Source organism: Demequina gelatinilytica (assembly GCF_000971115.1).
GTDB lineage: Bacteria > Actinomycetota > Actinomycetes > Actinomycetales > Demequinaceae > Demequina > Demequina gelatinilytica.
The window spans coordinates 79,592-136,384 of record NZ_BBLV01000009.1; the positions used below are offsets into that span (position 1 = coordinate 79,592).

Below are 56,793 nucleotides of genomic sequence, written 5' to 3' on the forward strand. Positions count from 1 at the left end.
GGGTCGCCACGGTGCTCGCCCCCACGGCCGGCGTGCTCGTCGCCGCCCGCCTGCTCCAGGGGCTCGGCGGTGCGGCAGGCATGGTGATCGGTCGCGCGATCATCTCCGACCTCGCGGTCGGCAAGGCGGCGGCCAGCGCCTTCAGCCTCATGATGATCGTCGGCGGCGTCGCGCCCGTGGTCGCCCCGGTCCTCGGCGGCGTGCTCGTGGATCCCCTCGGCTGGCGCGGGATCCTCGCGATCGTGGTCGCGCTGTCCGTGATCATGGTCGTCGCGATCGTGGCGGTGGTCCGGGAGTCGTACCCCGCGGAGCGGCGCCTCGCCGACCGCGCGGAGCGGCTCGCCTCGGGCTCACCGCTGCGCGCCCTGCGCTCTCGCACCTTCGTGGGCTACACCGCGTCGTTCTCCTTCGCGTTCGCGGTGATGATGGCCTACATCTCGGCGTCGCCCTTCCTCTACCAGGACATGATGGGCCTCGGCGAGGCGACCTACGGCCTCGCGTTCGGCCTCAACGCGCTGGGCCTCATGGTGGTGAGCGGCGTCTCCGCGAGGCTCGCCGCGACGCACGAGGTGCGTCGGCTGCTCACGATCGGCATCGGCACCACGCTCGGCGCCACGCTCGCGCTGGCGCTCATGGTGGCCGTCGGGACCCCCACGGGCTGGCTGGCGCTTCCCCTGTTCGTCGCCGTGTCGAGCCTGGGCCTCGTGTTCGGCAACGCCACCGCCCTCGCGCTCGGCGCGGTGCCTCTCGCTGCCGGCGTGGGATCCGCCGTCATGGGCGCGCTCCAGTTCGGTCTCGCGGCCCTGGTGACGCCGCTGGTGAGCCTCGGCGGCGCCTCGGCGGTGCCGCTGGCGCTGGTCATGCTGACGTGCGCGGCGACCGCCATGCTCGCGCTGGTGCTCGCCGGACGCCGGTCCTCGTCGCCCGCTACCGCCGCACGAGCGGGCTGAGCCCCGCGGACCGCCCCTCGGGGTCGGGCATGCCGCACACCTCGAGCCAGTTGGCGAGCAGCCGGTGCCCGCCCTCCGTCAGGACGGACTCCGGGTGGAACTGGACGCCGTGGAGCGGGAGCTCCTTGTGCTGGAGCCCCATGATGATGCCGTTGGCGGTCGAGGCCGTCACGGCGAGCTCCTCGGGGACCGTCGGGTTCTCGACCGCGAGCGAGTGGTAGCGCGTCGCGGTGAAGGGCGACGGCAGGCCGTCCATGACCGACGCCCCGACATGCGTCACCGAGGACGTCTTGCCGTGCATGAGCTCGGGCGCGTGCGACACCACGCCGCCGTAGACCTCGGCGAGCGCCTGGTGCCCCAGGCAGATGCCCAGCATCGGCGTCCCCGTCTCGGCGCAGGCGCGGATGACGTCCATGGACGCGCCTGCCTCCGCCGGCGTGCCGGGCCCGGGGGAGATGAGCACGCCGTCGTAGGCGGAGATGTCGCCGGCCTCGGCCACCGCATCGTTCCTCACCACCACCGTCTCCGCACCCATCTGGCGCAGGTAGCCGACGATCGTGTAGACGAACGAGTCGTAGTTGTCGACCACAAGGATGCGGGTCATGGCACGGCCTCCACGTTCTGGTCCTGGATGTCGAAGGTCACCGAGAACCACGGATAGACCCACTGGAAGAGCACCACGACGATCGCGGCGATCAGGATGAGCAGGAGCACCACCCGCAGCCACGCGGGGCCGGGAAGGATGCGCCACACGGCAGGGAAGATCATGGCTGCGGGATCTCCTCGAGGATCTCGGGCGGGACGCCGTTGCCGGTAGGGGCCCAGTACTCGAGCTCGCCGTGCACGATGTACCGCTCGGCGGCCGAGAACATCGGGTGGCACGTGGTGAGGGTGATGTAGTGCGAGTCCGGCGCCGCGGCGTCGTCGTACGGGTTGGGCGCGATGACCTCGACCTGGGTCGGCTGGACGATGAGGTCGTCGGTCATGCGGTAGACGTACCAGGCCTCCTCCGTCTGCACCACGAGCGCGTCGCCGTCCTGCAGCTCGGCGATGCGGTTGAAGGGCTTGCCGTACGTGGTCCGGTGCGCGCTGATGGCGAAGTTGCCGAGCGCTCCCGGCATGCCCGTGTCGGGATAGTGGCCGATGCCCAGCACGTCGAGGATCTCGGTACGCGTGACGCCCTCGGAGATGGGCTTGACGTAGTCGGTGCCCCAGCGCGGGACGTAGAAGGTCGCGAACGTCTCCCCGAACGCGGGCTCGTCCATGACCGGCGCCGTGTCGGGGGAGAGGCGGAGTTCGGCGGGGATGACCAGGGGACCGTCGTCCGCACCCTCGCCCGCGGTGATGGGTCCGGTGTAGGCCCAGTCGAGGTTGTCGACCACCTCCGCCTGCTCGCGGTCCGCGACGATGTCCGTGTAGAACAGCTGCCACACCACATACAGGCCGATGACGGCACCCGCGATGATGCACAGCTCGCCTACCAGGGAGATGAGGCGCGTACCCACGCTGGGCCGGCGCGGCGGCTCGGGTGCCGGCGCGCCTGGCTGCGTGGGGACTTCCACCGATGCAGGCATGATCGCCAAGCCTACGGGAGCGCGCATCGTGCGGGAATCCCGTGCTGCGCACCACGCTCGGTACCCTTGTGCCTGAGCACCGCGCGCGTGCGCGGTCACAGCAGAGCGACGGAGTGTGCAGTGGCAAGGTCGAAGAAGCGCGACGAGAACGTCTACAAGGCCCCCCGGAACCTGGGCAAGCCCCAGTCCGACAACCCCAAGTGGCTGCTGCCGACCGCGCTCACGCTGCTGGTGGCGGGCCCCGTGTGGATCGTCGTGTACTACACCGCCAAGGGTCAGTACCCGATCCCCGGCATCGGCGACATGAACCTCATCGTGGGCTTCGTCCTCATGGCGACGGGCATGGGCCTCCTCACCCGCTGGAAGTAGGAATCACACGCCTGTAGTTCTCCCCAGATCCCTCCACAGCGGTGGAGAAAAACACACCGGTGTAGTTATCCCCCGGATGTGGATGGAGATGGGGATAACTACACGGATGTCATTCACATCTGTGGATGAGTGTGGGGAAACCAGGGGTTCGCGCCGTACTTGTCCACAGGTTCGGCCTGTGGATGACCTGGGGACGATGCAGGGCCCGGGCCTGTGGGGAAGCCCCGGAGCGGCGCCCACCCCCGTGCCGAAGTGGTGGCTCATGGTCGGTTGCTGGAGGTCCTCGTCTCGCAGTGGTGCCTGAGAGTCGCCGCCGGCCAGGCGTACCGAAGCGCCCGACCACCAGCGACCACTGCGGCGCGGTGATCTCTCAGGTCCGGCAACCAGCCACCATGTCCGCAGGCCGGGGCGGCGCGCGGGTCGAGCGGACCCGGGCAGCACGAAGGCCCCGCCGCGGATGCGACGGGGCCTCGATGCGGGACGGCTACGCGGGCCTGCGTTCGACCCAGTGGAGCATCGCGAGCATGGTGAGCGCGCCGGCGACCGCACCGCCCAGGTGACCCTGCCACGAGATGTTCGGGATCACGAAGCCGAGCACCAGCCACAGCCCCGCCGTGGTGAGCAGCGAGCGGTAGTCGAGCCTGAGCTTGGAGAGCACCACTCCGTAGGCGGCGATGAGCCCGAAGATCGCTCCCGATGCGCCGCCGTGCAGCGCGACCGATGGCGCGATGAGCGTGGCGACGAGCGAGCCGCCCAGCAACGACGCGAGGTAGAGCGCCGCGAAGCGCATGCGGCCGAGGATGGGCTCGAGCTGCGTCCCGAACTGGAACAGCACGAGCATGTTCATGCCGAGGTGGAGCAGGCCGAAGTGCACGAACCCGGAGGAGACCCAGCGGTACCACTCGTCGCCCACGTTGGAGTACATCGCGAGCTCTTCGGGGCTGAGGCCCGTCCACAGCCCCCAGGCGTCCTGCCACGTGGCGGTGCCCATGACGAACGTGCCGTAGAGGAAGGCCGCGACGTTGAGCGCGATCAGGGTGTACGTGACGTACGGGGTGCCGTGCGCGGTGGTGAAGCCCAGCCGGTTGACGATCGGTCGGCGCTGCGACGCGGCCTCGCGCACGCAGTCGACGCACTGGATGCCGACCGATGCGGGGCGCTGGCACTCCGGGCAGGCGGGACGTCCGCAGCGCTGGCAGCGGACGTAGGAGACCCGGTCCGGGTGACGCGGGCACGTGGGCGCCGCGGCACCCGGATCGGATGTCATCGGGTGTTACTCGGCGATGGAGATGCCGGTGATCATGACGTCCTCGAGGGGACGGTCGCGGCCATCGGTGGGCGTGGTGGCGATCTTGTCGACCACCGCGCGGGACTCGTCGTCCGCGACCTTGCCGAAGATGGTGTGCTTGCCGTTGAGCCAGCTCGGCTTGTCCACGGTGATGAAGAACTGCGAGCCGTTGGTGCCGCCCGGACGCCCGGTGATGGGGTTGAGACGCTGGCCCGCGTTCGCCATGGCGAGCAGGTAGGGCTCGTCGAAGCGGAGCTCGGGGTGGATCTCGTCGTCGAAGTTGTAGCCCGGGCCGCCGGTGCCGGTGCCGAGCGGGCAGCCGCCCTGGATCATGAAGCCGTTGATGACGCGGTGGAACACCAGGCCGTCGTAGAACGGGTCGTTCGACTTCTCACCGGTCGCGGGGTTCTTCCACTCCTTCTCGCCGGTGGCGAGGCCCACGAAGTTCTTGACGGTCACGGGCGCGTGGTCCGGGTACAGCTCGATGCGGATGTCCCCGGCGGTGGTCTGAAGGGTTGCGATCATGCCCGCTATTGTTCCATGCCCCTCGCCTCGATGCGCCTCAAGTGGCACGATGGACGGAACAGCCTTCTGCCTGGGGACGTTCCCCTCGGCACGGGGGCGAAGTCCCCACGGACCAGGAGGAGCGCAGCATGAGCAAGGTGACTTTCCAGGGCTTCGACGCCGACAAGGCGCGCGATCAGGCGGCCGATGCGGCGAAGGCGGCCCAGGAGGCCGCGCGCGAGGCCTCGGTCGCCGCGCGGAAGGCCGCGAAGCGCGCCAAGGAGTGGGCGGGACCGCAGGTCGAGCACGCCAAGGAGTGGGCCGGACCCAAGGTCCAGGAGGCGTACCACTCGGGTGCACGGAAGGCCTCCCCGTACGTGAAGAAGGCGGGCGGCAAGGCGTCGGAGTGGACGGACGTGGCGCATGCCGCGATCGTGGGCGCCGCCATCCCCGCGGTGATCGCTGCGATCGAGGACGCGGCGCGCGAGGAGCCGGAGCCCAAGGCCGGCCGCTCGTGGGGCAAGGTGCTGGTCCCGCTCGCGCTCGCCGCGGCGGCAGGTGCCGCCGTGGTGGTGTGGGCGCGTCGCGACCAGGGCCGCGATGCCTGGGCCGGCGAGGACGAGGAGTGGGAGTTCGCCGCCGAGGGCGACCTCAAGGACCAGGTGCGCCGCAACGTCAACAAGGCTGTGGACGCCGCCGCCGACGCCGCGAAGAAGGCCGCGGACGCCGCGAGCGCCGCCGCCGCTGCCGCCGCCGAGGTCATCACCGAGAAGGCCGGTCCCGCGTTCACGCAGGTCAAGGACACCGCCGTCACGGAGGCCAAGAAGGTCGCCGAGGTCGCGGGTCCCGCGTTCACGCAGGTCAAGGACACCGCCGTCACGGAGGCCAAGAAGGTGAAGGAGGCCGCCGACGAGGCGCGTGCGCGGGCCACCGACGGCGTCGTGTCGACCATCGACGATGCGGGCGACGTCTGGGAGGACGCCGCCGAGGAGCTCGGCGAGCAGATCGACGACCTCAAGGGCGAGTACAAGGCCGACGACAAGTAGTCGCGCAGCACGCAGCGGGGCCCGGCCGTGCGGCCGGGCCCCGCTGTCGTCTCGCGCTCAGGCCCGCGGCGTCGTGACGGTGAGCAGCGCGCTGGCACCACCCACGTCGGCGACGTATGCGTGGTCGACGTCGCTGACCCAGGTGATCAGCTGCCCGGCGGCGGCTCTCTGCGGAGCATCGACGGGCCCCGCTGTGACGGCGCCGCGCAGCACCAGCAGCCGCTCGACCACGCCTGCGCCGTGCGCGCCCGACCGGTGCTCATGCCCGCCCGCGAGCTCGAGCCGGTAGACCTCGACGACCTCGTCCTGCGCCTCGTCGACATCGAGCAGCGAGGCGACGATGCCGTCCGCGGCGACCTCCGCGCCGCGATGCTGGGCCAGCAGCGCCGCGAGCGGCGTGCCCAGCGCGGCGGCCAAGGCGTACAGCGTCGACAGGTTGGGATTGCGCGAGCCGTGCTCGATCTCCGACAGCGAGCCCTTGCCGATCCCGGCGGTGCGAGCGAGCGCCCCGAGGCTCATGCCGCGCTCGATCCGCGCCGCGCGCACCCGCGTGCCGATCACCCGCGCCAGCTCCGCCGCCTCCATGCCTCGAGCATACGGTGCGGCGTTCCATGAACGGAACACGGGTGATAGCGTTCTGTTCATGGAACGCACCTGGGTTCACGCCGCGGCGGTCGGCGTCACGACGGCGCTGGTGGGCTTCACCAGCTCGGTCGCGGTGCTCATCGCGGGCCTCACCGCTGCGGGCGCCGACGCGGACCAGGCGTCGTCCGGGCTGCTGGTGCTGTGCGTGAGCGTCGGGCTGGGCACCATGGTGCTCTCCTGGCGCATGCGGACGCCGATCACGCTCGCGTGGTCGACCCCGGGTGCTGCGCTGCTCGCGACGCAGGCCTCGCTGGGCTGGGCGGCCGCCGTCGGCGCCTTCCTTGTCACGGGCTTCCTGATCGCGGCGATCGGCCTATGGCCGTGGCTCGGCAGGCTCGTCGCCTCGATCCCGGCACCGCTGGCCCAGGCCATGCTTGCCGGCGTGCTGGTCCCGTTGTGCCTGCGTCCCGTCACCGAGCTCGCCGCCGACCCGTGGCCCGTCGCGGTCGTGATCGTGATCTGGTTGGCCCTGCAACGCCTCGCCCTCCGGTGGGCGACGCCCACGGCCTTCGCCGCGGCGCTCGCCGTCATCGCGGTGCAGGCCGGCGCCGGTGCGCGCGGGGCGCTCGTGCCGCCGACCCTCGACCTGACCGCGCCGGAGATCACCGGGGCGGCCGTCGTCGGCATCGCGCTGCCGCTCACGGTGGTCACCATGGCGTCTCAGAACGTGCCCGGCATCGCGGTGCTCGCGAGCGCCGGCTTCCGGGTGCCGTGGAGGGCGACGATGCTGGTCACCGGCGCGGGGACCGCGCTCGGCGCGGCCGGGGGCGGACATGCCGTCAACCTCGCGGCCATCACCGCCGCCCTGCCGGCATCCCCCGACGCCGCCCGCGACCCTGAACGGCGCTGGATCGCCGCCTTCGCCGCCGGCTGCTCCTACCTGGTGCTCGCGGGCGCGGGCGCGACGCTCGTGGCGCTGTCGCACGCGGGCACCACCGACGCCCTCGCCGTCGTGGCCGGGCTCGCGCTGCTGCCGACCCTCGCCTCCTCCCTCGCGGGTGCCTTCGCGGCGGCGGAGGACCGCATCCCCGCCGCCGCGACGTTCATGCTCGCCGCGAGCGGAGCGACGCTCGCGGGCATCGGGTCCGCCTTCTGGGCGCTCGTGGGAGGGCTGGCGATCCGCACGCTGCTGGGCTCACGGACACGGTCCGAGCATGCGGGTCCCGGCGTCGGCGCCGAGCACCCGGACCCGCTCAGCCCGTCGCGGTCATGAGCGCGACCGCGGCCACGCCCGCCGTCGTCCCGCCCGGGCCCGCCTCGAAGCGCACCTCGATGCCGTCGGCCGGCGCCTCGACCTCGTAGAGCGACTCGATCACGTCCCCGTACAGCGGCACGTTGCGCGCCACGGTCGACGCGGGCGCGGCGACCTCGCCGCCCAACCGCACCACCGCATCGTCCCCGCCGGACGGCAGCCCGACCAGGGTCCGGATGCGCACCAGGTGCGGACCCGCGGCCCGCGGCTTGAGGGTGTAGGAGAACCAGTCCTCCGCCATGCGCCAGCTGCGGGCGTTGGTCCATTCGATCCGGGACGCCTGCGACACGTAGCCGTGGTCCATCTCCGACTGCTGCTCGCCGGGGGCGACCACGTCGACCACGTCGGCGTCCTCGAGCTCGTCCGCGTCGAGCTCGCTCAGCATGGTGCGAAGCTCGTCGGCGGAGCCACCCACCGGGAAGTAGACGGTGACGCGCTCGTCGTGGACCTCGTTGTACGGCTCGAGCTCGAGCCTGACCGGCACGGGCGCATCGCCGTCGAGGCGGAAGGCCGTGAGCATCGCCCGCCGGCCGAGCACGCCCGCGTCGAACGCGCCGTCCTCGCCCTCGCCCACCACGGCAGGCGTCTCGATCATGCGGCGACGGGGCCCGAGGGCGATGTGCGGCGCATCCTTGCCCGTCGCGACCATCCCCTCGAGCCCGTCGGCGCCATCGCGGTGCGCGAGCACGAACGGACCGAGCCGGAACGAGGCCCACGGAGAGCCGTCCGGAAGGGGCTCGAGCGCGAGGTGGGGGGACAGCTCGAGGACGATGCGCGTCGTCCCCTCCCACCGCCGGTCGAGAGCGACCTCGCGCGCGTCGGATGCGACCTCGACGAGCTCGCCGTCGACGTTCACCTCCGCGCCGTCGGACCAGTCGGGGATGCGCAGGCGCACGGTGCGCCGGTGGGGCTGGGCCGCGGTCACGTCGATGACGACGCTCCACGACGCCTTGAGATCGGCGCGCACCTCGAGCCGGATGCCGTCCCAGTCGAGCGTCGCGGGCTCGTAGATCTCGACGCGGGGGCTGTCGCCGTCGCGCGAGAACAGGAAGCGGTCGTAGCGGCAGTGGCTCTCGAGCCCGCTGCCCACGCAGCACCACATCGACTCCCCGTGGCTCGAGTACACGCGGTAGTGCGCGGGGCGCAGGGGGGAGAAGTACACGAAGCCGCCGTGGCCGGGGTGCTGCACCGTGAGCGCGTGGTTGTAGATCGCACGCTCGGCGAACTCGACCAGGTCGAGCCGGTCCGAGGCCTGGCGGAACAGGTCCGTGATGGTGAGCATGTTGAACGTGTTGCAGGACTCGGGCCCGAGCGCCTCGAGGATCATCGCGCGGAAGTCCTCCTTGGGGTGGAAGTGCTCGCGCACCCCGTGACCGCCAAGGGAGATGGTGCGCTCGTGGACCACCGCGTCCCAGAAGACGTGCGCGGCGTCGACCAGGTCCGCGTCACCCGAGCGCGCGTAGCCGATCACCTTGGGCACCTGCGTGTTCGCGTGCAGACCCGTCAGCCGGTCCTCGCCCGCGAGCAGCGGGTCGAGCAGGAGGTGGTGCGACCAGCGGCGGCCCTCGGCGGCGAGGTCGTCGCGCCCCGTGAGCGCGGCGAGGCGGAAGAAGGCATCGTTCATGCCGCCGTACTCGGCGGTGAGGATCGACTCGATCTGCGCATCGTCGAGAACCGCGGAGATCCCCATCCACCAGTCGGCCCACGCGACCGCCATCGCGAGCGCGTCCGCCTGCCCGGCGACCTCGTACGCGTCGATGAGCCCGTTGAGGGTCTTGTGGAGGTTGTACAGGGGGACCCAGCGGCCGTTGAGGGCGAAGGGCTCGGCCTCGATGCGACCGGCGCGCAGCTCCTCTCCCAGCTCCACGCCTCTCGGCGCGCCGCCCAGGTAGCCGGTCCCGACCGCCTCCTGGCACTCGCGCCACCCGTCGAGCATCGTGCGCAGGCGCTCGAGGATGTCCTCGCGTCCCGTGGCCGCGTAGAGGTGGGACAGCGCGGAGACGTAATGGCCGCCGATGTGCCCGCCCATCCCGCGCGACTCCCAGTCGCCGTACGGCTCCGCGTGCGCGGGCAGGCCGGCCTCGTGCCGGTAGGGAGCGAGGAGACGATGCGGGTCATGCGTGAGCGCGGTCGCGACGGAGCGGTCGAGCGCGGCGAGCAGCGGACCGCCGGCGAGCGTGATGGAGCCTGCGGGGAAGGACCGCGGAGCGGGGTTATTACAACGTTGGAAATCGCCCATGGTTCGAGGATAGACCGGTGCCGCGACCGGTGGATCCGGGTCGCCTTCGCACGAGGTGTGGCGAATCGCACACTTCCTGGCAAAACCTACATCTTGAGAGGATCGTGAGACTGCCGATAGGACACGCAACTGGACGTGGAGGTACCGATGCCGCAGATCGCCGAGGCCCGGCCATGAGCCCGTGGCCGACCGCGACCCGCGGGCGCACGGCGACTCCCGCCGTCCCCTCCCCGCTCGACGACGACCCTGCACGCCACCGGGCGAGGCTCGACCGGCTGCTCAACGGGCCCCTGATCGATGCGCGGCCCCGCCAGCGGCGGATCCTGTGCGGCGCGGTCGTCCATGTCGACGAGCTCTCCGGCCGCGTCCTGCGCTGCACGCGCGACCACGGCCACGCCGGCACCGATCACGACAACCTGGGCGCCCAGGTGCTCACCGACTGGGCCGAGTCCGGTGGAGCCGAGCTGCTCACCTCGCGCGCGCCCGTGACCCCCACGGGCCAGGCGATCGCCACGATCATGGCCCATATCCGCTCGTACGAGGGCGTGCGCCAATGGCGCCTCGAGCGCGGGCTCGAGGACGATGCGGCCGCGGCCTGGGAGCGCGCCGAGGCGCTGCGGCTGCTGGTGAGGACCCTCGGGCGCTGACCGCTCCTCGCGTCGACCGCCGTCAGGCGCTGCCGGCGACGGCGAGCGTGCCGCCGCACCCCGGGACGGGATGCCACTGCCACCCCGCGCCGAGCCGACGTGCCGGGGTGCCGGGCTCGACCGCGGCATCGGTCGCCGCGATCACGCGCCCGGCGGCCGTCCCGACGACCGCGGGGACCGCGGCCCCGTGGAGCACGCCGTCCGTGAGCCGTTCGAGCCGTGCGACGGACAGGTCCGCGCCGACCACGCCCGCGAGCCTGCCGTCGACCATGACCGGCGCGGTGAGCGTGAGCGTGAGCTCGTCGGTGCAGAGGTAGTCGATGTACGGGCCGGTGAGGTAGGCCCCGCCAGACTCGACCGCGCCACGCCACCACTCGAGACGCGTGTAGTCGTGGAACGACTCGTCGAGCGGGTTGTCGACGGAGTCGAGGCGTCGCAGCGTCCCGGGACGCGCGCCGAGGCCCACGCCGTTCGCCGCGCTCACCCACCACGCGAGGTGCCACGGCGCGTCCTCGAGATAGCCAGGCGCGGCGACGAAGCCGGCACCGATCATGGGTCGCGCATCGTCGAGGGAGGGAGCGACGAGCCACTCGACCGCCTCGTCGACCACGGGACCGGAGGCGGCGCCGGAGGACAGCGCTCCTGCGAGCCGCTCGCGCCAGTCGGCGACCTCGGCGAAGACGGGCCCGAGCGCGGTGCCCAGCACATCCGCGATCTCGAGGATCGCCTCGGCGATCATCGATCCGCCCCCTCGCGGATCGCGAGGAGCCTGTCGACCAGCCAGCCGACCTGCTCGGAGACGACCGCGCGCGCCCCCTCGGGGCTCTCCTCGCCGATCGCGGCGAGCAGCCGGCGATGGCGAGCGGCGTTCCCGGTGACCACGCCGTGCTCCTGCAGCGCGATCCACAGCAGCGGACCGAACTCGGCCTGGAGCCGCACCTGCTCGGACACCAGGCGCGCGGACCGCGACAGCGCCGCCACCTCGATCCGGATGCCGTTCTCGGCGCGACGCGCGGCGACGCCGTTCGCGACGGCTCCGTCCTCGATCAGCGTGGCGAGCATCGCGACCTCGTCGGGGGTCGCGAACAGCGCCGCGCGCTCGGCGGCGGCAGCGGCGATGAGCCCGTAGTGCAGGCCCATGTCGCGCACCTCGACGCGCGACAGCCCGGTGAGGCGCGACGTCAGGGCGGCCCGCGCATCGTCCCCGCTTCCGCACACGAAGCTGCCGCCCGCGCGGCCGCGCCGCGTCTCGATGAGCCCCGCGGAGCGCAACGACTCGAGCGCCTCCCGTGCCGTCACCGTCGCGACGCCGAACTGGCGCCCCAGGTCCTGCTCGGTGGGAAGGCGCTCGCCCTGCTCGAGCAGGCCCAGCTGGATGGCGTCCGCGAGGCGCTGCGCGACGGCCTCGGCACGCCCGACCGGTGCGAGCGGCGCGAAGATCGCGGCATGGGTGGCCGAGCGCGCGGCGTACGCGCCCGTGCCCCAGATCAGTCCCACCGCGCCATTGTGACGCGCCTCCGGCACCCCGGAAAGGTCTGGAACCAGAGATTTAATCAACTCGTTACACGCCGAGTCTTGCAAAAGACATCTGGAACCAGATGAATAAGGGGGCATGGACCCCGCCATCCGCCTCCGCGGCCTGCACAAGCGCTTCGGCGACACCATCGCGGTCGCCGACCTCGACCTCGACATCGCCGAGGGCGAGTTCTTCTCGATGCTCGGCCCCTCGGGCTCGGGCAAGACCACGGTGCTGCGCATCATCGCCGGCTTCGAGCAGCCCACCTCCGGCTCGGTCGCGCTGTTCGGCCGCGACGTCACCGCCCTCGCGCCCTTCGCTCGGCCCGTGAACACGGTCTTCCAGGACTACGCGCTGTTCCCCCACCTCAGCGTCATCGCCAACGTCGAGTACGGCCTGCGGGTCGCCGGCGTCGCGCGCAAGGAGCGCCGCGCCAAGGCGGAGGAGGCGCTCGCCTCGGTCCGGCTCGCGGGCTTCGAGGATCGGCGCCCGCATGAGCTCTCCGGCGGCCAGCGCCAGCGTGTGGCCCTGGCCCGCGCCATCGTGCTGCGACCGCAGGCGCTGCTGCTCGACGAGCCGCTCGGCGCGCTCGACCTCAAGCTGCGCGAGCAGATGCAGGTCGAGCTCAAGGAGCTCCAGCGCTCGCTGGGCATCACGTTCGTGTTCGTCACCCACGATCAGGACGAGGCCCTCACGCTGAGCGACCGCGTGGCCGTCTTCGACGCGGGCCAGGTGGTCCAGCTGGGCACGCCGCGCGAGGTGTACGACCACCCGCGCAACCCGTTCATCGCCTCGTTCGTGGGCTCCTCGACCCTTCTCGAGCCCGACGTCGCCGCACGGTTCGGGCTGCCCGCGGTGGCCACGGCCGTGCGGCCCGAGCGAGTCACGCTCGACGGCGCGGACGGCGGCGTGCCGGGCACCATCGCCGAGGTCATCTACACGGGCCCCGAGCACCGCATCGTGATCGATCTCGACGACGTCGGCGCGCGGATCACCGCGCTCGAGCCCAACATCGGCGCCGGCCGGCGCCGCAGCCGCGGCGACCGCGTGACCGTGAGCATCGACCCCGCCGCCGCCGCGCCCCTCGAGTCGGACGCCTCCGCGGCCTGACCCCACCCAGCCAGCACCACCGAGCAGCATCCAACGAAAGGAAGTAACCGTGTCGAAGTCCCCGTCCCGCACGGCCCTCCGGGCCGGCCTCGCCGCGACCGCGGTCGTGTCCCTCGCCGCGTGCGGCACCTCCAGCTCCGACGGCGGCTCGGAGGCCGCCGCGTCGCTGGGCGCCACCGAAGGCTCCGTCTCGATCCTCGCGTGGCCCGGCTACGTCGAGGACGGCAGCAACGACGCCTCCGTCGACTGGGTGTCCGGCTTCGAGGAGGCGACCGGCTGCATGGTCGACGCCAAGACCTACGGCACCTCCGACGAGGCCTACCAGCTCATGCAGAGCGGCGGCTACGACGTGGTCGCCGCCTCGGGCGACCTCACCCTCCGCCTCATCGCGGCGGACCTGGTCGCGCCCGTCAACACCGACCTGCTCGAGAGCTACGACGGGATCTTCGACTTCCTCAAGGACAAGGAGTGGAACTCCGTCGACGGCGTGTCCTACGGGGTGCCCCACGGCTACGGCGCCAACCTCCTCATGTTCAACACCGACGAGGTGTCCCCGGCCCCCACCAGCTGGGACGTCGTGTTCGACAAGGCCTCGGACTACGCGGGCAAGGTCACGGCGTACGACTCGCCCATCTACATCGCGGACGCCGCCATGTACCTCATGGCGCACAACCCCGACCTGGGCATCGAGAACCCGTACGCGCTCGACGAGGACCAGTTCGCCGCCGCGGTCGACCTGCTCAAGACGCAGAACGCGAGCATCGGCGAGTACTGGTCGGACTACCTCCTGGAGATCCAGGCCTTCGAGTCCGGCGACTCCGTGGTCGGCACCACGTGGCAGGTCATCCAGAACTCGATCTCGAGCGGCAACACCGATGTGGTGCTCCCCGAGGAGGGCGCGACCGGCTGGTCCGACACCTGGATGATCGCATCCGAGTCCGAGGCGCCCAACTGCGCGTACGCGTGGCTCGACTACATCGCGAGCCCCGAGGTCAACGCCCAGGCGACCGCGTACTTCGGCGAGGCGCCGTCCTCCGAGGCCGCATGCGACTTCCGCGACGACTGCGAGGCGTACCACGCGGGCGACGAGGAGTACGCCGCCCAGATCTGGTACTGGACCACCCCGGTGAGCGACTGCGTCGACGGCCGTGAGGACGTCGAGTGCGTCGACTACTCCGAGTGGACCAAGGCCTGGCAGGAGATCAAGGGCTGACGTCCCCGACCGGCGCCGGGCCCCGTCCCCCGCGGGGCCCGGCGCACCCATCCCCCGCATCGTCCCTCGAAGGAACCATGACCTCGCATCGCGTCTCCACCTACCTGGCCCCTCGCCGGCGCCTGCAGCTCGCGAGCCTGCTGACGGCGCCCGTGCTGTGGCTGGGCCTCGTCTACATCGTCGCCCTCGCGGCGCTGCTCGTGACCGCGTTCTGGACGGTCGACGAGCTCACCGGCCAGGTGCAGATCGAGTGGACCACCGAGAACGTCGTCGAGGTGTTCACGGAGGCGCTCTACCGGACCGTCACCCTGCGCACGCTCGGCATCGCGCTGCTGGTCACCCTGATCGACATCGCCGTCGCGGTGCCGGTCGCGTTCTTCATGGCGAAGGTGGCGGGCACGCGCCTGCGCCACCTGCTGGTGATCGCGGTGCTCGCCCCGCTGTGGGCGTCCTACCTGGTCAAGGTCTACGCGTGGCGCGCGCTGCTGTCCTCGGACGGGCTCATCGAGTGGGCGGCCTCGCCGTTCGGGGGATCGACCCCCGGCTACGGGCTCGTGGGCGTGGTGCTGACGCTGTCCTACCTGTGGCTGCCGTACGTCATCATGCCCATCTACGCGGGCTTCGACCGCGTGCCGGACCGCCTGCTCGAGGCATCGGCCGACCTGGGCGCGCAGGGCTGGCGCACGCTCGTCTCGGTGGTGCTGCCGATGATCCGGCCGGCGATCATCGCGGGCTCGATCTTCGCGTTCTCGCTCAGCCTGGGCGACTACATCTCCACCAAGATCGTGGGCGGAGCGACGCAGATGCTGGGGACGCTCGTCTACGACAACGTGGGCGCCGCCAACAACCTCCCGCTCGCCGCAGCGATCTCGTTCATCCCGATCGGGATCATCCTCGTCTACCTCGCCGCGGTCCGCCGGACCGGGGCGCTCAGGAGCCTCTGATGCAGCTCGGACGCGTCGCCCGCATCGTCCTCGGCGCCATCACCCTGGTGGTGCTCGCCCTCATCTACCTGCCGCTCGGGGTGGTGTTCCTCAACTCGATCAGCACCTCGGAGAGCCTGTCCTGGCCGCCGCCGGGCTTCACGCTCGAATGGTGGGGGCGTGCGCTCCACAGCACGGGAGCCCTCGAGGCGCTCGGCACGTCGGTGGTCGTCGGGGCCATCGCGTCCGCCATCGCGCTGGTGCTGGGCACGCTCGCGGCGATGGCCCTGTCGCGCTACCGGTTCTTCGGCAAGGAGACCGTCAACCTGCTCATCGTGCTGCCGATCGCGCTGCCCGGCATCGTCACCGGCATCGCGCTCAACAACGCGTTCCGCACCCTGATGGGCGTCGACCTCGCGATGTGGACCCTGGTGGTCGCGCACGCGACGTTCTGCATCGTCACCGTCTACAACAACGCCTTCGCGCGCCTCAACGCGTCGGGCACCCGCCTCGAGGAGGCGTCGATGGACCTGGGCGCGGGACTCTTCACCACCTTCCGGCTGGTGACCTTCCCGCATCTCAAGTCCGCGCTGATGGCGGGCGGCCTCCTCGCCTTCGCGCTCAGCTTCGACGAGATCATCGTCACCACCTTCACCGCGGGCACCGGCGTCACCACGCTGCCGCTGTGGATCCTGCAGAACATGTTCCGCCCGTCGCAGGCGCCCGTGGTCGCGGTCATCGCGGTGATCCTCGCGGTCGTGTCGGTGATCCCGCTCGCGATCGCGCAGCGCCTCACCGCCAAGGACGCGGAGGCCGTCTCGCGCTGATCCTCGCCGGCCGTCCCGTGCGCGCGGCGCTCTCGACGGGGCGGGCGGCGGATCGCCGGGACCAAGGGTTGACCTTCCAGCCCAGGGGAAGGCCTACGGTCGTGTCATGAACGACACCACGCTTGCCGGCGGGACCGGCACCGTCATCGACCTCGACGTCTCGGGCATGACCTGCGACGGCTGCTCCTCGAGCGTGCACGATGCGCTCGTCGCCCTGCCCGGCGTGCGCTCCGCCTCGGTGGATCACGCGAGCGGCAAGGCCGTGGTCCTGCTCTCGCCCGAGACCTCCGCCGAGGACTTCGCCTTCGAGGCCGACGCCGCGGTGCACGATGCGGGGTACACCCTCGAGTCCGCACGCGAGGTCGAGCTCGCGACCGTGGGCGAGGACGAGGGGATGGCGTCCTGCGGCGGCCATTGCGGCTGCGGGTCCGCGAAGGACGAGACGCCGGTCCAGGCCGCCGATGAGGCCGGCTGCTGCGGCGGGGGAGCGGGCGGCTGCTGCTGAAGGCCCCCGCGCATCGTCTCCACGACCCCGGACATGACGAAGGCCCCGCCGCCGGCGGGGCCTTCCGTTCCTGGTGGAGCCTAGGGGACTCGAACCCCTAACCCCCTGCTTGCAAAGCAGGTGCGCTACCAATTGCGCCAAGGCCCCTCGTGGTCTGCCGATGGTCAGCGGACCGGATGGTGGACATCGTCCCACACGTCTCGATCGGAGTTCTCGGTGATGAGGACGAACGCGACGGCGCCAGCCACGAAGGCGGCTGCCAGGATCAGCGTGGTCCTCATCGAATCACCTCGGTGGGCCCAGGAGGACTTGAACCTCCGACCTCTTCGTTATCAGCGAAGCGCTCTAACCGCCTGAGCTATGGGCCCCTCGCGGCATCACTGCCGCGGCGATAAACGATACCGGACGCCAGCCGCGAAACAAAATCGCGGCCGGCGCGGGCGGGATCAGTCGTCCGTGAGGGTGACGTAGACGCCGCCGACCACGGAGGAGACCACGTTGTAGAGGAACGCGCCGATGGCCGACAGGGCGGTCAGCAGGACCACGTTGATGACGGCGACGAGGGTCGCGGCGCCCATCACCTTGTTCTGCTGGACGAACTGCATGATGTCGACCTCGGAGTCGGTCGAGAACAGCTTGACGACCCACTCGTTGACCAGCGTGAACACGCCCATCTGGTTGAGCACGGTCCACAGCACGAAGACCGCGACCACGAACATGATGCCTGCGGCGATCGAGAGCAGGAAGCCGAGCTTGAGCGCCGACCACGGGTCGATGCGCGACAGCAGCACGCGCGCCTTGCGGGGGCCGCCCTTGGCGGTCGGCACGCCCAGGTCGTCACCCGCCTTGAAGCTGTCGGCCGCGCGGCCGGCGAAGTCCTTGACCTTGGCCGCACCGGCGCCGAGCACCGCGGTGCCCGTGCCGATCGCGCCGTCGCGCCGCGCCGGTGCCTCGGTCGGGGCGGCGGGCGTCGCGGGAGCGGCGGGAGCCGCCGGGACGCCGGTCGGGGCGAAGGCCTGGGGCTGCGTCGGGCGCACGGTCTGCGGCGCGCTCTGGCGCGGGGCCTGCTGCGGCGCGGGCTGGCTGGTCGGCTGCTGCGTGGACTGCGGCGCGGCGGGCCGCGTGGTGGGGACACCCTCGGGCGCCGTCTGCGGGCGGAGCGCCGTGCGCGTCGGGATCGAGCCCGTCGACGTCGGAGCCGCCGCCGAGGCCGCCGGAGCGGGCTGCGAGGTGGGCGACTGCGTCGACACCGGCGTCTCGGCTCCCACCGGCATGAAGGCACGGCGTGCCGGGACCTGTCCCGTGGTCGGCTCCGTCGGTCGCGGCGTGTAGAGGCCGCGGGCCGTCGAGGTGGTGCGGTCGTCCGCGTTCATCCATGCTCCCTGTGTTCTGACACGCTTCCGAGCGGTCCGGTCCGCTCGCCGACGCGTGCGGGCATCATCGTCAAGGGTAACCGAGGCGCGTGCGCAGGTCATTCCCCCTGGTCGCGCGCCGCGGATCCCCTGCCGGGAGCGCTCAAGTTCGGTTAGCGTGGCCGCATGACGGCCGTGGCACCGGATCCGGAGAGCATGTCGAACGCCGCGCGCGCCCTCGCGTTCGCGCGACGGGTGCCGGGCACCATCGCGGTCACCGCGATCATCCTCGCGGTAGGCGCGCTGACCGGGGCCCTGTGGACGTCCGCCGAGTCGAACGGACTGGTCGACCGGTGGGGCTGGGGCGTCGACGAGTTCGCGGAGGGTCGTTGGCTCAACCTGCTCGCCGGGGCCGCGATCGCGCCCGAGCCATGGATGTACGGCCTGATCCTCGTCGTCTTCTGCGTCGGGGGCGGCTACCTCGAGCTGCACTACGGCACGCTCCGGATGCTGCTCGCGGTCCTGGGCACGCACGTGGTCGCGGTGCTGGCGACCGCAGGGCTGCTGCTGGTGCTCGGCGCCGCGGGGGTCGACTGGGCCGAGGAGCTCGCCCACGTCCCCGACGTGGGCTTCAGCAACGGCGGCTTCGGAGCGCTCGGCGCGGCGACGGCAGGCTTCCCGTTGCTGTGGCGCCGGCGCGTCCGGCTCGTGGTGTCGCTGTACTGCATCGCGATGATCCTCTACGCCGCCGAGATCTGGGACTTCACCCACGCGACGGCCTTCCTCACCGGCGTGCTCATCGGCCCCTGGGTGGTGGGTCGCGCGCGCGAGAGCGTCGACTGGCGGTTCGGCACGCAGGAGGTGCGCGATGCCGCAGCCATCGTCCTCGCGTTCGGGAGCCTCCATCAGCTCCTCACCCGGATCTGGCCCGGCTCGGGCGGGATCCTGGACTTCGGTGGCAGCACGGACGATGCCACCATCACCACGCTCGGCCTCGTGGGCAGCGCAGTGGTCTCGCTCGCGTTCGCATACGCGCTGCACAAGGGCCGCCGGGGCGCGTGGTGGGTCATCCTCGTGCTCGCGTCCCTCGCGCTCGTCGGCGGCTTCTTCGTGGAGCCGACCCCCTCGGTGATGCTCGACCTGCTGCTCGACGCGGCGCTCGTGGTGCTGCTGCTGGTCTGGCGGCGCTGCTTCGCTGTCAAGGCGTCGAAGGCCAGCCGGCGCCGCGTGTGGCGGCGGGGCCTCCTGACCCTGGCGGGCCTCATGACCTTCACGGTCGTCGCGATCCTGACGCTCGGCGATCAGGTCTCCCCCTCGCCCACGCTCGGCCGTGCGGTCGGCGAGGCGGCCGCCCGCGTGCTCGGCGGCACCACGGGCCTCGAGGGCACCACCGACCTCGCGCGCACCCTGCTCAGCGCGATCGGGATCGTCTGGTTCATCGCCTTCGCGATCTTCCTGGCCTCGCTGCTGCTCGCGTCGCGCCAGCACAGCACCGAGAGCGCCGTGCGGGACCGCTACATCGCGCTCCAGCGGGACACACCCGCGATGACGAGCATCGGGTACATGACCCGGTGGGACGGCATCGACCACTGGATCTCCGACGACGGTCGCGGGGGGGTCGGCTTCAAGCAGGTCGGGAGCACCGTCATCGTCCTCTCCGATCCCGTGGGCGACGCGGGCGTCGCCGCGACGCACGCCGAGCTCGCGGACTACTGCCGCTCCCGCGGGTGGCGCCTCGCCTACTTCGCCGTGAGCGAGGACGCGCGGACCACGCTCGAGGGCGCGGGCTGGAAGGGCATCCAGGTCGCCGAGGACACGGTCGTCCACCTGCCGGAGCTCGCGTTCACCGGCAAGGCGTGGCAGGACGTGCGGTCCGCGATCAACCGTGCCAAGCGCGAGGGCGTGACGATGCGCACCGTGCGTTTCGCGGACGCGCCCCGCGGCATGAAGGACCAGCTCGAGGCGATCTCCGCGCAGTGGGCGGGGGACAAGTCGCTGCCCGAGATGGGCTTCACGCTGGGCGACCTTCACGAGGCGGACGACCCGAACGTCGAGATGCATGTGGCGGTCGACGCCGACGGCACCGTCCACGGCATGACCAGCTGGCTGCCGGTCTACCGCGACGGCGACGTGGTCGGCTGGACCATCGACATCATGAAGCGCCGCCTCGACGACGGCGTGATGAGCGGCGTGATGGAGTTCCTCATCGCGCAGTCCGCGGTCGAGTTCAAGGAGGCGGGCTACGAGTTCATCTCGCTGTCCGCCGCGCCGCTCAGCTACTCAGGCGAGGTCGAGGGGACCATCGAGCGCCTTCTCGACGTGCTCGCCGACAAGATGGAGCCCTACTACGGCTTCACGAGCCTCGAGCGGTTCAAGGCGAAGTTCAAGCCCGAGCACCGTCCGCTGTTCCTCATGTACCCGGACGAGGCGCAGCTGCCCGCGATCGCCGCCGCGATCCTGCGCGCCTACCTCCCTGACGCGACGGCCGCCGACATGGTGCGCGCGGCGGTGACGCGACCCGACTGAGGCCGTCGGGCATCGTGCTCGCGCCTAGTGCCCCGCCCCGAGGTGACCGGACATGCGGCCGTGGAACGCGCGCGAGGCCTCGTTGAGGCCCACGATCTCCACCGCGGTGCCGTGCGTCGCGTACTTGTGCTCGACGGCGTCGAGCGCCGCGACGGTCGAGGCGTCCCACACGTGCGAGTGCGTCATGTCGATGACCACGCGCTCGGGGTCGCCCGCGTAGTCGAACTGGCTGTAGAGGTCGTTCGAGCTCGCGAAGAACAGCTCGCCGGCCACCGTGTAACGGCGCACGCCGTCCTCGACCGGGCCGCCGGTGACCTCCGCGAGGTGGGCGACGCGGCGGGCGAACAGCACGCTCGCGAGCAGGACGCCCGCCACCACGCCGTAGGCGAGGTTGTGGGTCACCACCACCACGGCGACGGTGAGCAGCATCACGGAGTTCTCGGACCGCGGCAGGCGCGTGAGCGTCGACGGGCGGATCGAGTGCCAGTCGAACGTGGCCCACGACACGAACAGCATGACGGCGACGAGCGCCGCCATGGGGATCACCGCGACCACGTCGCCGAGGACCAGGATGAGGATCAGCAGGAACACGCCCGCGGACAGCGTCGACAGGCGCGTGCGCGCGCCGCCGGCCTTGACGTTGATCATGGTCTGGCCGATCATCGCGCAGCCGCCCATGCCGCCGAACAGCCCGGTGATGACGTTGGCCGCGCCCTGGCCCCAGGCCTCGCGCGTCTTGTCGGAGTGGGTGTCGGTGACGTCGTCGACCAGCTTCGCGGTCATGAGCGACTCGAGCAGGCCCACGAGCGCGAGGCCGAGCGCGTAGGGGAGCACGATGCGCAGCGTGTCGAGCGTCCACGGCACGTCGGGCACGAACAGCCCGGGCAGCCCCTCCGGCAGCGCGCCCTCGTCGCCGACCGTCGGCACCGCGATGCCCGCCCACACGGTGACGATGGTGAGCACGATGATCGCGACCAGCGGCGCCGGGACGGCCTTGGTGAGGCGCGGCCACAGGAAGATGATCGCGAGGCCCACCGCGACGAGGGCGTACACGGTCCACGGCTTGTCCGTGAGGTGCGGCAGCTGCGCCATCGCGATGAGGATCGCGAGCGAGTTCACGAACCCGACCATGACCGACCGCGGGATGAACCGCATGAGCTTCGCGACGCCGAGGAGCCCGAGCGCGACCTGGATGAGGCCGCCGAGGACGACGGCGAGCACCAGGTAGTCGAGCCCGTGCTCCTTGGCGAGCGGCGCGACCACGAGCGCGACCGCCGCGGTGGCGGCGGAGATCATCGCGGGGCGGCCGCCCAGGAACGCGATCGACACGGCCATGGTGAAGGAGGCGAACAGGCCGACGCGGGGGTCGACGCCCGCGATGATCGAGAAGGAGATCGCCTCGGGGATGAGCGCGAGCGCGACCATGAGGCCGGACACGAGCTCGATGCGCAGCGTGCGCGGCTTGAGAGCGGCCCTCCAGGACGATGCGGCGGCGGCCTCGGGCACACCGGTGGCGGTGCGGGCGGGGGTGGGCATGGGGACTCCGTCCGGGCAGGCGGCGCGCGCGGCGGCGCCGCGTGCAAGGTAGGGGAGGCCGGCATCGGCCGCAGCCAGGGTACCCGGCGCCCCTCGCACGGCTCCGCCGCATCGATGTGCAGGTCCGCCGCACGGGGTGCGACGCGTCGGCGGCGAGCCGGGTCCCGCTGGGACCGGATCGACCGGTGGCGCCGTCGCCTGTGCGACGGAGCCGCGGGGCATGACGACGGCCCGGACCCCCTCGCGGGGATCCGGGCCGTCGAGGAGCCGCTTAGACGGTGACGGGCTCGACGCCGGTGCCGGGCTCGCCGGCCTCGACGGGCGCCTCGCCCGCGAGGTTCGCGCGGAGCTTCGCACCGAGGTCGGCGTCGACGTTGGTCCAGTACTGGATCGCACGCTCGCGGATCTCGTCGGACTTCACCGCGCCGACGTGGCCGGTGATCTGCTCGAGGATGTGCGCCTTGCCCGCGTCGTCGAAGACCTCGCGGTACATGGTGCCGGCCTGACCGAAGTCGTCGTCCTCGGCGTGCAGGGTCGCGGCGGCGCGGACCATCTCGCCGTCCGACTCCCAGTTGCCCGCGTCACCGGCGCGGGCGGCGTCGGCGTGCGCGCCGCCCTTGCTGTTCGGCGCGTAGACGGGCGTGTCGGGCGACGCGAACGAGTAGCGCATCGCGCCGTCCTTGGCGTACGAGTGACCGTTCGCGTCCGCGGCGTGCGGGGAGTTGACCGGCAGGTCGGCGTGGTTGGTGCCCACGCGGTACCGGTGCGCGTCCGCGTAGGAGAAGATGCGCGCCATCAGCATCTTGTCGGGCGAGGCGCCGATGCCGGGGACGAAGTTCGAGGGGGCGAAGGTCGCCTGCTCGATCTGCGCAAAGTAGTTCTCGGGGTTCTTGTTGAGCTCCATGACACCCACCGGGATGAGCGGGTAGTCGCCGTGCGGCCACACCTTGGTGAGGTCGAACGGGTTGAAGCGGTACGTCTTCGCGTCCTCGTAGGGCATGACCTGCACGTAGAGGTCCCAGCGCGGGAAGTCGCCGGCCTCGATGTGCTCGTAGAGGTCGCGGATGTGGTGGTCGCCGTCCGAGCCGGCGAGCTGGCCCGCCTCCTCGATGGTGAGGCCGTGCACGCCCTGCTGGCTCTTGAAGTGGTACTTCACCCAGAAGCGCTCGCCCTCGGCGTTGATCCACTGGTAGGTGTGCGAGCCGTAGCCCTGCATCTCGCGCCACGAGCGGGGGAGGCCGCGCTCGCCCATGAGCCACGTGACCTGGTGGGCCGACTCGGGCTGCAGGGTCCAGAAGTCCCACTGCATGTCGTTGTCGCGCAGGTGCGAGCCGGGGAGGCGCTTCTGCGAGCGGATGAAGTCGGGGAACTTGATGCCGTCGCGGATGAAGAACACCGGGGTGTTGTTGCCCACGAGGTCGTAGTTGCCCTCGGTCGTGTAGAACTTCAGCGCGAAGCCGCGCGGGTCGCGCCACGTGTCGGGCGAGCCGTGCTCGCCGGCCACCGAGGAGAAGCGCGCGAGCATCTCGGTCTGCACGCCGTCCTGGAACAGCGCCGCACGCGTGTACTTCGCGATCTCCGGGTTGGTGGTGGTGAACGTGCCGAACGCGCCGCCGCCCTTGGCGTGCACCACGCGCTCCGGGACACGCTCACGGTTGAACTGCGCGAGCTTCTCGACCAGGTAGTGGTCGGTCAGCGCGGTGACGCCGTTGTTGCCCACGGTCAGCGAGTGCTGGTCCGAGGCGACGGGGGCGCCGGCGTTGGTGGTCGTGAACTTCTCCGACATGGAGGTCCTCCTAGGAAGTGGTGACGTTCAGGTGGTGACGGGGACGGGGTCCGACGCGGTGGCGACCTCGGACTGGCACGACGTGCACAGGCCCCAGAAGGTGACCTCCGCCTCGCTGAGCACGAAGCCGTGGTCGTCGTTCGGGGTCAGGCACGGGGCATGACCGATCACGCAGTCCACATCGGTGATCGCGCCGCAGCGCGTGCACACGAGGTGATGGTGGTTGTCGCCCACCCGGAGCTCGTAGCGGGCCGGGTGGTCACCCGGCTCGATCGACCGGGTGAGCCCACAGCCCGTGAGGTCCCGCAGCACGTTGTAGACGGTCTGGAGGGACACGTCTGGCAACGTCTGCGCGACCTTGGCGTGGATCGCGTCGGCCGAGGCGTGCGGCAGGCCCCTGAGGGCCTCGATGACCGCACGTCGCGGCTCGGTGACGCGCAGACCTGCTCCGCGGAGCAGGTCGGTGGCGTCGCTGAGGTTCATGAGCATCAGCATAGAGCCTTTTTTTGAATGACTCAAATGAAAGTTTCCGCACCGCACCCACAGGTCGCCAACGAGCGCCGCGACGCCCGTGCTCCCATGCTGGAAGCGTGACCAAGTACCCCCAGGTGTGGATACCCCGGGGGATATCTTGTTGATCAGGATCGAGTACCCCGGGAGGTATGTCATGAAGCTGGTCGTCGTCGGCGGAGTCGCCGCAGGAGCATCCACCGCCGCACGGGCGCGGCGTCTCGACGAGTCCGCGGAGATCATCGTCTTCGAGCGCGGCCACCACGTCTCGTTCGCGAACTGCGGCCTGCCGTACCACGTGGGCGAGGTCATCTCCGATCGATCGCGCCTGCTCCTCCAGACTCCCGAGAGCCTGCGCGAGTCGCTCAACCTCGATGTGCGCATCGCCACCGAGATCGTCGCGATCGACCGCGAGGCCAAGACGGTGACCGCGCGGGAGGTCGACAGCGGGCGCGAGTACACCGAGTCCTACGACAAGCTCGCGCTGTGCATGGGCGCCGAGGCGGTCCGTCCGCCCCTTCCCGGCATCGACCACCCCGCCGTCGAGGTGCTCCGCCGCATCGGCGACATGGACCGCATCAAGACCCGTCTCGACCACGCGATCGCCGAGCAGAAGGCGGGACAGCGCGGCACCGTGACCGCCGTCGTGGTCGGCGCCGGCTACATCGGTCTCGAGATGGCCGAGAACCTCCACCACCGCGGCGTGCGCGTCGACGTGGTCGAGCTCTCCGACCAGATCCTGCCGCCCGTGGACGCCGAGATCGCCACGCCCGTCGAGCAGCACCTGCGCATGCGCGGCATCGGCCTCCACCTTTCGACCGCAGCCGCGGCCTTCCAACCGCTGTCCGACTCCGACGGCAGCGACCGCGTGAGCGTCGAGCTCAACTCCGGCACCGTGCTCAAGGCGGACCTGGTCATCCTCGCCGCGGGCGTCAAGCCCGCCGTGCAGCTGGTCAAGGACGCCGGGATCGAGCTGGGCGAGCGCGGCGGCATCAAGGTCGACACGCACATGCAGACCTCGGACCCGGACATCTACGCGGCGGGTGATGCGGTCGAGACCGCCCACCCGGTGCTTCCCGGCCAGTACCTCGCACCCCTCGCGGGCCCCGCGAACCGTCAGGCCCGCGTGGCCGCCGAGAACATCTGCGGCCGCGACACGGAGTACAAGAGCACCCAGGGCACCAGCATCGTCAAGGTCTTCGACATGACCGCGGGCGGCACGGGTGCGACCTCGCGTCAGCTCGACGCCGCAGGCGTCGAGTACCGCGTGGCCCACGTGCACCCGTCGGGCCACGCCGGCTACTACCCCGGCACCGCGATGATGCACATCAAGCTGCTGTTCTCCCCGACCGACGGCCGCGTGCTCGGCGCTCAGGCGTGCGGCTTCGACGGCGTCGACAAGCGCCTCGACCTCTTCGCCATGGCGGTCCGCTCGGGCCTCACGGTCTTCGACCTCGAGGAGCAGGAGCTCGCCTACGCGCCGCCGTTCGGCTCCGCGAAGGATCCCGTCAACATGGCCGGCTTCGTCGCCGCCAACACCATCCGCGGCGACTTCACGCTCTGGTACGCGCAGGAGTGGCCGCTCGCCGACGGCGCGCGCCTCGTGGACGTGCGCACCCCCGAGGAGTACGGCATCCATCACCTGCCCGGCGCCGAGTCGGTGCCGCTGGCCACGTTCCGCGAGGCCATCAAGGGCTGGGAGGACAAGGACCAGCCGATCCGCCTCTACTGCGCGGTCGGGTTCCGTTCGTACCTGGCCCACCGGATCCTGGTGCAGAACGGCTTCACGGACGTCGCCACCCTGTCCGGCGGCTCCACGACGTTCGGGCATGTCCACGACGACCCGGCCGACCAGTACACGGCGCAGCCTCCGATGGAGAACTACGCGGAGAAGGTCTCGGTCGCCTCGGCGGTGGCCGCCGCGACCGGCCAGATGACCGAGCTCGACTGCACGGGCCTCGCGTGCCCCGGCCCGATCATGCGCCTCGCCGACGCGATGAAGAAGGCCAACGCCGGCGACGAGGTCCGCGTGACGGTCTCCGACCCGGGCTTCGCGCTCGACGGACCCGCGTGGGCCTCGAAGAACGGCCACACGCTCGTATCTCTCGACCCCAAGGGGCCCGGCTTCGTGGGCACCTTCCGCAAGGGCGGCGTGGCCCCGGTCGCGAGCGGGCAGGCGATCGGCGGCAGGAGCAAGACCTCGATGGTGGTCTTCAGCGGCGACCTGGACAAGGTGCTCGCGGCGTTCATCATCGCCAACGGCGCGGTCGCCATGGGCGACGAGGTCTCGATGTTCTTCACGTTCTGGGGCCTCAACGCCCTGCGCAAGGCCGAGCCGCCCAAGCGTGAGAAGAAGATGATGGACAAGATGTTCGGCGCCATGATGCCTCGCGGCGCGGAGAAGCTCACGCTGTCGCAGATGCACATGGCGGGAGCCGGCACCGCCATGATCAAGAACGTCATGAAGCAGAACGACGTGCCGTCGCTGCCCGAGCTCATCAGGTCGGCGCAGGACGGCGGCGCCCGCCTGCTGGGCTGCACGATGACCATGGACCTGCTGGGCATGGCTCAGTCGGACCTGCTCGACGGCGTCGAGCTCGCCGGTGTCGCGACCTTCCTGGGCGAGGCCAACGAGAGCGGCACCACGCTCTTCATCTAGGCCGGCACCAAGCCGACACGCCGCATCGTCCCCTCGAGGGGCGGTGCGGCGTCGTCATGTCACCCGGTGGTGGCGGCGGGATGCGTCGCGGGGTTCTCGAGCTGCTGAGGCTGGCCGATCCCGAAGATGCTCACGTAGCCGACCGCGCACCCGATCGCGACGAAGGATGCGAGCGTGGTGACGATGCCGACCGCCATCCCGGACCCGCTGCCGCGGCGCACCCCGATCACCAGGGAGGCGATCGCGAGGCCCGCGGCCACGACCGCCACGATGATGCCGGCCAAGGGCGCCCAGAACAGCACCAGCGCGATGATCGCCGCCACGATCGCCCCGACGCCCAGCCAGAAGCCCGCACCCGTCACGTGATCCTCCGTCCACGTCCTGTTCGGAATCTAACAAGCGCGGCGCGCATCCGCGCGGGCGGGCTACGCCCGGGCGACGCTCAGCGTGGTCGGATCCGGGAACCACACGCGGGCGGATCCGCCCTCGGAGGTGGGCACGATGAAGGCGTCGCCGTCGCGGGCCACACCACCGAGCGCGTCGTAGTAGTCGGCGAGCTGCGGCTCGGAGAGGAAGGTCCCCACCTCCCAGCGCGCGTCGGTCTCGGCGGTCGCGAGCGCGGTCGTCGGATCGGCGACGGGCGGGAAGGGGATCGTGAACGAGGTGCCCTGCCCGTCGGTCACGGTGAGCGTGTCCGAGCTGAGGATGTAGACGTCGTCGCCCTCGGCGGCGTCGTCGAGCCCGGTCCGAGCGACGCGATACCTCAACCCGTCGACGACCACGGTCCAGTCGTCCTCGACGATCCCACCCGGATAGGCCTGGAGGAGCTCCTCGACCAGCCGCTCCGATCCGTCGCCGTAGCGGAAGACGTACGTGGAGCCGTCGAAGGAGAGGCGCTCGTTGCGGATCTCCGCGGAGAACCCGACGCCCGACCCGTCGAGCGTGCTCGACTGCAGCAGCGGCTGCGTGTCGCGCGCGGCGATCGCCTCCCCCACAGAGGTGGCCGTGATCCCGAGTGCGGCGGCGACGACGATGCCCACGCCGATCCCGAGCGCGCGGTGGCGGCGCGCCTCGACCGCGCGCATCACCGCGACGCCGACGAGCGCCGCGACGACCACCGTGCCCGCGTATGCCCAACCCTCCACGATGCCCCCTCGCTCCGCGTGATGATCGGAATCTAGCAGCGGCGACACTCATCGACCGCGGCGGCGCGAACATCTCGCAGAACCGGCCAAGAGCCGCCCGGGGACGCCCGAGGGGCCGGTCGCGTGCGCGACCGGCCCCTCGGGTACAGCGTTGCCTACTCCGCGGCGGGAGCCTCCGGCGCCTCGGCCTCGGGAGCAGCGCCGGACTCCGCCTCGACCGCGCCCTCCTCGGCCTCCTCGCCCTCGAGCGGCTCGTCGCCCTCGAGGTTGCGCTCGACGTTGCGGGCGATGCCGATGATGCGGTCGCCCTTGCCGGGCTTCGCGAAGATCACGCCCATCGAGTTCTTGCCCTTGACCGGGACCTCGGAGACGGCCGAGCGGACCACCTTGCCGGACTCCATGATCACGAGCACCTCGTCGGTGTCCTCGACCAGCAGCGCGCCGACCAGGTCGCCGCGCTCCTCGGTGAGGGTCGCGACCTTCACGCCCAGGCCGCCGCGGTGCTTGGCGCTCCAGGCGGAGGCACCGGTGCGCTTGGCGTAGCCGTGGCGGGTCACCACGAACGAGTACGGACCCTCGCCCGCCTGGACCTCGTCCTCCGACGCCTCCTCGGCCTCGGCATCGTCCGTCGCGACGGCGGTGCCGGCGAGGATGACATCCATGGCGAGCAGCTCGTCATCGCCGCGGAAGCTCATGCCCTTGACGCCCGAGGTCGCGCGGCCCATCGGGCGCAGCTCCTCGTCCTTGGCGTTGAAGCGCAGGGACTGGCCCAGACGCGACACCAGCATGAGGTCGTCCTCGGCGGATGCAAGCCGCGCGGAGACCAGCTCGTCGGACTTGAGCTCGCCGTCCTCGGACTCGACCTCGCGCAGGTTGATCGCGATGAGGCCGCCCGTGCGGTTCGAGTCGTAGGCCTTCAGCTCGGTCTTCTTCACCAGGCCGCGCTTGGTCGCGAGGACCAGGTAGTCCGCGTCCTCGTAGCTGCGCAGGTCGAGCACCTGGGCGATCTCCTCGCCCGGCTGGAACGCCAGCATGTTCGCGACGTGCTGGCCCTTGGAATCGCGGCCGCCCTCGGGAAGCTCGTACGCCTTGGCGCGGTAGACGCGACCCAGGTTGGTGAAGAACAGCAGCCAGTGGTGCGTGGTGGTGACGAAGAAGTGCTCGACCACGTCGTCGTTCCGCAGCGTCGCGCCGCGGACGCCCTTGCCGCCCCGCTTCTGCGCACGGTACTGGTCCGAGCGCGTGCGCTTGACGTAGCCGCCGCGGGTGATGGTGACCACCATCTCCTCCTCGGCGATGAGGTCCTCGATCGAGACGTCGCCCTCGAAGGGGTGGATCACCGTGCGGCGGTCGTCGCCGTACTTGCGGACCACCTCGGCGAGCTCCTCCGAGATGATGGTGCGCTGACGCTGCTCGTTGGCGAGGATGTCGCGCAGGTCCGTGATCTCGACCATGAGCGCGTTGTAGTCGTCCGTGATCTTCTGGCGCTCCAGCGCCGCGAGGCGACGCAGCTGGAGGTTGAGGATCGCGGTCGCCTGGACCTCGTCGACGTCGAGCAGCTCCATGAGGCCCACGCGAGCCTCGTCCGCCGAGGGGGAGCGGCGGATGAGCGCGATGACCTCGTCGAGCGCGTCGAGCGCCTTGAGGTATCCCTGCAAGATGTGCGCCTCGCGCTCCGCCTCGCGGAGGCGGTACGCGGTGCGGCGCTGGATGACCTCGAGCTGGTGCGTGGTCCAGTGGCGGATGAAGCCGTCGAGCGACAGGGTGCGGGGCACGCCGTCGACGATGGCGAGCATGTTGGCGCCGAACGTCTCCTGCAGCTGCGTGTGCTTGTAGAGGTTGTTGAGCACCACCTTGGCCACGGCGTCGCGCTTGAGCACGATCTCGAGGCGCTGGCCCGTGCGGCCCGACGTCTGGTCGCGGATGTCCGCGATGCCGGAGACCTTGCCGTCCTTGACCAGCTCCGCGATCTTGATCGCGAGGTTGTCGGGGTTGACCTGGTACGGCAGCTCGGTGATCACCAGGCACATGCGGCCCTGGATCTCCTCGATGTTCACCACCGCGCGCATCGTGATGAGCCCGCGGCCCGTGCGGTACGCGTCCTCGATGCCCTTGCGGCCCAGGATGGTCGCGCCGGTGGGGAAGTCGGGGCCCGGGATACGGCGGATGAGCTCCTCGAGCAGCTCCTCGCGGCTCGCGTCCGGGTGGTCGAGGTGCCACTGCACGCCGTCCGCGAGCTCGCGGAGGTTGTGCGGCGGGATGTTGGTCGCCATACCGACCGCGATGCCGGCGGAGCCGTTCGCGAGCAGGTTGGGGAAGCGCGCCGGCAGGATGGTGGGCTCCTGCTCGCGGCCGTCGTAGTTGTCCTCGAACTCGACGGTGTCCTTGTCGATGTCGCGGACCATCTCCATGGCCAGCGGCGCCATCTTGCACTCGGTGTATCGCGAGGCGGCGGCGCCGTCGTTGCCCGCCGAGCCGAAGTTGCCCTGGCCGGCGATCAGCGGGTACCGCAGCGACCACGGCTGCACCATGCGGACGATCGCGTCGTAGATGGCGCTGTCACCATGCGGGTGGTACTTGCCCATGACGTCGCCGACCACGCGCGAGCACTTGGAGAACGCGCGATCGGGGCGGTAGCCGCCGTCGAACATCGCGTAGAGCACGCGACGATGCACGGGCTTGAGGCCGTCACGGACGTCCGGGAGGGCGCGGCCGACGATGACCGACATCGCATAGTCCAGGTAGGACCGCTGCATCTCGGTGTTGAGGTCGACGGCCTCGATCTTCCCGTGGTCGAACTCGGGGGTCTCAGATGTCAAGGAACCTCACGTCCTTCGCGTTGCGCTGGATGAAGCTGCGGCGGGACTCGACGTCCTCTCCCATGAGCACGGAGAAGATCTCGTCCGCGGCGGCAGCATCGTCCATGGTGACCTGGAGCAGGGTGCGGGTCGCGGGGTCCATGGTGGTGACCCGCAGCTCCTCGTGGTTCATCTCGCCCAGACCCTTGTAGCGCTGCACCCCGTTGTCCTTGGGGATGCGCTTGCCGTTGGCGAGGCCGTCCTTGAGCACGGCGTCGCGCTCACGGTCGGAGTAGACGTACTCGTGGTCCGCGTTGGTCCACTTGATCTTGAACAGCGGCGGCTGGGCGAGGTAGACGTAGCCGGCCTCGATCAGCGGGCGCATGTAGCGGAACAGCAGCGTGAGCAGCAGCGTGCGGATGTGCTGGCCGTCGACATCGGCATCGGCCATCAGCACGATCTTGTGATAGCGCGCTTTGTCGATGTCGAAGTCCTCGCCCATGCCCGCACCGAACGCGGTGATGAGGCCCTGGACCTCCTGGTTCGACAGGGCGCGGTCGAGGCGCACGCGCTCGACGTTGAGGATCTTGCCGCGGATGGGCATGATCGCCTGGTTGTAGGGCTCACGGCCGGCCTTGGCGGAGCCGCCGGCCGAGTCGCCCTCGACGATGAAGATCTCGCACTCGGCGGGCTTGCGGCTCTGGCAGTCCGAGAGCTTGCCGGGCATGCCGCCCGACTCCAGGAGGCCCTTGCGGCGGGTCGCCTCGCGCGCCTTGCGGGCGGCGATGCGGGCCTGCGAGGCCTGGATCGCCTTGCGGATGATGTCCTTCGCCTCGTTGGGGTGGGCGTCGAACCAGTCCGTGAGCTGCTCGTTCACCACGCGCTGCACGAAGGTCTTGGCCTCGGTGTTGCCCAGCTTGGTCTTGGTCTGGCCCTCGAACTGAGGCTCCCCCAGCTTGACCGAGATGACGGCGGTGAGGCCCTCGCGGACGTCGTCGCCCGTGAGGTTGTCGTCCTTGTCCTTGAGGATCGCCTTCTCGCGTGCGTACTTGTTCACCAGGGTGGTCAGCGCGGCGCGGAAGCCCTCCTCGTGGGTGCCGCCCTCGGTGGTCGAGATGGTGTTCGCGTACGTGAACACGCCCTCGGAGTAGGCGGACGTCCACTGCATGGCCATCTCGAGGGAGATCTTCTTCTCGGTGTCCTCGGACTCGAGCGAGATGACCTCGGGGTGGACCAGCTCGGCCTTCTTGGCGGCGTTGAGGTGCGCCACGTAGTCGACCAGCCCGCCGTCGTACTTGTACGTCACCGTGCGGGACGTCGGCTGCTCCTCGGCCTCCGCATCGTCCTCGGCCGCGATGTGCTCGGGGCGCTCGTCGGTGAGCGTGATGCTGAGGCCCTTGTTGAGGAAGGCCATCTGCTGGAAGCGGGCGCGCAGGGTCTCGTAGTCGTACTCGGTGGTCTCGAAGATCAGCGGGTCGGCCCAGAACGTCTGCTGCGTGCCGGTCTCCTCGGTGGCCTCGCCCTGGACGAGCGTGCCCTGGGGCTTGCCTCCCTCGGCGAAGGACTGGCGCCAGACGTGACCCTGACGCTTGACCTCGGTCTCGACCTTGTAGGAGAGGGCGTTCACCACGGAGATGCCGACGCCGTGGAGGCCACCGGAGACCGCGTAGCCGCCACCGCCGAACTTGCCGCCCGCGTGGAGGATCGTCATGACGACCTCGACGGTGGGCTTGCCCTCGGTCGGGTGCATGTCGACCGGGATGCCACGCCCGTTGTCGGTCACCTTGACGCCGCCGTCGGCCTGGAGCGTCACCGTGATGGTGTCGCAGTAGCCGGCCAGGGCCTCGTCGACGGAGTTGTCGACGACCTCGTAGACCAGGTGGTGGAGACCTCGCTCGCCCGTGGACCCGATGTACATGCCGGGACGCTTGCGGACGGCCTCGAGGCCCTCCAGGACGGTGATGTTCTCGGCGCCGTAGGCAGGCTCGCTCGCCCGCTCTTCGCTATTCGCCACAGATTCGCCTTTCACGCCGTCGACGGGACTTGGTACAAGTCCCGTCGTATCTCCAGCCATTCTAGTGGCTCTGAGGGGCGAATTCGCGCGTTTCAGGGGCGATTGGGGGGAACTCGACGCCCCGCCGAAACAGGGATCCGAGGTGAGGCGCCCTCCCTGCGGCCCTCAGGCGGCCGCGCAGGGAGGGCCGTCCCCTGGCCCTCCGGCACTCGGATGGGGCGCATGCGGGAGAGGAGTCCCGCGCGCCCCATCCGTCGCACCGGCAGGTGTCGGCACCCTCATGGGCGCTTCCGACACATAGTGCAATTAACACGGTAGGCCACTCTTCGACGATGTCGTCAGACCTCGGTCCCACGAACGGGCCCGGCTTCCGTGGCCGCCCGGGAAGCACGAAGGCGCGCCGCCGCGGGGATCACCCGCGGCGGCACGCCTTCCGAGGGAGCGCCTCGGGCGAGGCTGCTCCGCGCGTCCTACAGACCGGTCTCGAAGTAGATCGCGTCCGAGCCGAAGAGGGTCTCGACGGTCATGAGGTTCGGCAGCACGCCCTCGGGCAGGCTCACGGTCGAGTAGAAGCTCATCTCGGTGCCCTCGGTGCCCTCGAGCTCGATGGTGCTGCGGTACTTGTCGCCGATCTGGTCGTAGTCGGCCATCTCGAACGTGTCGTCGACGGTCATGCCGTCCGCCATCCAGCCGATCATGGGGAAGGTCACCCAGTTGGAGGTCGGGCCCTCGTCGATCGCGGTGGGGGTCGCGGTGCCGGTCACCACGGCGACCTGGCCCTCGCCGTCGTAGGTGTCGATGAGCGTGACCTCGTCGAAGGTGATCGCCCAGGCGTCCCCACCCTGCTCGACGTTCCACACGGTGCCGTCGCCGATGGCAGCCGGGGCCTCGAACGAGCCGACGACGGGCTCGTCTGCGGGCGCGTCCTCGGTCTCCGCATCGGTGGCGTCGGCATCCTCCGCGTCGGTGGCGGACTCGGCGCTGATCTCACCGCCGAGCTCGTCGAAGGCCTCGTCGACCGCGTCGACGCCCGCGCTGGTGGACATGAATCCGAAGATGATCGAGAGCAGGGAGAGGACCGTGGCGATGATCGCCATGACCTTGCCGGCCGCCTTGCCACGGAGCGCCTTCACCGTCGCGATGAGACCGAAGATCAGGCCGATGAGACCGATGAGGATCGAGCCGATCGACAGGAACGGGATCCACGAGCCGACGATCGCGACGATGCCGAGCACCAGCGCGGTGACCGCGAATCCCTTCTTGAGCGGCGCAGCGGGCGCGGGCGCCGCAGGGGTGGTGGTCGTCTGGTCGGTCATGTTGCTTCTCCTTGGCGCGCTGGCACGCCTGTTGTGGTGCATGGGGCACACCGGGTCTTGCACGCGAGCCGCGGCGCCCGACCTCGGCCGGGCGCGCACGCCTCGAGGGCAATTTTCGACACCTGATGCTGATATGTGTGCGCCAGCAATCGTAGGGACCCCTGACCGCCCTCGACGCGGTTTCGGACGTGAGAAGACCCACACGTCACGAATGGGCAAAAGCCCTCACGATCCCGACCGCCCGGACGACCGCGCAGGCGCGTCAGCCGGCCCAGCGCTCCAGGATCGCCTCGCGCTCCGCAGCCGACGGGCGCTCATCCAACCGGGCGGCGGCGATGACCCGGTCCCAGGCGCGCGACTCCTCGACGAGCCCCGGTGCGAGCTCCTCCGTGCGCGCCAGGAATCCGTCGAGGATGTCCCTGAGGTCCCCGTGCGCGAGCAGCGTCCGGGTGCGGGCGACATCGGCCTCCGCGGGCGCTCCCATCGCGTTGTTCCAGTCGATCACGACCGGTCCGTCGGCCCACAGCACGTTGAGATGGTGCAGATCCATGTGGCACAGCACGCGCGGCCCCGCAGCCACGAGCGACTCGAGATCGGCAAGCGCCGCGTCCCGCATCGTGCCTGGCATATCAGCTTCTCGGATCTGGAATCCGAGGAAGTCCTCGGGGCCGATCAGCGCCGGCGCCGTCACGGCGCGGATCCGCTGCTGGACCGTCGCGAGCACCTCGCCCACGCCGCGCGCACCGATGACGTCGCCATGTACCGCGAGCGACGGGCCCTCGATGCACTCGAAGGTCAAGGTAGGCGGATCCGCGTCGAGCGCGGCATCGAGCAGCGCCGGCACCAGGAGACCTGCATCCATGGCGGCACGGGAGCCCTCCGCCTCGAGATGAGCGACGATGCGCGGGATGCCCGGATCGAAGCTCTTCACCACGGTGCCGTGCGCGCCCCGCCGCACCACCGCCGTCGCACCCCGGGCGATCTCCTCGCCCTCGATCCACGTCATCCGTACGTGTCCCGGGGTCCCCGGCCCTTCACCGATCGGGGTCCCTTGGTCCAGGACCGTGCGGTAGGCCCGAGCACCTTGAGCTCCGTGACGATCTCACGGCCGAACTCCTCGTTGATCCGATGGCGGACCTGCCCGGACATGATCTGCAGCTGCGTCGCCCAGGCGGTCGACTTCGCCTTCACCGTGAGCACGCCCTCCTCGAAGCCGAGCGGCTCGCAGTTGTCGGCGATGCGATCGCCGATGACGTCGCGCCATCGTGCGGTGACAGAGGAGACCTCGATCTGCTCGGTCCATCCCATGCGTCGCAGCAGCGCCGCGACCGCGTCGCTCATGGGCGCCGGATCGCGGCCCTTGCCGTAGGGCACGGTGTCACGCCGGGCCTGCTCGCGCTGCTTGCGCCCTTGTCGCGGGCTGGTGCGCGTCGCGCCGCGTTGACGTGCGGACGCCCGTGCGCGCTCGAGGGCCTCCCGTGCGAGGCGCGCGGCATCGGCTGGGACCAGCGGCTCGCCGACCGCGTCGCCTCCGCTCTGATCAGGGACGATGACGCCCTCACCAGGCTCGTCGCCATCCCGCGGTGTCTCACTCATCGCCCACACGTCCCTTGGTCACCGGGATCGCACGGCCCGCGAGCACCGCGGGGACGTCCTCCGCCACGGCCGCGGTGATGAGCACCTGGCTCGCCCGCTCGAGCCGCGCGGCGAGCGCGGCGCGGCGCCCCGCATCGAGCTCTGCGAACACATCGTCGAGGATGAGGACGGGTTCGCCGTCGGCTCCCGAGTCCGGACCGGTGTCCGAGGTGAGGAGGTCGTATGTGCCGATCCGCAGCGCAAGGGCGCACGACCATGACTCGCCGTGGCTCGCATAGCCCTTGGCGGGCATGCCCGCGAGACGGATGTCGAGGTCGTCCCGTTGCGGCCCCGCGAGGGTGACGCCGCGTTCGAGCTCCTTGGGCCGCACGTCGCGGAGCTTGGCCAGCAGCAGCTCCGAGAGCGCCACGGCATCCTCGGGCATCTCATCTGCCAGCGACGATGTATACACGATCGCGCATTCGCCACCGTCCGGCGCGACGTCCTGGTAGGCCTTCCACACGTGCGGTCCAAGGGCCCGCACCGCGCGCAGCCGGGCCGCGACGATGCGTCCGCCCAGCTCGGCGAGCTTCTCGTCCCAGATGTCGAGCATGGTCAGGTCCCCGCGCGCGTGCCGCGAGGTCTTGAGCATCGAGGTGCGCTGACGGAGCACCCGTTCATAGTCGCTCAGGTCGCCGGCGAGCGCGGGCTGCAGCGCGACGCAGAGCTCGTCCATGAAGGCGCGGCGGCCGGACGGATCGCCCTTGACGAGCGCGAGGTCCTCGGGAGCGAACAGCACGGTACGGAGGATCCCGAGCAGGTCGCGGGGACGCGCCGCGCCCCTGTTGAGACGCGCCGTGTTCGCGCGGCCGGCGTTGAGCGTGACCTCGAGACCGAGCGATCTGCCCGCCTTCTCCACCTTGGCGCGGACGATTGCCCGCTCGGCTCCGAATCGGATGAGCGGAGCGTCCGCCGCCACCCGGTGCGACCCGAGCACGGACAGGTACCTCAACGCCTCGACGAGGTTGGTCTTGCCCTGCCCGTTGCGCCCGACGAACGTGGTCACTCCCGGACCCAGCTCGACCTCCGCCTGCGCATATGAGCGGAAGTCCGCGAGCTGGACGTGGGTGACGCGCACTACGACGCGATGCGGATGGGCACCAGGAGGTAGCGGAAGTCCGCCGCGACCTCGCCGCCCGGCTCCGACAGGCCCACGAACTCGACAGGCTTGGTCTCCTGGGTGAAGCCCAGCTGCACGAAGTCAGTTCCGAGGGCGGAAAGCCCGTCCAGCAGGTACTGCGGGTTGAACGCGACCGTGATCGGGTCCCCATGGAGGTGGGCGGTCAGCGCCTCCGACGCCTGTGCATCGTCGCTCTGGCCGGCGTCGAGCGTGACCTCGCCCTCGGCGAAGGCGAGCCGCACGGACGAGTTGCGCTCGGCCACGAGCGCGACGCGACGCGTCGCGTCGATGAGGTCCTGCGTCCGGACCGTCGCGGTGATGGGGCTCGACTCGGGGAACAGGCGGCGCACCTGGGGGTAGTCGCCGTCCATCAGGAGCGAGGTGGTCACCAGGCCGCCGGCCTCGAAGCCGATGAGGTCCATGCCCTGGCCGGAGCTCAGCGCGACCGTGACCTCGCCGGCTCCGAGCGCCTTCGCGGTGTCGGCCAGCGTCTTGGCACGTACGAGCGCGACGGCGCTGATGTCGGGCTTCGACGGGGTCCAGTCGAGCTCGCGCAGCGCGAGACGGTAGCGGTCGGTCGCGAGCAGCGAGATGTGCGAGCCCTCGATCTCGACCCGCACCCCGGTGAGGATCGGCAGGGTCTCGTCACGCGATGCTGCCGAGGTGACCTGCGCGACGGCCTGCTGCAGCGTCGAGCCGTCGATGGTGCCGGAGTGCTCCGGCAGCTCGGGCAGCGACGGGTACTGGTCGACCGGCATGGTGGCGAGCGTGAAGCGGGAGGCGCCGCACGTCACGGAAACCTTGGTTCCCTCGAGCGAGAGCTGCACCGGCTTGTGCGGGAGCGCGTTCGCGATCTCGCGGAGGAGCCGCCCGCTCACCAGGACCTCTCCGGCCTGCTCGACATCGGCGGGGAACTCGCCGCGCGCGGAGACCTCGTAGTCGAAGCTCGCGAGACGGACGAGTCCCTCGGCGTCGGCGGTGATCCTGACTCCCGCGAGGACGGGGACGGGCGGACGTGCCGGGACGGCACGCGACGTCCATGCGACGGCGTCTGCCAGAACGTCGCGCTCGACGGTGAACTTCATGCTTGCTCCTCTGATTCTGACCACAGACTATGCCACGGGTCGGACGATGCAGGTAGGCGTCTCAGGCGGTCGGCCGGCCCCGGTGGCGCGGGCGCTGATGAAGGCCATGTGGACAATCACAAGAAGGTGGTCTCATGGTCGTATTAGGCACCGTGGATTCTGTGGAGTTCTCGCGTCCGGCCTGGAAATGACAGGAATCCAGTTGTGAGCGAACTGAGGGTGAGAGCTGCCGAGGCTGGGGACGACCCGGGGACGGGCCTGACGGGCGCGTCGGAATTCTTGTCATTCTTCACAGGCCGTCCCCTGTGGACTCAGCACGTCATCCACGGGCGTCCACAGAGTTTTCCACATTTGTGAGGGAAATGGCCGTGGTGAGCCCGCCGCGACGCTGTGAGGGCCTCTGAGGGCGCCTCTTGCACGGGCATCGTTCCTTGTCGGGAAGGCTGGCGGCACATTCCGGGCGGTGTCGCATCCCGGTCCCGGGGGTCATGAGGAGCTGGGGTCGCGGGAGGTTCGCGCCTGACGAACGATTCCGGCTGTCCTCGCATGTGTGGGCGTGTCGCGGTCGCCTGAGGCCCGGATCCGTTCGTCAGGAGGGCTCAGGAGCGAGGTATGCGGCGGCTATCGCGGGCAACCGCTCCACGGTTGCTGCCGACTGATCGCGTTGTATCGGCTCCTGACGAAGGAATCGACCTCTCCCGCCGCCCGAGGGACCCCTTCACGCTCGGAAGGCCCGGATTCGTTCGTCAGGAGCCGTCGAGGCGAGGGACCCGCGCCAGCAGCTCCACCGGCACCGCGGCGTGAGGTGGTGGAGGAACGGGCGTAGGAGGCCCGTGCAGCTCGCGCCAGCCGTGGGGCGTGCGCCCGGCACAGGGGCTCCTGACACGCGATTCGGGGCCCTCCCGGTGCGTCGGGAGGCCGCAGGCGCGTAGGAGGCGCGATTCCTTCACCAGGAAGGCTCGAGACGGACGATGCATCGGGAGACCGGTCGGGCATCGTCCTCGCGATGGGATGACGGCCGTGACCACCGCGCCGTCACGGCGCGTCCTGACGAACGTTTCGGGGGCTTCCGGGGCGGTGGAGGTGCGCGGGCGCGCCGAAGCCCCCGAAACGTTGCTCAGGAACGATCGAGGGCGGGGCAGGTGCGGCTACGCGCGGGACTGCTTGATGCGGGCGTGGATCTCGTTGACCTGGTTGTACATCTGGCGGCGCTGCGCGATCTGGTCCTCGACCTTCTTGACCGCGTACATGACCGTGGTGTGGTCCTTGCCGCCGAAGTGCTCGCCGATCTTCGGGAGCGACAGGTCGGTGAGCTGGCGGCAGAGGTACATGGCGATCTGACGTGCGGTGACGAACACCCTGGAGCGGCTGGTGCCTGTGAGCTCCTCGATCGAGATGCCGAAGTACTCCGCGGTCTTGCCGATGATCGAGGCCGCCGTGATCTCGGAGTCGTCATCGGAGATGAGGTCCTTGAGCACCACCTGGGCGAGGGAGAGGTCCACCGGCTGGCGGTTGAGCGCAGCGAACGCGGTGACGCGGATGAGCGCGCCCTCGAGCTCGCGGATGTTGCTCGTGATGTTCGACGCGATGTACTCGAGGACGTCGGAAGGCGCCTGGACCGCATCGGCCGCGGCCTTCTTCCGGAGGATCGCGACGCGGGTCTCGAGGTCCGGCGGCTGGACGTCCGTCATGAGACCCCACTCGAAGCGGGTGCGCATGCGCTCCTCGATGCCGTCCAGGTAGCGAGGGCTGACATCCGAGGTGATGACCACATGCTTGCCGGCGTTGTGCAGCGCGTTGAAGGTGTGGAAGAACTCCTCGAGCGTCTGCTCCTTGCCCTGAAGGAACTGGATGTCGTCGATGAGGAGGACGTCGACCTCGCGGTACGTGCGCTTGAAGCTGAGCGAGCGATCGTCACGGATCGAGTTGATGAAGTCGTTGGTGAACTCCTCGGAGTTCACGTACCTCACCCGGGTCTGCGGCTTGAGGTGACGGGTGTAGTGGCCGATCGCGTGGAGCAGGTGGGTCTTGCCCAGCCCCGAGCCTCCGTAGATGAAGAGCGGGTTGTATGTCTTGCCGGGGGACTCGGCGACGGCGAGGGCGGCGGCGTGCGCGAAGCGGTTGGACGGGCCGATGACGAAGGTGTCGAAGGTGTACCGGGGGTTGAGGTGCGGGTCCTCGACCACGAGCGGAGCCGGTGGCTCGGGCCGCCTGACCGGTGGCCGCGGAGCCTCGTCGCCCGAGGCGTCGCCGGCTGCGGGCTCGGGAGGCGTGACAGACGAGTCGACCGTGACAGCGATGCGGACGTCGCGGCCGAGCACCTCGCTCAGAGCCTCGGTGACCGGACCGCGCAGCGTGGTCTCGACGTAGTTCTTGGTGAAGTCCTCGGCGACGGCGAGGAACACGTTGTCCTCGACCACTGCCAGGGGCTTCACGAGTCGAAGGAAGGATCGCGCCTGACCGCCGAGCGAACCGTCCTCGGAGAGGAAGTCCAGTGCTCCGCGCCAGATGGCGTCGATCGATTCAGGGGCAGGCTCTGCCGCCACTGGCGTCACCCCCAAGGTGTTTCCACAGGTTTGCTCACAGTCGGTGCATGGCCCGTCACCTGTGCGTTACCGCGTGTTCGCGTGTCGCTCACATGGTGCGTGGCCGTGATGGTGGAGCCTATCCTGTTCGGGTGGCGGGTCCCAAGGGCGCGCCGCGATTTGACCCTCGCCGTGGATAACGCGTAACGTAAGTGCGCTGATTTGACCATGCCCTGAAACTTGGAGTTACCCGTGAGCAAGCGGACTTTCCAGCCGAACAACCGCAAGCGCGCTAAGACGCACGGCTTCCGTCTGCGCATGCGCACGCGTGCCGGTCGCGCGATCCTGGCGACGCGTCGCCGCAAGGGCCGCGGCAAGCTCTCGGCCTAAGGTTGCTGCCGGCCGACGCGCGACTGCGATCGTCCGCGGAGTTCCGCTCCGCGATGCGATCGGGGATCCGCAGCGGCCGGCGCACCGTCGTGGTGCACGTGGCGCTGACCGGCGATGCTCGACGCATGGCCGGTTTCGCTGTTTCTAAGGCCGTAGGAGGTGCGGTGACCCGCAATCGCGTCAAGCGACGCCTTCGCGCGGTCATGCAGTCGCGTCTCTCGGCTCTTCCCGAGGGCACCTCGGTGGTCCTCCGAGCCCTGCCGCCTGCCGCCGACGCGTCGTTCGCGACGCTCGAGGGAGATGTCGACGGTGCCTTGCGGCACGCGATGTCGAAGGTAGGACGATGAGCATCGCGGGCAAGGCGTTGACGGGGGCGATCCGCGGCTATCAGCTGACGATCTCGCCGCTGACGGGCCCGCGCTGCAAGTACCACCCGACATGCTCGCACTTCGCGATCGAGGCGATCCAGGTCCATGGAGCCTTCGTCGGCACCGGCCTCGCCGGCTGGCGCCTGCTGCGATGCAACCCTTGGAGCAACGGCGGTGTCGACGACGTGCCGGCCAAGGGCGAACGACTCTTCCGGATCACGCGCAATAATGCCGCGATGCTCCCGGACCCGACCCCAGCACGCCCGATCTAAGGACAACTGTGGACACTCTGCTCTTCCCGCTCGAGTGGGTCGTCGCCAATGTGATGGTGATCTGGCACTGGATCTGGTCGGCCATCGGCCTCGATCCCGCCGCCGGCATCACCTGGGCCCTGTCGATCGTCGGCCTCGTGATCACCATCCGTGCCGCGCTGATCCCGCTGTTCGTCAAGCAGATCAACGCGTCCCGCGCGATGCAGGTGATCGCGCCTGATCTCAAGAAGATCCAGGACAAGTACAAGGGCAAGAAGGACCAGGCGTCTCGCGAGGCCATGAGCCGCGAGACCATGGAGCTGTACTCCAAGCACAAGACGAACCCGTTCGCGTCGTGCCTGCCGATGCTGATCCAGGCACCGATCTTCTTCGCGCTGTTCCGCGTGCTCAACGGCCTCGAGGGCAACGCCACGCCAGGTGCTCCCACCCAGGGCATCGGAATGCTGTCCGACACCCTCATGGAGCAGGCGCAGAGCGCGACGCTGTTCGGCGCGCAGCTCTCGGAGACCTTCCTGCGGGGTGCCAGCGTCGAGGGCAAGATCCTCTCGGCCGTGCTGATCGTCGCGATGGTCGCCACCACCTTCCTCACGCAGCATCAGCTCACGCGCAGGAACCTGCCGGCCTCGGCGCTCGAGGGCCCGATGGCTCAGCAGCAGAAGATCCTCATGTACGTGCTGCCGTTCATCTTCGTCATCTCCGGCCCCAACTTCCCGGTGGGTGTCCTCATCTACTGGACCACCACCAACGTGTGGACGTTCGGGCAGCAGTGGTACGTGATCCGCAACAACCCGACTCCGGGATCGGACGCCTACCGTGCGTACCAGGAGCGCATGGCCGCCAAGGCCGCCAAGAAGGCGGCACACGGTGGGACCGACGCGAGCACCGCCGTGATCGAGGCGGAGGCCGTCGACGAGTCCGGCCCCAAGCGGTCCGGCCAGCGCCAGCAGCCCAAGCGTAAGAACCGTGGCGGAGCCAAGCCTCAGCAGCTTCCCGCCGCCGATGACCTTCCCGCCAGCGATGACAAGGACCCGTCATGACCGACAACATCAAGAAGCTCGACGCCGAGGGCGACGTCGCAGCGGACTTCCTCGAGGAGCTGCTCGACATCCTCGACATGGACGGCGACATCGACATCTCGGTGGAGGCCGGTCGCGCGAAGGTGGCGATCGTCGCCGATGGTCCGAGCCAGGACCTCAAGCGGCTGGTCGGTCCCGACGGCGAGGTGCTCGAGGCGCTTCAGGACCTCACCCGTCTCGCCGTCCAGTCCGAGACCGGCGAGGTCAGCCGGCTCATGCTCGACATCGCGGACTTCCGCGCGGGCCGTCGTGAGCGTCTCGCCGAGCAGGCACGCGAGGCTGTCGCGCAGGTGCGCGAGTCCGGTGCGCGCGTCGCTCTTCCGGCGATGAACGCGTTCGAGCGCAAGGTCGTCCACGACGTGGTGCTCGAGGCGGGCCTGTCCTCCGAGTCGGAGGGGGAGGACCCCCAGCGTTACGTCGTGGTGCTCCCCGCCTGACGTTTCACGTGAAACAGTGATGACGGAGCAGAGCCTGCGGGACGACCCGCTGCACGGTAGCGACGCGGTACGCGAGTACTTCGGCGACGTGTACCCGCGCGTCCTTGCCTTCGCGGAGATGCTGGCGGAGCAGGGTGTGGACCGTGGTCTCATCGGTCCGCGCGAGGTCACGCGGCTATGGGAGCGTCACATCCTCAACTCGGCGGCTCTCATGCCGTTCATCGGAGAGGGCCGGGTCGCGGACGTGGGCTCGGGCGCCGGGCTCCCGGGCCTGGTGCTGGCGGCGATGGATCCCGATCGGGACTACGTGCTCGTGGAGCCGATGGAGCGACGGACGCAGTGGCTGTTCGAGGCTGCGCGCGCATGCGGCATCGAGAACGTGTCGGTGGTCCGCGGTCGTGCGGAGGAGGTCACCGAATCCGTGGAGGTCGAGGTGGTGACCGCGCGCGCGGTGGCCGCGATCGACAAGCTGGTGAAGTGGTGCAGCCCGCTGCTTGTGCCCGATGGACGCATGGTGCTCCTCAAGGGACGGAGCGCGGCGGATGAGCTCGAGCGTGCCAAGTACACGCTCCGCAAGCAGAGGTTCGTGGGCGAGGTGCACCGTGCCGGAACGGTTCCCGGCGTGGAGGCCACCACCGTGGTGGTGCTCACCCGGGCGTGATCTCCACAGAGCGTCTCCACAACGATATGCACAGCGATCCGTACGGGAATCGGCCACTTCGGAGGCAGTTCTCCACAGGATCGTGAGCTCGCTGTCAGACCTCTGGAGCACGCTTGTCACAGTGATGAGGGCTTGCGAGCGGCACCTGCCGCTGGGGTAGAGTCGGAGACTCTGGCGCCATCGTGACGCGCCGGGACAAGGTCCTTCGGAAGAGGGACCGCGCCTTGTTTCACGTGAAACGATGACAACGAGGTCCGGCGTGAAGATCGGCTTGAGGAAGGGAACTGGGTGTCCAGCGACAAGACACATGACTCGATCGTGTCGGATGAGCCTCGGCGAGGCGCCACCACCGCTGTTTCACGTGAAACACACGATCCGTTCGACCGTCTTGCCGAGGATGCCGGCAGCCCTTTGGCGACGGAGATGATGGCGATGGAGCGGCAACGCCGTGCTCTCGAGAACGCCGACTTCCCCAAGCCGCCGCGCACCCGTGTCATCGCCGTCTCGAATCAGAAGGGCGGCGTGGGGAAGACCACCACGTCGGTCAACGTGGCGGCCGCATTGGCCAAGCGGGGCGCCAACGTGCTGGTGATCGACGCGGATCCGCAGGGGAACGCGTCGACAGCGCTCGGTGTGGACCACCGCTCGGGTACACCGTCGATCTACGACGTCCTCCTTGATGAGACCCCCATGGCCAAGGTCGCGCAGAGGTGCCCTGACATCGACACGCTCTGGTGCGTGCCCGCGACGATCGACCTCGCGGGCGCCGACATCGAGCTCGTGTCCGTGGTGCGTCGCGAGTTCCGTCTCCACGACGCTCTCAACGAGCTGCTCTCAGGTCCGGGGAAGGACCTGGACTACGTCTTCATCGACTGCCCCCCGAGCCTCGGTCTGCTCACGCTCAACGCGATGGTCGTGGCCACCGAGGTGCTCATCCCCATCCAGTGCGAGTACTACGCGCTCGAAGGGCTGACGCAGCTCATGAAGACCGTCGAGATGGTGCGCAAGCACCTCAATCAGGGCATCCACGTCTCTACCATCGTGCTGACGATGTACGACGGCCGCACCAACCTCGCGCGCGAGGTTGCGAACGAGGTGAGATCGCACTTCCCGTCGCAGACGCTCGAGCAGACGGTTCCGCGCTCTGTGCGCGTGTCGGAGGCGCCAGGATTCGCACAGACCGTCATCACGCATGACCCTCATTCCTCGGGTGCGGTCGCCTACACGGCGATCGCTCGTGACATCGCGGTGCGGGGCGCCGCAGGATCGGAGAACAGGTGAGCAAGGCGAAGCGTGGGCTTGGCAGGGGGCTCGGTGCGCTGATCCCTACGGAGCCCGAGTCGGAGGGCGCCGGCGTCGAGACGCGGGAACGTCCACGTGACGTGTTCTTCTCGGACACGTCGACCGCGACCATCCCGACCATCACGCAGGTGTCGGAGGATGGGGAGCTTGTCCCGGTGCCGGGTGCGTCGTTCGCGCACATCGACCCGGGCTCCGTAGTCCCGAACCCCCGTCAGCCGCGTTCGGTCTTCGATGAGGACGCGCTCGCCGAGCTCGTGGCGTCGATCAAGGAGATCGGTGTCCTGCAGCCCATCGTGGTCCGGCCCAACCCCGCGGGGGAGGGCTACGAGCTCATCATGGGTGAGCGGCGCCTGCGCGCCACCAAGGAGGCGGGGCTCACCGAGATCCCCGCGATCATCCGCTCGACGGATGACACGGACATGCTCCGCGACGCGCTCGTGGAGAACCTTCACCGGAGCCAGCTCAACCCGTTGGAGGAGGCAGCCGCCTATCAGCAGCTGCTCGAGGACTTCGGGATCACGCATGAGGAGCTGGCCGCACGCATCGCGCGTTCGCGTCCGCAGATCTCCAACACCTTGCGCCTGTTGAGGCTGCCCGCGACCGTGCAGCGGCGGGTCGCCGCCGGCGTGCTCAGCGCGGGACACGCGCGTGCGCTGCTGGGTCTCGACTCGCCCGAGGCGATGGAGCACCTGGCGAACCGCATCGTGGCGGAGGGGCTGTCGGTCCGCGCCACCGAGGAGGCGGTCGCGCTCGGCGTGGACACGCCCAAGCAGCGACGCGGCTCCACGCGTGCAGGGGGACGCACGGAGGCTCTCGACGAGCTCGGCGGACGCCTGGGCGACCGCTTCGACACCCGAGTGAAGATCAAGCTGGGCCGGGCCAAGGGTTCGATCACCATCGACTTCGCCACGGTCGACGATCTCAACCGGATCGTGGCGCTCATCGATCCGCAGGACCCGGGAGTGCTCGCGCAGCAGTAGCACCCGTACCGACGAGCACGAAGGCCCCGGTCCATGGCGGACCGGGGCCTTCGTGCAGGTGCAGCGGGTTCAGGCTCGCGCGGCCGCCGTCTCGACAACCTCGCGGTACACGGCACCCAGATCGAGGCCTGCCGCCTCCGCCGCCTGCGGGAACAGCGAAGTCTCGGTCATACCAGGGGCGATATTGATATCGATCACCTGGGGGAGGCCCTCCGAATCGAGGATGAGATCGATGCGAGAGAGGTCGCGCAGGTCCATCGAGCGATGCACCAGCAATGCGGTGGCGGCGGCGGCCTCTGCCTGAGCCTGGGAGAGACGGGCGGGCGCGAAGTACTCGACCCTGCCGGGGTTGTACCGCGCGTCGTAGTCGTATGCGCCATCGGTGACGGTCTCGACCGCCGGCAGCACGCGGGCGGACTCACCGGTACCGATCACGCTCATGGCCAGCTCGGTCCCCTCGACGAAGCGCTCGACCAGCGCGGTGTCGCCATACGCGAAGCAGTGGACCATCGCCCTGGCGAGATCCTCGCGGTCGTGCACGATCGACACGCCCAACGCCGACCCGCCGCGCACCGGCTTCACCACCACGGGAAGGCCGAACCGGGCCACCACCGTGTCGAGCACCTGCTCCGCTCCGACCTCGCGGAAGAGCGACTGGGGGAGCGTGACGTAGTCCGGGGTCGCGACGCCGTTGCGCAGCATCACCGCCTTGGAGACGGCCTTGTTCCAAGCGACGCGTGCCGAGTGCGAGCCGGTCCCGACGAAGGGGAGGCCGACCAGCTCGAGGAGCGCCTGGAGTGACCCGTCCTCGCCGGTGGCACCGTGGACCAGGGGCCAGACCACATCCACATCGCCGTGACGGAGCGTCGGGATGAGCTCGGTGTCGACGTCCACGAGCGAGACCTTGTCGACGGTGCCCCGAAGGGCGTCGTGCACGCGCCGTCCGGAACGGATGGACACGTCGCGCTCATGGGAGAGGCCGCCGGCGAGGATCAGGGCATGCATGAAGGTCCCTTCAGTCAGAAGAGGTCGGGTGAGGGGAAGTCGACGGTGTCTCCGCCTCCGCCGCCGGCCGTGCCGAAGATGCGGACGGTCTCGAGCTCCGCGTCGACCACGGTGGCGAGCCGCCGCACCCCCTCCCGGATCCGGTCCGGGGTGGGGAAGCAGTAGGACAGGCGCAGATGATCCGTGCCGGAGCCATCGATGTAGAACGCGCTGCCGGAGACGTACGCGACGCGCGCGGTGATGGCGCGAGGCAGCATCGACTTGGCATCCAACCCGTCGGGGAGCTTGACCCAGACGTAGAAGCCGCCGTCGGGCACGTTCCACGAGGCCTCGGGGATGTGCTCGCTGAGCGAGGAGATCATGGCGTCCCGACGCTCGCGGTACTGCTCGCGGAACTTCTTGATCTGACCCTGCCAGTCGAAGTGGTCGAGGTAGGTCGCGATCGCCATCTGCGAGGCATTGGACGGGGACAGGATCGCGGCCTCCGACGCGAGCACCAGCTTCTCGCGTACGGCATGGGGTGCGACGGCCCATCCCACGCGGTAGCCAGGAGCGAAGGTCTTGGAGAAAGACCCCAGGTAGATGACCCCTTCGGGGCTCATGGAGCGCATGGCGGGCAGCGGCTCCTGATCGAAGCCCAGCAGTCCGTAGGGGTTGTCCTCGAGCACCAGCACGCCGTGGCGCTGGCAGATCTCGAGCACGCGGGGACGCCTCTCGAGCGACAGCGTCACGCCTCCGGGGTTGTGGAAGTTCGGCACCGTGTAGAGGAACTTCACCCGCTTGCCCGCGGAGGCGAGCCGCGTGAGCGTGGCCTCGAGCGCCTCGGGGATGAGCCCCTGCGCGTCCATCGGGACGTGGACCACCTCGGCCTCATGGGCGCGGAAGACGCCGAGCGCCCCCACGTAGGACGGTGCCTCCGCCACGATCACGTCGCCGGGATCGATGAAGATCTTGGTGACCAGGTCGAGAGCCTGCTGCGAGCCCGTGGTGACCACCACATCGTCCGGATGCGCAGAGATGCCCTCGAGCGCCATGACGTCGAGGATCTTCTCGCGGAGGGCAGGATCACCCTGGCCGGAGCCGTACTGGAGCGCGACCTCGCCCTGCTCGACGATGAGCCGGCGGCTCATCTCCCCGAGCTCCTCGAGGGGCAACCCGCCGATGAACGGCATGCCGCCTGCGAGCGAGACCACCTCGGGTCGGCTCGCGACGGCGAAGAGAGCTCGGATCTCCGAGGCGCGCATCTGGTGCGCACGCTGCGCATAGGACCCGTACCAGGGGTCGAGGCGCGTTCCTTCGCGAGGAGTGGGAGTGCCGTCGCTCATGGGCCAAGTCTGGCACGTGAGCCGAGGTCCAGAGGGCAGCCTCGTGGACCCCGGCCGCGCGAGCGTCAGGGGGCGACGGGAGCCCCGATGACCTCGTCGAACAGCTGGACCAGCGCGGGCTTGGGGCGGGCGCCCACCACGGACTTCACCACCTGGCCATCCTTGAAGAAGCTCATGGTGGGGATGGAGGTGACCCCGTAGGCCATCGCGAGGTCGGGATTGGCGTCGGTGTCGACCTTGACCACCTTGAGGCGGCCCGCATACTCCTCGGCGAGCTCGTCCAGGAGCGGCGCGACGGCTCGGCACGGCCCGCACCAGGTGGCCCAGAAGTCGACGACCACGGGGACCGAGGACTGGAGAACCTCGGCGGGGAAGCTGTCGACGGTCGCGTTCACCGGCGCGGTCGGGAGCTCCGCGACCGGGGCGGGCGCCGCCTCCGCGGCCTCCGCCGGGGCAGGCTCGGCATCCGCGAGGGAGTCGAGGTGGTGCTGGGCGTCGAGGGCGGCGGCGCAGCCCGAGCCCGCAGCCGTGATGGCCTGGCGGTAGCGGTTGTCGACCAGGTCGCCGCACGCGAAGACGCCGTCGACGTTGGTCGCGGTGGTGCGGCCCGACACCAGCACGTAGCCCTCGGCGTCGGTGTCGACCACGCCCTTGACCAGCTCGGAGCGGGGCTCGTGCCCGATCGCGACGAACAGGCCCGTGGCGGCCAGCGTCGACTCCTCGCCCGAGACGCGGTTGCGTACGCGCACACCCTCGAGCTTCGCGTCGCCGTCGAGCCCGATCACCTCGGAGTTCCACACGAACTCGATCTTCGGGTCCGCCTTGGCGCGGTCGGCCATGATCTTGGACGCGCGGAGCTCGTCACGGCGGTGCACCAGGTAGACCTTGGACGCGAAGCGCGTGAGGAACGTGGCCTCCTCGACGGCGGAGTCGCCGCCGCCGACCACCACGACCGTCTGGTCGCGGAAGAAGAACCCGTCGCACGTCGCGCACCACGACACACCCTTGCCCGACAGCCGCTTCTCATCGTCCAGACCGAGCTCACGGTAGGCGGAGCCGGTCGCGAGGATCACGGCCTTCGCGGTGTACGTGCCGGACATGCCCGTGACCACGGTCTTGACCGGGCCCTCGAGGTCCAGCGACGTGGCATCGTCGAACAGCACCTCGGCACCGAACCGCTCGGCCTGCGCCTGCAGGGTCTCCATGAGCTCCGGACCCTGCACGCCCTCCACGAAGCCGGGGAAGTTCTCCACCTCGGTGGTGTTCATCAGCGCGCCGCCCGCGGTGATCGACCCGGCCACCACCAGCGGCGCGAAGCCCGCACGCGCGGCGTAGATGGCAGCGGTGTACCCGGCAGGACCGGATCCGACGATGATGAGGTTGCGGGTCTCGCTCACGATGGTTCCTTGAGGTTGGGATGACCCGCCGGGCACGGCGGGGACGGCGTTTCCAGAACAGATGGTACGGGGACGATGTTCCCGTTCCCAGCGGCGTTCGCCGCCGGTGATCAGCCGGATGGGTCCGGCGCGGGATCGAGCGACGCCGTCACGCCGGGGTTGGGGATGGACGACGGGTCCTGCTCGATCACGATGTCGGGATCGAGGGGCGAGTCGAGCCACCCGAGCGCCAGCATGACGGCGAAGGCGACACCGACGATGGCGACGGCGAGCACCACGCGTGTGCCGTTGAGAGGGCCTCCGTGGATCGCGCGCTCCTGCGCGCGCCGGTGGCTGCGTGCGAGGGGCGCGGAGCCGGGGAACCTCCGGTGCAGCGAGGCGAGGACCAGCTCCCATGTCCCGGGATCCCGGACGCGGTTCTGGTCCGCGACCATGATCTCGAGCGTGTCGAATGCGGCCTCATGGCGATCGGCGGGCCGGTCGACCGCAGGGATGGACTCGGTGACACCCTCGGGCTCGGAGGTCGCCAGGGGCTCCTGCACCGCGGGCTCGGCGAGCATCGCGAGGACGGAGGCGTGAAGGCCGGGCTCCGACCGCTCCTCGGCGAGCGCCGCGTCGGCGTTGCGCTGGGCCGAGGCGAGCGTGTCGTGGCTGACGAGCGCACGGGCGGCGGCGCGCGCCTCCGACTCGCGCCGTGCCTCCTCCTGCGCCTTGCGCAGCGCGCGCTCGGAAGCCTCCTGCTCGAGGCGCGGCGTCAGCGGCAGCTCGTCCACCGTCGCCGCGAAGTCGACGAGCGCACGCGAGTCCGCCGCCACGAGCGCCGCGACCACCTGCGCGACGGTCGTGGGCCCCGTGCCCCGCAGCGACGCGAGCACGAGCGATCGGGCCTGGTCGGGAAGGCCGTCCGGGAGGTCGTCCGCGGTCGCCTCGGCGAGATCGACGCCGGTGAGCGCACGCACGAGCAGCGCCACGAGCGCCCGTGCATCGGCCTCCTCGGCCGGGACGGCGATGAGGCCGGCCGCGGCCGCGGTCTCGCCATCCACGCCGAGGCCGGCGACCACGACGCGTCCGCGCGGGGAGACGGTGATGCAGCTCGGCCTGACGAAGCCGTGGGACATGCCGTGCGCCCGCGCGACGGCGAGCGCACGCGCGGTGCCGGCGGCGATCGCGAGGGCGCGACGCGGGTCGATGCGATGCGTCGCGAGGACGTCGGCGAGCACCGCGCCGGGCACGTGCTCGATCGCGACGTAGGTGACGGGACCCTGCTCCGTGTCCTCCTGGCCCGTGGCGATGATGCGCGCGAGGCGGGGGTCGCGAAGGCGCGAGGCACGGGTGGCGTCGCTGCGGACCTGGGCCGCGCACTCGCGCGGCACCACATCGACCACGGTGCGTCGACCCAGGCGCGAGTCCTGCGCGAGGAAGCGGCTCACGCCGGGGATGTCATGGTCGATCTGCTCGAGCAGGGTGAACCGCGCACCCAGGACCGTGCCCGATCTCACCTGTTCTGTACCCCCGTGCTCTGTTCGCGACTATCGTACGGTGCGGCGCAGACGGCGGAGGATCGGACCGAAGACGTCGCCGGCCTCGGGCACCCGGAGCACGCGCAGCAGCAGGAAGTAGACCGCGCCCATGAGCGGGATCAGCACCGCCAGCGCGCCGAAGGCGACCAGCAGGGCGTTCATCTTGTCGTCGAGGTCCGGCTCAGGGATGAACCTCAGCAGCGACCATCCCACGACACCGGTGACGGCGGCGGCGAGAGCGGCGCGCAGGAGCACCGGGACGGTCCGCCGGCCGTCGAGGCCGCCGAGGCGCTTGCGTACGCCGGCCGCGCGCAGCACCACCCCGACCACGTTCGACAGGCTGAGCGTGAGGGCGACCCCTGCGGTCCACCACTCGCGAGGCAGCGCATCCTGGGCGAGCACCATGCCCACCAGCCATGCGATGGTCACGGGGATCTGGATGTAGAACACCGCGCGCCCGTCCTCGAGCGCGAAGAACACCCGCTTGAACACGAGCAGCAGCGCGAGCGGAACCGCGCCGAGCGAGAGGGCCATGAGCACGTACGCGACGGACATGACCTCGTCGTTGGGCTGCACCGGCAGCGAGACGCGCACGATGGCAGGGGCGAGCGCGAACAGCACGGCGGTGGACCACAGCGAGAACACGGTGACGATGCGCAGGCCGCGCACCGTGGTCTCGCGCAGCGCGGTCGTGTCCTTCGCCGCGGCGAAGCGCGCCATGGGTGTGCCGAGAGCGGTGACCAGCGACACGGTCACGAGCGAATGCGGGACCAGGTACAGCATGAGGGCGTTGAAGTACGCCGCGTTGCCCGCGATCGAGAGGTCGATCGCGCCGTCGACCCCCACGTTCGCGGATGAGGCGATGCGCGTCGCGACGAGCACGCCCACCTGATCGAGCAGGATCGCGCCGAGCGCCCATCCCGCGACGGACGTCACGCCTCGGAGCTCGCCCTTCGGGCCGCTCCACACGGCGCGCCAGCGGTACCCGCCGCGCCGCAACGGCCAGATGAGGATCAGCGCCTGAGCGGCGATGCCCAGCGTGGCGGTGCCGGCCAGCAGCGAGATCTGCGCGGGTCCCCAGCCCCCGAGGCGCTCACCGGCGACGAAAGCGTCGTCCGCCAGGTAGCCGCCGTAGACCGCCAGGTAGATCGCCAGGCCGGCGATCGACACGATGTTGTTGAGCACCGGGGCCCACATGTACGGGCCGAACTGCTCGCGCGCGTTGAGCACCTGGCCGAGGATCGTGTAGACGCTGTAGAAGAACAGCTGGGGGATCACCCAGTAGGCGAAGCCGATCGCGAGCCCGCGCTGATCCGCGCTCCAGTCCTGCGTGTAGAGCTGCACGAACACGGGTGCCGCGAGGGTCAGCAGCACCGTGAGTCCGAGCGATCCGAACACGCCGAGGGTCACGAGCCGATCCACGGTGCGCTTGCCGTCGGGCCGTCGGAACGCGCGCACGATCTGCGGCACCAGCACCGCGTTGAGCACGCCGGCCGCGACGATCGCGTAGAGCGCGTTCGGGATCTTGTTCGCGACGTCGTAGGAGTTGCCCGCCACGGTGTTGACGCCGATCGCCGCCGCCAGCATGGCGTTGCGGGCGAAGCCCAGCGCGCGCGACACGAACGTGCCCGAGGCCATCACCAGGGTGTTGCGACCCAGCGACGCAGGCTTGCGGGCCTCCTCCGAGCCGGGGGCGAGCGAGTCCTCCTCGGTCATGTCAGGCTTGCTCCTCAGGTCCGGTCTGATCGGTGCGCGTGTCCTTGCGGCCGCGCCGCACCGTACGGATCACGCCCAGCACGAGCATCGCGATGAGGCCCACCGTGAAGACGGCCGTCACCGCGGTGCCCCAATCGGCCCGCACGCGCACCGACATGCTCACCGGCGACGCGATGCTGCGGCCGTCGGTGTTGCGCAGCACGGTGCGCGCCTGGACGTTCGTGGAGGACACCGCCGACACCTCGACGGGCACCGTGGTGCTCGAATGCGCCGGCACGGTCACGGTGGGCGAGTCCCGGATCTGCAGGTTGGCGGAGAAGGAGGTCATGTCGACGACCACGGTCGCCTCGACGTCGAGGTCGTTCACCACCGTGACAGGCAGCGCTCCCTGGTCCGCGATGAAGTTGATGTCGGAGCCCGCCGCCACGTGCAACGCGCCGAGGGTGGCATCGACGGTGGTCTGCGCGTCGGTCAGCAGCAGCTCGCGGGCGAGCGTGTCCCCCCGCACCGTCCGGGCGAGCGGGGCGAGCAGCGCCGCCCCCCCGGGCCCCGTGATGTCCTCCGGGTCCTCCGCGACCACGCCCAGGTCCGCGAGACGGTCGAGACGCGTCGCGATCCCCGTGATCGCGGGGCGGCCCAGGTCGTCCTCCTCGCCGAGCAGCTCCTCGAGCCTCGCGCCGCGCTCCGCCGGCTCGGCCAGCACGTCCTGCACGCTTACCGGGGACACGAAGGACGCGCTCAGGAGCGCCGAGAGCGCGGTGGTCGCGGTCGTGGCCGTGGGGCTCCAGTCGTCGCCCGTCCACACCAGGACGGGGCCGTCGTGCTGGGAGGCGGTGAGCGCTGCGGCCGCGGTCGCCATCCCGGCGGCTCCGGGGGTGAGGGACGAGTCGGCCAGCGCGAGCTCCGACAACAGCGGGTCGGGCTGGAGCAGGGTCAGCTTCCACTCGCCGGCACCAGCGACGCGCGTCGCCGCGACGGGACGGGCGTCCGCGGCATCGTCCGCGTCCGGCACGACCAGAAGGGTGCGCGCGCCGTTCTCGGCCGCGTAGCGGACGATGGTCTTGTCCAGGCTCCCCACCATGCCCAGCCACGGGAGGCCTGCAAGCTCGCCGGTGCCCGCCTCGGCGCCGAGGCCCAGCGAGTAGTCGAGGACCTCGGTGCTCTCGGCGTGGGCGAGCGACACGAGGTCGGGGTCCTGTGCGGGCAGCCGCAGCGTCGAGTCCTCGTCGATCTCGACGTAGCCGCCGTCGAGCGCCGACCAGGCCGTGCCGTCGACCGCGAGCGTCACGCCCTCGAGCGCAGCCGCGTCCGCGACGGCGTCCACGCGGTCGGGCGTGCCGGTGGCCGTCGCGAGCGTCGCGAGGGAGAGCTCAGGGATGTCGGCGTCGTCCCACGTCACGGCGCCGGTCATGAGCGTGGTGCTCTCGCCGTCGGCCCGCAGCACCACGCGGATCCCGTGCACGCCCCACGAGTCCTCCTCGAAGGGCAGGCGGCGGTCGACGGACGTGACGGTGACGGTGGACGACGTCCCCGCCTCCAGCCGCGTGAAGGTGTCGGGCTCCTCGGGCTCGTCGTCCGCGTCGGACCCGGGGGTCGGCAGCGGGGTGGCCACCGGGCTGGTCATGGTGACCCCGACATCCGTGCCGCCCACGCTGACCATGCGCGCGGAGCCGCCGGCGAGGAACTCCGCGAGCCCCTCGCGGCTCTCGATCGGCTTGCGCGTGACCTGAAGGATCACGCGGGCGCCGTCGACGGCGGTGGTCGAGGGGTTGGTGACGGATACGGTCGCGTTCAGCGAGTCGCCCGGCTCCACCACGGGAGCGGGCGCCGACAGCACATCGCCGTCGAGCTGCGGCTCCTCCGTGTCGGTGGGCGCGGCCGTCGCGGGCAGCCCGATCGCGAGCGTCGCCAGCACCCCGGCGCCCGCAAGCGCCCGCCGCGCCGCGCGCGGGGCGCCGCGCATCGTCCCCCGGATCACGGCGCGATCGCGAGCAGGCGCGCGGCCGCCTGCGCCATCTTCCGCTCGTTGGGGTAGGCGAGCTCGCGGGTGAGGTCCGCCACCGCGATCCAGCGGGCGACCTCGGCCTCGTGGTCCGGGTCGTTCTCTGTGGTGATGATGCCGCCCTTGGCCTCGAGGAGGTAGTGGTGCACCACCTTGTGCACGCGGCGGTCGTCGCCCGTGAACCAGTAGTCGATGATGCCGAGCGGCTGGATGATCTCCGCGGTGATCCCCGTCTCCTCGGCGACCTCGCGGACCGCCGCGATCTCGGGGGTCTCGCCCTCCTCGATGTGACCCTTCGGGAGGCACCACTCGAGGCGGCCCGCACGGTTGCGTCGGCCGATGCACGCGGCGTACGCGATGCCCTCCTCGACGCGCACCGCGATCCCGCCCGCGGACGTCTCGTTGCTCACGGGAAGGTGAGGCGCACGATGCGCCACCCCTTCGCGCCGAGGCCGGACGCCGGCGCCCTGCGGGGGCATCGGCACGGGGCCGGGACGCGGGACGGGGGGCGTGGGCATGGCCCAACTCTAACGACCCCGCGGGGGCGCGAAGGGAGGCGGGACCGGGGGCGCGGCGGTCGCGGCGGCCGCCCGGCCGCGGTGCGGGACCCTCCGTCTGGGACACTGGTGCGGTGACTCCCGCCTCCACCGACCTCCCCACGCTCGACGTGCTGCGCCAGCGCGCCGCCGGGCTGTGGGCCGCGCTGCCACCCGAGATCACGCGTCTCGCGGAGTCCTTCTCCGCCGCGGGTCACGAGCTCGCGCTCGTGGGCGGGCCCGTGCGCGACGCGTTCCTGGGGCGCTCGAGCGCCGACCTCGACTTCACCACCTCCGCGCACCCCGAAGAGATCGAGCGGCTGCTCAAGCGCTGGACCGGCGCGACCTGGGACATGGGCCGCGAGTTCGGGACCATCGGCGGCCGTCGCGGGGACCTGGTGGTCGAGATCACCACGTACCGCGCCGACGAGTACGACGGCGAGTCGCGCAAGCCCGTGGTGGCCTTCGGGGACTCGCTCGCCGGGGACCTCGCGCGTCGCGACTTCACCGTCAACGCGATGGCGGTGCGCCTGCCGTCGCTCGAGTTCGTCGACCCCTTCGACGGGCTGTCCGACCTCGCGGGCGGGCTGCTGCGCACGCCGATCGCACCCGAGGTGTCCTTCGGCGACGATCCTCTGCGGATGATGCGAGCCGCGCGCTTCGCGTCGCAGCTGGGCTTCGAGATCGAGCCCGCGACGTTCGCGGCCATGTCCGCGATGGCGTCGCGCATCGAGATCGTGTCCGCCGAGCGCGTGCGGGACGAGCTGGTCAAGCTGCTCCTGGGCGCGTCCGTGCGCGAGGGTCTTGCCGCGCTCGTCGACTCCGGCCTCGCGGCGCATGTGCTTCCCGAGCTCCCGGCGCTCAAGCTCGAGGTGGACGAGCATCACCACCACAAGGACGTGTACGAGCACACCCTCACCGTGGTCGAGCAGGCGATCGAGCTCGAGACCGGCCCGGACGGTGCCGTGCCCGGCCCCGACCTGGTGCTGCGCCTCGCCTCGCTGCTCCATGACATCGGCAAGCCGCCGACCAAGCGGCTCGAGCCCGGGGGCGGTGTCTCCTTCCACCACCACGAGGTGGTCGGCGCGAAGATGGCGGCCAAGCGGCTCAAGGCGCTCCGCTTCGACAAGGACACCATCAAGGCGGTCGAGCACCTGGTGTTCCTCCACCTGCGCTTCCACGGCTACACGG

The 56,793-nt window shown here is 70.4% G+C and carries 51 protein-coding genes and 2 tRNA genes (2 of these 53 only partly in view); 21 read left to right on the forward strand and 32 right to left on the reverse strand.

What is annotated here, in order from left to right; all coding sequences use genetic code 11:
- A protein-coding gene (locus tag AOM00_RS09155) for a multidrug effflux MFS transporter (protein ID WP_062517511.1) crosses the window boundary here: on the forward strand, positions 1-950 show its 3' portion. It extends 352 nt beyond the left edge of the window; only the last 950 of its 1,302 coding nucleotides appear in the window; its start codon lies beyond the left edge, outside the window; the stop codon is at positions 948-950.
- On the opposite strand, the gene AOM00_RS09160 is transcribed toward AOM00_RS09155, so the two are convergent.
- Genes AOM00_RS09160 through AOM00_RS09165 form a run of 3 tightly spaced genes read right to left on the reverse strand, consistent with a single transcriptional unit; the run spans position 928 to position 2,524 of the window.
- A complete protein-coding gene (locus AOM00_RS09160) occupies positions 928-1,554 on the reverse strand; it encodes an aminodeoxychorismate/anthranilate synthase component II (RefSeq protein ID WP_062517512.1) in 627 nt (208 codons plus the stop codon). The two genes, AOM00_RS09155 and AOM00_RS09160, sit on opposite strands and share 23 nt — an antisense overlap.
- Positions 1,551-1,718, reverse strand: coding sequence for a hypothetical protein (locus tag AOM00_RS15455; RefSeq protein ID WP_156159112.1), 168 nt, complete (start codon positions 1,716-1,718; stop codon positions 1,551-1,553). The genes AOM00_RS09160 and AOM00_RS15455 overlap by 4 nt, the downstream gene beginning before the upstream one ends.
- Positions 1,715-2,524, reverse strand: a complete 810-nt coding sequence (locus AOM00_RS09165) for a class E sortase (RefSeq protein ID WP_062517513.1) — start codon at positions 2,522-2,524, stop codon at positions 1,715-1,717. The genes AOM00_RS15455 and AOM00_RS09165 overlap by 4 nt, the downstream gene beginning before the upstream one ends.
- Positions 2,525-2,644: 120 nt before the next feature.
- Here AOM00_RS09165 and AOM00_RS09170 point away from each other — a divergent pair, with 120 nt between their 5' ends.
- Positions 2,645-2,893, forward strand: coding sequence for a cell division protein CrgA (locus AOM00_RS09170; RefSeq protein WP_082096848.1), 249 nt, complete (start codon positions 2,645-2,647; stop codon positions 2,891-2,893).
- A 484-nt stretch (positions 2,894-3,377) separates the two neighbouring features.
- Here AOM00_RS09170 and AOM00_RS09175 read toward each other — a convergent pair whose 3' ends face one another.
- Both AOM00_RS09175 and AOM00_RS09180 read right to left on the reverse strand, forming a co-directional pair.
- Entirely contained in the window at positions 3,378-4,160 is a 783-nt protein-coding gene (locus AOM00_RS09175) for a rhomboid family intramembrane serine protease (protein ID WP_062517514.1), read from the reverse strand.
- Between the two features lie 6 nt (positions 4,161-4,166).
- Entirely contained in the window at positions 4,167-4,706 is a 540-nt protein-coding gene (locus AOM00_RS09180) for a peptidylprolyl isomerase (RefSeq protein ID WP_062517515.1), read from the reverse strand.
- Positions 4,707-4,834: 128 nt separating this feature from the next.
- Here AOM00_RS09180 and AOM00_RS09185 point away from each other — a divergent pair, with 128 nt between their 5' ends.
- Positions 4,835-5,731 carry a hypothetical protein gene (locus tag AOM00_RS09185; RefSeq protein ID WP_062517516.1) on the forward strand — a complete coding sequence of 299 codons (897 nt, stop codon included), beginning with the start codon at positions 4,835-4,837 and terminating at the stop codon, positions 5,729-5,731.
- A gap of 57 nt (positions 5,732-5,788) precedes the next feature.
- Here the strand turns inward: AOM00_RS09185 and AOM00_RS09190 are convergent, their stop codons facing one another.
- Positions 5,789-6,316, reverse strand: coding sequence for a helix-turn-helix domain-containing protein (locus AOM00_RS09190; protein ID WP_062517517.1), 528 nt, complete (start codon positions 6,314-6,316; stop codon positions 5,789-5,791).
- Positions 6,317-6,374: 58 nt separating this feature from the next.
- Here AOM00_RS09190 and AOM00_RS09195 point away from each other — a divergent pair, with 58 nt between their 5' ends.
- Entirely contained in the window at positions 6,375-7,589 is a 1,215-nt protein-coding gene (locus AOM00_RS09195; RefSeq protein ID WP_062517518.1) for a benzoate/H(+) symporter BenE family transporter, read from the forward strand.
- Here AOM00_RS09195 and AOM00_RS09200 read toward each other — a convergent pair.
- Complete coding sequence (locus AOM00_RS09200) at positions 7,570-9,867, reverse strand: beta-L-arabinofuranosidase domain-containing protein (protein WP_062517519.1); 2,298 nt, start codon at positions 9,865-9,867, stop codon at positions 7,570-7,572. The two genes, AOM00_RS09195 and AOM00_RS09200, sit on opposite strands and share 20 nt — an antisense overlap.
- Before the next feature lie 173 nt (positions 9,868-10,040).
- On the opposite strand from AOM00_RS09200, the gene AOM00_RS09205 reads away from it, so the two are divergent.
- Positions 10,041-10,514: a hypothetical protein gene (locus AOM00_RS09205; protein ID WP_062517520.1), complete on the forward strand. Its 474-nt coding sequence runs from the start codon at positions 10,041-10,043 to the stop codon at positions 10,512-10,514.
- Positions 10,515-10,536: 22 nt separating this feature from the next.
- Here AOM00_RS09205 and AOM00_RS09210 read toward each other — a convergent pair whose 3' ends face one another.
- Both AOM00_RS09210 and AOM00_RS09215 read right to left on the reverse strand, forming a co-directional pair.
- On the reverse strand, positions 10,537-11,253 hold the full coding sequence (locus AOM00_RS09210; protein ID WP_062517521.1) for a cache domain-containing protein: 717 nt from the start codon (positions 11,251-11,253) through the stop codon (positions 10,537-10,539).
- Positions 11,250-12,011 (reverse strand): FadR/GntR family transcriptional regulator, encoded by a 762-nt coding sequence (locus tag AOM00_RS09215; protein WP_169746835.1) that lies wholly within the window; start codon positions 12,009-12,011, stop codon positions 11,250-11,252. Before AOM00_RS09215 ends, AOM00_RS09210 begins: the two co-directional genes overlap by 4 nt.
- A 115-nt stretch (positions 12,012-12,126) precedes the next feature.
- Here AOM00_RS09215 and AOM00_RS09220 point away from each other — a divergent pair, with 115 nt between their 5' ends.
- The 5 genes from AOM00_RS09220 (at position 12,127) to AOM00_RS09240 (ending at position 16,608) form a co-directional block, all read left to right on the forward strand.
- Positions 12,127-13,140, forward strand: a complete 1,014-nt coding sequence (locus AOM00_RS09220) for an ABC transporter ATP-binding protein (RefSeq protein ID WP_062517523.1) — start codon at positions 12,127-12,129, stop codon at positions 13,138-13,140.
- Positions 13,141-13,189: 49 nt separating this feature from the next.
- A complete protein-coding gene (locus AOM00_RS09225) occupies positions 13,190-14,353 on the forward strand; it encodes an extracellular solute-binding protein (RefSeq protein WP_062517524.1) in 1,164 nt (387 codons plus the stop codon).
- A gap of 77 nt (positions 14,354-14,430) precedes the next feature.
- Entirely contained in the window at positions 14,431-15,297 is an 867-nt protein-coding gene (locus AOM00_RS09230; protein ID WP_062517525.1) for an ABC transporter permease, read from the forward strand.
- Positions 15,297-16,103: an ABC transporter permease gene (locus AOM00_RS09235; RefSeq protein WP_062517526.1), complete on the forward strand. Its 807-nt coding sequence runs from the start codon at positions 15,297-15,299 to the stop codon at positions 16,101-16,103. The genes AOM00_RS09230 and AOM00_RS09235 overlap by 1 nt, the downstream gene beginning before the upstream one ends.
- Positions 16,104-16,209: 106 nt before the next feature.
- The gene (locus AOM00_RS09240; protein WP_062517527.1) at positions 16,210-16,608 is read left to right on the forward strand and encodes a heavy-metal-associated domain-containing protein; all 399 of its coding nucleotides are present in this window, start codon (positions 16,210-16,212) and stop codon (positions 16,606-16,608) included.
- A 71-nt stretch (positions 16,609-16,679) separates the two neighbouring features.
- On the opposite strand, the gene AOM00_RS09245 is transcribed toward AOM00_RS09240, so the two are convergent.
- The 3 genes from AOM00_RS09245 to AOM00_RS15795 all read right to left on the reverse strand — a co-directional run bounded on the left by AOM00_RS09245 (position 16,680) and on the right by AOM00_RS15795 (position 17,981).
- Positions 16,680-16,755, reverse strand: a tRNA-Ala gene (locus AOM00_RS09245).
- Positions 16,756-16,902: 147 nt separating this feature from the next.
- Positions 16,903-16,976 (reverse strand) — tRNA-Ile (locus tag AOM00_RS09250).
- A 78-nt stretch (positions 16,977-17,054) separates the two neighbouring features.
- On the reverse strand, positions 17,055-17,981 hold the full coding sequence (locus AOM00_RS15795) for a DUF3566 domain-containing protein (protein WP_228373459.1): 927 nt from the start codon (positions 17,979-17,981) through the stop codon (positions 17,055-17,057).
- 165 nt (positions 17,982-18,146) lie between these two features.
- On the opposite strand from AOM00_RS15795, the gene AOM00_RS09260 reads away from it, so the two are divergent.
- On the forward strand, positions 18,147-20,486 hold the full coding sequence (locus AOM00_RS09260; RefSeq protein ID WP_062517528.1) for a bifunctional lysylphosphatidylglycerol flippase/synthetase MprF: 2,340 nt from the start codon (positions 18,147-18,149) through the stop codon (positions 20,484-20,486).
- A 24-nt stretch (positions 20,487-20,510) separates the two neighbouring features.
- Here AOM00_RS09260 and AOM00_RS09265 read toward each other — a convergent pair whose 3' ends face one another.
- The 3 genes from AOM00_RS09265 to AOM00_RS09275 form a co-directional block, all read right to left on the reverse strand.
- Positions 20,511-22,022: a SulP family inorganic anion transporter gene (locus tag AOM00_RS09265; RefSeq protein WP_062517529.1), complete on the reverse strand. Its 1,512-nt coding sequence runs from the start codon at positions 22,020-22,022 to the stop codon at positions 20,511-20,513.
- Positions 22,023-22,293: 271 nt separating this feature from the next.
- Positions 22,294-23,808 (reverse strand): catalase, encoded by a 1,515-nt coding sequence (locus tag AOM00_RS09270; RefSeq protein WP_062517530.1) that lies wholly within the window; start codon positions 23,806-23,808, stop codon positions 22,294-22,296.
- A gap of 27 nt (positions 23,809-23,835) precedes the next feature.
- Positions 23,836-24,291 (reverse strand): Fur family transcriptional regulator, encoded by a 456-nt coding sequence (locus tag AOM00_RS09275; RefSeq protein WP_062517575.1) that lies wholly within the window; start codon positions 24,289-24,291, stop codon positions 23,836-23,838.
- Between the two features lie 184 nt (positions 24,292-24,475).
- Between AOM00_RS09275 and AOM00_RS09280 the strand changes: the two genes are divergently transcribed.
- A complete protein-coding gene (locus AOM00_RS09280; RefSeq protein ID WP_062517531.1) occupies positions 24,476-26,977 on the forward strand; it encodes an FAD-dependent oxidoreductase in 2,502 nt (833 codons plus the stop codon).
- A gap of 59 nt (positions 26,978-27,036) precedes the next feature.
- Here the strand turns inward: AOM00_RS09280 and AOM00_RS09285 are convergent, their stop codons facing one another.
- From AOM00_RS09285 to dnaA, 10 genes are all read right to left on the reverse strand, one after another.
- Positions 27,037-27,339 (reverse strand): hypothetical protein, encoded by a 303-nt coding sequence (locus AOM00_RS09285; protein WP_062517532.1) that lies wholly within the window; start codon positions 27,337-27,339, stop codon positions 27,037-27,039.
- A gap of 63 nt (positions 27,340-27,402) precedes the next feature.
- The gene (locus tag AOM00_RS09290) at positions 27,403-28,122 is read right to left on the reverse strand and encodes a hypothetical protein (protein WP_062517533.1); all 720 of its coding nucleotides are present in this window, start codon (positions 28,120-28,122) and stop codon (positions 27,403-27,405) included.
- 155 nt (positions 28,123-28,277) lie between these two features.
- Positions 28,278-30,878 carry a DNA gyrase subunit A gene (gyrA, locus tag AOM00_RS09295; protein ID WP_082096867.1) on the reverse strand — a complete coding sequence of 867 codons (2,601 nt, stop codon included), beginning with the start codon at positions 30,876-30,878 and terminating at the stop codon, positions 28,278-28,280.
- 52 nt (positions 30,879-30,930) lie between these two features.
- Positions 30,931-32,994, reverse strand: a complete 2,064-nt coding sequence (gyrB, locus tag AOM00_RS09300; RefSeq protein WP_082096854.1) for a DNA topoisomerase (ATP-hydrolyzing) subunit B — start codon at positions 32,992-32,994, stop codon at positions 30,931-30,933.
- A 410-nt stretch (positions 32,995-33,404) separates the two neighbouring features.
- Positions 33,405-34,250, reverse strand: a complete 846-nt coding sequence (locus AOM00_RS09305) for a DUF4190 domain-containing protein (protein WP_062517536.1) — start codon at positions 34,248-34,250, stop codon at positions 33,405-33,407.
- Between the two features lie 262 nt (positions 34,251-34,512).
- Complete coding sequence (locus AOM00_RS09310; RefSeq protein WP_062517537.1) at positions 34,513-35,256, reverse strand: phosphotransferase; 744 nt, start codon at positions 35,254-35,256, stop codon at positions 34,513-34,515.
- Positions 35,253-35,846: a DciA family protein gene (locus AOM00_RS09315; protein ID WP_062517538.1), complete on the reverse strand. Its 594-nt coding sequence runs from the start codon at positions 35,844-35,846 to the stop codon at positions 35,253-35,255. Before AOM00_RS09315 ends, AOM00_RS09310 begins: the two co-directional genes overlap by 4 nt.
- Positions 35,839-36,963, reverse strand: a complete 1,125-nt coding sequence (gene recF, locus AOM00_RS09320) for a DNA replication/repair protein RecF (RefSeq protein ID WP_062517539.1) — start codon at positions 36,961-36,963, stop codon at positions 35,839-35,841. Before recF ends, AOM00_RS09315 begins: the two co-directional genes overlap by 8 nt.
- Positions 36,963-38,090, reverse strand: a complete 1,128-nt coding sequence (dnaN, locus tag AOM00_RS09325) for a DNA polymerase III subunit beta (protein WP_062517540.1) — start codon at positions 38,088-38,090, stop codon at positions 36,963-36,965. Before dnaN ends, recF begins: the two co-directional genes overlap by 1 nt.
- A gap of 1,148 nt (positions 38,091-39,238) precedes the next feature.
- Positions 39,239-40,609: a chromosomal replication initiator protein DnaA gene (gene dnaA, locus AOM00_RS09330; RefSeq protein ID WP_082096868.1), complete on the reverse strand. Its 1,371-nt coding sequence runs from the start codon at positions 40,607-40,609 to the stop codon at positions 39,239-39,241.
- 258 nt (positions 40,610-40,867) lie between these two features.
- Here dnaA and rpmH point away from each other — a divergent pair, with 258 nt between their 5' ends.
- The 8 genes from rpmH to AOM00_RS09370 all read left to right on the forward strand — a co-directional run bounded on the left by rpmH (position 40,868) and on the right by AOM00_RS09370 (position 46,101).
- Positions 40,868-41,005, forward strand: a complete 138-nt coding sequence (rpmH, locus tag AOM00_RS09335) for a 50S ribosomal protein L34 (RefSeq protein ID WP_062305430.1) — start codon at positions 40,868-40,870, stop codon at positions 41,003-41,005.
- Positions 41,006-41,007: 2 nt separating this feature from the next.
- Positions 41,008-41,352, forward strand: coding sequence for a ribonuclease P protein component (gene rnpA / locus AOM00_RS09340; protein WP_062517542.1), 345 nt, complete (start codon positions 41,008-41,010; stop codon positions 41,350-41,352).
- Complete coding sequence (yidD, locus tag AOM00_RS09345; RefSeq protein WP_062517543.1) at positions 41,349-41,645, forward strand: membrane protein insertion efficiency factor YidD; 297 nt, start codon at positions 41,349-41,351, stop codon at positions 41,643-41,645. The genes rnpA and yidD overlap by 4 nt, the downstream gene beginning before the upstream one ends.
- An 8-nt stretch (positions 41,646-41,653) precedes the next feature.
- Positions 41,654-42,682 carry a membrane protein insertase YidC gene (gene yidC / locus AOM00_RS09350; RefSeq protein WP_082096856.1) on the forward strand — a complete coding sequence of 343 codons (1,029 nt, stop codon included), beginning with the start codon at positions 41,654-41,656 and terminating at the stop codon, positions 42,680-42,682.
- Positions 42,679-43,158 (forward strand): Jag family protein, encoded by a 480-nt coding sequence (locus AOM00_RS09355; protein WP_062517544.1) that lies wholly within the window; start codon positions 42,679-42,681, stop codon positions 43,156-43,158. Before yidC ends, AOM00_RS09355 begins: the two co-directional genes overlap by 4 nt.
- A 19-nt stretch (positions 43,159-43,177) precedes the next feature.
- The gene (rsmG, locus tag AOM00_RS09360) at positions 43,178-43,819 is read left to right on the forward strand and encodes a 16S rRNA (guanine(527)-N(7))-methyltransferase RsmG (RefSeq protein WP_062517545.1); all 642 of its coding nucleotides are present in this window, start codon (positions 43,178-43,180) and stop codon (positions 43,817-43,819) included.
- A gap of 432 nt (positions 43,820-44,251) precedes the next feature.
- A complete protein-coding gene (locus AOM00_RS09365) occupies positions 44,252-45,100 on the forward strand; it encodes a ParA family protein (RefSeq protein WP_062517577.1) in 849 nt (282 codons plus the stop codon).
- The gene (locus tag AOM00_RS09370; protein ID WP_062517546.1) at positions 45,097-46,101 is read left to right on the forward strand and encodes a ParB/RepB/Spo0J family partition protein; all 1,005 of its coding nucleotides are present in this window, start codon (positions 45,097-45,099) and stop codon (positions 46,099-46,101) included. The genes AOM00_RS09365 and AOM00_RS09370 overlap by 4 nt, the downstream gene beginning before the upstream one ends.
- A gap of 69 nt (positions 46,102-46,170) precedes the next feature.
- On the opposite strand, the gene AOM00_RS09375 is transcribed toward AOM00_RS09370, so the two are convergent.
- The 7 genes from AOM00_RS09375 to AOM00_RS09405 form a co-directional block, all read right to left on the reverse strand.
- Entirely contained in the window at positions 46,171-47,106 is a 936-nt protein-coding gene (locus AOM00_RS09375) for a D-alanine--D-alanine ligase family protein (protein ID WP_062517547.1), read from the reverse strand.
- A 14-nt stretch (positions 47,107-47,120) separates the two neighbouring features.
- On the reverse strand, positions 47,121-48,431 hold the full coding sequence (locus AOM00_RS09380; RefSeq protein ID WP_062517548.1) for an aminotransferase-like domain-containing protein: 1,311 nt from the start codon (positions 48,429-48,431) through the stop codon (positions 47,121-47,123).
- A gap of 65 nt (positions 48,432-48,496) precedes the next feature.
- On the reverse strand, positions 48,497-49,828 hold the full coding sequence (trxB, locus tag AOM00_RS15805) for a thioredoxin-disulfide reductase (RefSeq protein ID WP_062517549.1): 1,332 nt from the start codon (positions 49,826-49,828) through the stop codon (positions 48,497-48,499).
- Between the two features lie 110 nt (positions 49,829-49,938).
- Positions 49,939-51,327 carry a protein kinase family protein gene (locus tag AOM00_RS15810; RefSeq protein WP_062517550.1) on the reverse strand — a complete coding sequence of 463 codons (1,389 nt, stop codon included), beginning with the start codon at positions 51,325-51,327 and terminating at the stop codon, positions 49,939-49,941.
- Between the two features lie 30 nt (positions 51,328-51,357).
- Entirely contained in the window at positions 51,358-53,064 is a 1,707-nt protein-coding gene (gene murJ / locus AOM00_RS09395; RefSeq protein WP_062517551.1) for a murein biosynthesis integral membrane protein MurJ, read from the reverse strand.
- A gap of 1 nt (position 53,065) precedes the next feature.
- Positions 53,066-55,042, reverse strand: coding sequence for a DUF6049 family protein (locus tag AOM00_RS09400; protein WP_062517552.1), 1,977 nt, complete (start codon positions 55,040-55,042; stop codon positions 53,066-53,068).
- Positions 55,039-55,584, reverse strand: coding sequence for an NUDIX hydrolase (locus AOM00_RS09405; protein WP_082096859.1), 546 nt, complete (start codon positions 55,582-55,584; stop codon positions 55,039-55,041). The genes AOM00_RS09400 and AOM00_RS09405 overlap by 4 nt, the downstream gene beginning before the upstream one ends.
- Before the next feature lie 113 nt (positions 55,585-55,697).
- On the opposite strand from AOM00_RS09405, the gene AOM00_RS09410 reads away from it, so the two are divergent.
- On the forward strand, positions 55,698-56,793 hold the 5' portion of the coding sequence (locus tag AOM00_RS09410) for a CCA tRNA nucleotidyltransferase (RefSeq protein ID WP_062517553.1). Its footprint extends 365 nt past the window's final position; the window shows 1,096 of its 1,461 coding nt (coding positions 1-1,096); its start codon is at positions 55,698-55,700; its stop codon lies off the right edge, out of view.

Coding starts and splice junctions, on each gene's coding strand:
- AOM00_RS09270 (WP_062517530.1), bottom strand. CDS start 23,808: ATGTCGGAGAAGTTCACGACCACCAACGCCGGCGCCCCCGTCGCCTCG.
- gyrA (WP_082096867.1), bottom strand. CDS start 30,878: ATGCAGCGGTCCTACCTGGACTATGCGATGTCGGTCATCGTCGGCCGC.
- AOM00_RS09375 (WP_062517547.1), bottom strand. CDS start 47,106: ATGCATGCCCTGATCCTCGCCGGCGGCCTCTCCCATGAGCGCGACGTG.
- AOM00_RS09275 (WP_062517575.1), bottom strand. CDS start 24,291: ATGAACCTCAGCGACGCCACCGACCTGCTCCGCGGAGCAGGTCTGCGC.
- AOM00_RS09210 (WP_062517521.1), bottom strand. CDS start 11,253: ATGATCGCCGAGGCGATCCTCGAGATCGCGGATGTGCTGGGCACCGCG.
- rsmG (WP_062517545.1), top strand. CDS start 43,178: ATGACGGAGCAGAGCCTGCGGGACGACCCGCTGCACGGTAGCGACGCG.
- dnaN (WP_062517540.1), bottom strand. CDS start 38,090: ATGAAGTTCACCGTCGAGCGCGACGTTCTGGCAGACGCCGTCGCATGG.
- AOM00_RS09180 (WP_062517515.1), bottom strand. CDS start 4,706: ATGATCGCAACCCTTCAGACCACCGCCGGGGACATCCGCATCGAGCTG.
- AOM00_RS15795 (WP_228373459.1), bottom strand. CDS start 17,981: ATGAACGCGGACGACCGCACCACCTCGACGGCCCGCGGCCTCTACACG.
- AOM00_RS09165 (WP_062517513.1), bottom strand. CDS start 2,524: ATGCCTGCATCGGTGGAAGTCCCCACGCAGCCAGGCGCGCCGGCACCC.
- AOM00_RS09355 (WP_062517544.1), top strand. CDS start 42,679: ATGACCGACAACATCAAGAAGCTCGACGCCGAGGGCGACGTCGCAGCG.
- AOM00_RS09310 (WP_062517537.1), bottom strand. CDS start 35,256: ATGACGTGGATCGAGGGCGAGGAGATCGCCCGGGGTGCGACGGCGGTG.
- AOM00_RS09190 (WP_062517517.1), bottom strand. CDS start 6,316: ATGGAGGCGGCGGAGCTGGCGCGGGTGATCGGCACGCGGGTGCGCGCG.
- AOM00_RS09235 (WP_062517526.1), top strand. CDS start 15,297: ATGCAGCTCGGACGCGTCGCCCGCATCGTCCTCGGCGCCATCACCCTG.
- AOM00_RS09315 (WP_062517538.1), bottom strand. CDS start 35,846: ATGAGTGAGACACCGCGGGATGGCGACGAGCCTGGTGAGGGCGTCATC.
- AOM00_RS09365 (WP_062517577.1), top strand. CDS start 44,252: ATGGAGCGGCAACGCCGTGCTCTCGAGAACGCCGACTTCCCCAAGCCG.
- murJ (WP_062517551.1), bottom strand. CDS start 53,064: ATGACCGAGGAGGACTCGCTCGCCCCCGGCTCGGAGGAGGCCCGCAAG.
- AOM00_RS09240 (WP_062517527.1), top strand. CDS start 16,210: ATGAACGACACCACGCTTGCCGGCGGGACCGGCACCGTCATCGACCTC.
- AOM00_RS09230 (WP_062517525.1), top strand. CDS start 14,431: ATGACCTCGCATCGCGTCTCCACCTACCTGGCCCCTCGCCGGCGCCTG.
- AOM00_RS09185 (WP_062517516.1), top strand. CDS start 4,835: ATGAGCAAGGTGACTTTCCAGGGCTTCGACGCCGACAAGGCGCGCGAT.
- AOM00_RS09205 (WP_062517520.1), top strand. CDS start 10,041: ATGAGCCCGTGGCCGACCGCGACCCGCGGGCGCACGGCGACTCCCGCC.
- AOM00_RS09265 (WP_062517529.1), bottom strand. CDS start 22,022: ATGCCCACCCCCGCCCGCACCGCCACCGGTGTGCCCGAGGCCGCCGCC.
- yidD (WP_062517543.1), top strand. CDS start 41,349: ATGAGCATCGCGGGCAAGGCGTTGACGGGGGCGATCCGCGGCTATCAG.
- AOM00_RS09195 (WP_062517518.1), top strand. CDS start 6,375: ATGGAACGCACCTGGGTTCACGCCGCGGCGGTCGGCGTCACGACGGCG.
- AOM00_RS09200 (WP_062517519.1), bottom strand. CDS start 9,867: ATGGGCGATTTCCAACGTTGTAATAACCCCGCTCCGCGGTCCTTCCCC.
- AOM00_RS09160 (WP_062517512.1), bottom strand. CDS start 1,554: ATGACCCGCATCCTTGTGGTCGACAACTACGACTCGTTCGTCTACACG.
- AOM00_RS09280 (WP_062517531.1), top strand. CDS start 24,476: ATGAAGCTGGTCGTCGTCGGCGGAGTCGCCGCAGGAGCATCCACCGCC.
- gyrB (WP_082096854.1), bottom strand. CDS start 32,994: ATGGCTGGAGATACGACGGGACTTGTACCAAGTCCCGTCGACGGCGTG.
- AOM00_RS09175 (WP_062517514.1), bottom strand. CDS start 4,160: ATGACATCCGATCCGGGTGCCGCGGCGCCCACGTGCCCGCGTCACCCG.
- AOM00_RS09405 (WP_082096859.1), bottom strand. CDS start 55,584: ATGCCCACGCCCCCCGTCCCGCGTCCCGGCCCCGTGCCGATGCCCCCG.
- AOM00_RS09260 (WP_062517528.1), top strand. CDS start 18,147: ATGACGGCCGTGGCACCGGATCCGGAGAGCATGTCGAACGCCGCGCGC.
- AOM00_RS09305 (WP_062517536.1), bottom strand. CDS start 34,250: ATGACCGACCAGACGACCACCACCCCTGCGGCGCCCGCGCCCGCTGCG.
- AOM00_RS09380 (WP_062517548.1), bottom strand. CDS start 48,431: ATGAGCGACGGCACTCCCACTCCTCGCGAAGGAACGCGCCTCGACCCC.
- AOM00_RS15455 (WP_156159112.1), bottom strand. CDS start 1,718: ATGATCTTCCCTGCCGTGTGGCGCATCCTTCCCGGCCCCGCGTGGCTG.
- AOM00_RS09220 (WP_062517523.1), top strand. CDS start 12,127: ATGGACCCCGCCATCCGCCTCCGCGGCCTGCACAAGCGCTTCGGCGAC.